Source organism: Pelagibacterium sp. 26DY04 (assembly GCF_031202305.1).
In the GTDB taxonomy this organism is placed as follows: domain Bacteria; phylum Pseudomonadota; class Alphaproteobacteria; order Rhizobiales; family Devosiaceae; genus Pelagibacterium.
Genome location: NZ_CP101731.1, coordinates 3,121,505 through 3,176,507, shown reverse-complemented (window position 1 = coordinate 3,176,507; position 55,003 = coordinate 3,121,505). Strand labels below are relative to the sequence as shown.

The following is a 55,003-nucleotide window of genomic DNA, read 5'->3' as shown; positions in this document are numbered from 1 at the left end:
TCGGAAGCGTCGAGCGTAAAGGTCTCGCCCTTGGCCAGCATGGTGGAGCCTTCGGCGAAGGTGCCGACCCTGAGCTTGGGGCCCTGCAGGTCGACCAGGATGCCGATCGGATAGCGCACCGAGCGTTCGACCGCCCGGATCTTGGCGACGGTTTCGCGCATCAGGTCATGGCTGGCATGGCTCATATTGATGCGGAAAACGTCGGCGCCGGCGCGCACCAGTTCCTCGATGACTTTTGGGTCGCTCGAGGCCGGTCCAAGCGTTGCGACGATCTTTACGCGGCGCGATCTCTTCATTGCGGCTCCAGACTGGTTGAATTGTTTTCTGTCAATTGCATGGTCCAATCGGTACGGCCCTGCGTATCGATCTCAAAAAATCCCGTGCGCTCATATCCGCGCGCCAGGCAGTCCTCGACGCCGAAGATTGTAAAGCTCGCATCTTGCGTGCACATGAACACCGAGCCGTCCCAGGCGCCGCCGGCCATGTCGTCCACAGCATAAAGGTAGTAGTAGCGCGAGTTCAGATCGCCCTGGTAGACGATGGCGCAGGCCTCGGGGCCGGCCACCCACCAGCCTTCCGACTGCCAGCCCGATTCCGCGCGATAGCCGAAGGCGATGGAAATCGTGCTCTGGGTCTGGTTGCAGACCCTCAGATCCGCCAGGGCCGGCTGCGGCAGCATCACGGATGCCGGCAGCATGACTACGGCAGCGATCACGAGGGTGCGAATCATGGACAACACGGGATTGGGTCGCGCGGGTAAAGATTGGGCCATGGTGTGTTATCAACGGGTCCAAAGATGTCAATGGGCAGAGGGGTTCATGCTATTATAGGCGAGGGCCGGCAACGTCCGGCCGGCCCGCCTCAAACCAGCGCTAGGCCAGTGTTTGGGCAGAAATTGGATAGCAAGGGAACCGGCTTTCCACACCCGGTTCACGTTTTTGATCGGAAGCCTTGAAGTCGCCCCGCCGATGGGATTGATAAGCGGCAACAACCTTCATTTTGGAAAGTGTGATTCATGGCTGACCACGGCATTGCGCGCGACCAGTTGCGCGCCTTCATCGAACGGATCGAGCGGCTCGAGGAAGAAAAGAAGGCCATCGCCGACGACATCAAGGAAGTCTATGCCGAGGCCAAGGGTTCGGGCTTTGACACCAAGGTCATGCGCCAGATCGTCCGCATCCGCAAGCAGGACCGCAACGAGCGCGCCGAGCAGGAAGCCATCCTCGATCTCTACATGCACGCCCTGGGCATGGCCGATCCCGGTTCCCAGGCCGAATATGACGAGGCGGCGGAGTAAGGCCGCCCCGATTTGGCATCAGCCTGGCTGCTTGAGTCCGAAGACGGTGCCGTTGATATCGGCCGCGTAGACCACTTTGCCCTGGCCGGGGATGGTGTTGATCTCACTCAATTGCCGCCCCTGGACAGCCGTTATGGCCTTGAGCGCGGCGTCGATGTCCTCCACCTCGTACCAGGCGATAACCTTCTGGTCCTTGTAGGCGTCCGACATCACCGCACCGGTCACCGTTCCGCTGTCGAGCATGATGTAGTCCGGGATGAACGGGGAGGGCTCGGCCCTCCATCCGAACACCTGGCTGTAAAAGCGCGCGGTCGCTTCGACATCGCCGCTGGTGATCTCGATATGTACGATTTTGGTCATCGGATTTCTCCATAGCGTTACAGGGCAACCATAGGGTCGGGCTATGATCGCGGGCTTGGACGAAACCGGTGTTCAGGCTGAATGCATCATCTTGGCGATGCCGTTCAGCGTCCGCTGAAAGGTGGTCGGCGTCACCCCGGTAAACCGGCGGAAGTCACGATTGGCATGCGCCTGGTCGTAATAGCCCTGCATCAGGGCGAGTTGGGCCAAACCATCGCCTGGGCGGGCGGCCAATATTTCTCCCACCAGCCTCTGGTAGCGCAGGATGGCCGAAAAGGCCTTGGGAGAAATTCCCACAACGTCGCGAAACTGGCGATAGAGCCGGTCATAGCCGATGCCCATGCGCGCGGCGAGGTCACCGAGCACGTCTGGATCGCTTTCGATCTCTTTGATCGCCATGCGGAGCCGCTCGAGGCCTCGCTGGGGGATGGGGTTCAGCCTTTGCGCCAGAAAGTCTTCCAGCACCCGCGCCGAGGGCTCGCCGAAATCCGCGGCGGCGACGTCGCTCTCCAGCGCCTGGGTCCTCTCGGCTCCGCTCCATTGGGTAAAAGAGAGCAGCGTATCGATGAGGGGCGGACAACCCAATGCGTGGAGCCCGAACGGGGTGGGCTGAGCGGCCACGAGCTTGGAGCGGCCGGTTTGCGCGATGACGACCGGACGCGTGGAAATCCCGGCAACGCTCGTGTCGTTGGCTGTGCGCTTGCCGGTTATCGGGTCCAGCCGGCTGCCGATGTCGCCCAGATTGACGATGATGGTCGGCCGGCCGTTGGGAATGAGGATTTCCCGGCGTTCGGTCTCTCCGACAGTGGCCGAAACGATCCAGAAATGCTCGATATAGTCCGCCAATAGCGGACCGGGTTCGTAGCGTTCGTAGCGAAAGTCAGACGGCGTCATGGCCGGCGGCGGCTAGAGCCCGCAGCGCGTTTTCCTGATCCCCCAGCGCCAGGAGCGCCGTTTCGACGATACCGGCGCGATCCAGGCCCGCCTGGGCATACATGTCGTTCTGCCCCGCCTGCTCGATATAGCGGTCGGGCATCACCAGGGGGCGGAACTTGAGCCCGTGGTCGAGCAGGCCCAATTGCGCCAGCCGCGTCGCCACATGGCTGCCGAACCCGCCGATCGCGCCTTCCTCGACGGTGATCAGCACAGCATGCTCCTTGGCAAGCCGCGCCAGAAGCTCCTCGTCGAGCGGCTTGGCAAAGCGCGCATCGGCAACCGTGGTCGAAAAACCGTAGGTCCCCAGCGTCTCTGCCGCCGCAAGGCACTCGCCCAGCCGCGTGCCCAGCGAGAGCAGCGCAATGGCTGTGCCCTCCTTGAGCACCCGACCCTTGCCGATCTCGAGCGGAATGCCGCGCTCTGGCATCTCGACGCCGGCGCCTTCCCCGCGCGGATAACGGAAGGCGATCGGGCCTTCGTCATAGGCCGCCGCCGTCGCCACCATATGGCGCAATTCGGCTTCGTCGCCGGCGGCCATCACCACCATCCCCGGCAGGGTGGAAAGGTAGGCCACGTCGAAAGCGCCCGCATGGGTGGGCCCGTCCGCGCCCACATAGCCGGCGCGATCGATGGGGAAGCGCACCGGCAGGTGCTGGATCGCCACGTCGTGGATCACCTGGTCATAGGCGCGTTGGAGGAAGGTGGAATAGATCGTGCAGAAGGGTTTGAGCCCTTCGGTCGCCATGCCGGCGGCAAAGGTCACCGCGTGCTGCTCGGCGATCCCCACATCGAAGGTGCGGGTCGGGAAGCGCTTTTCGAACTTGTCGAGCCCGGTGCCCGAGGGCATGGCGGCGGTGATCGCGACGATCTTTTCGTCGCGCTCGGCCTCATCGATCAGGCTCTGTGCAAAAACCGAGGTGTAGGACGGCGCATTGCTCGCCGCCTTGGCCTGGGCGCCGGTGATGACATTGAACTTGGAAACGCCGTGATATTTGTCGGCGGCCTGTTCGGCCGGGGCATATCCCTTGCCCTTCTGCGTCACCACATGGATGAGGATCGGCCCGGTCTCCGCATCGCGGACGTTTTTGAGCACCGGCAGCAGATGGTCGAGATTGTGCCCGTCGATCGGCCCCACATAGTAGAACCCCAGTTCCTCGAACATGGTGCCGCCGGTCCAGAACCCGCGGGCATATTCCTCGGTCTTTCTGGCCTTGTCCTTGATGAAGGGCGGCATCACCGTTTCGACGAATTGCTTGGCCGCGCCGCGCAACCCGCGATAGGCAGGCCCCGACACCAGCCGCGCCAGATAGGCGCTCATCGCTCCGGTCGGGGGGGCGATCGACATGTCGTTGTCGTTGAGGATCACGATCAGCCGGGCGTCCATGGCTCCGGCATTGTTCATGGCCTCATAGGCCATGCCGGCCGAAATCGCCCCGTCGCCGATCACCGCGACCACATTGCGCTTTTCGCCCTGAAGCTCGGAGGCTACGGCCATGCCGAGGCCCGCCGAGATCGATGTCGATGAGTGGCCGGCCCCGAACGGGTCGTATTCGCTCTCGCCGCGCTTGGTGAAGCCGGAAAGCCCGTCCTTCTGGCGCAGCGTGCGGATCCGGCCGCGCCGCCCGGTCAAGACCTTGTGCGGATAGGCCTGATGCCCGACATCCCAGATGATCCGGTCGTGCGGCGTGTCGAAAACGTGGTGCAGCGCCACCGTCAGCTCGACCACGCCAAGTCCGGCGCCCAGGTGCCCGCCGGTGACGGAAACGGCATCGATCACCTCATTGCGCAGCTCGGCGGCGAGCGTGATCAATTCCTCGCGCTTGAGCGCCTTGAGATCGGCTGGCGAGCCGATGGTATCGAGCAGCGGAGTGGCTGGTTTTTCGGACACTTCGATTGCCTTGTGAACGCTGTGTAACGGACGCGTTTTGTTTTTGTCACGTTTTCGAACCGCTAAAGCGGCAAGCGCCCGGTGCTGAAAACGTTCCTGCCCCATGCCCTGATGTAGTCAGGTGGGCGCCTTTTGGCAACAAAAGAGGACCGAACTGTGTCAGTTCGCCTGCGGGTCGTAATGCACCCAGATGGTTTGGGCCGGCCCGAAGCCGTTGCTCGAGGGGCCGAGCGAAGCGGTGCGGGTGAACCCTGTCGCCGCGACGATCTCCTCGCCGGCGCCGCTGCCATCGGACTGGCCTTCGAAAGCGAAATGATCGCTGGCCAGGGCAACGGGCGCGAGCATGGTGTCGGTCACCGTTGCCAGCTCGGGGGCAAACAGTTCGCCCTCGGCGACCGCAAGGCTGGCCATGGCATTGCCGGTGGCCTGATCGGCACGCGCCGGTTCGGCAGCCGGAAGGGTGGCGTTTTCGAACAGCGAAGCAAAGGCATCGAGTTCGGATGGCTGCTCGAGCGATGCGGTCTCGATGGCCGCATCGAACCCGGGCCGGATCGCCAGTTCGGCGGGCTCAGCCGCCTGCGGTTGCACCGCGGCTGCGACGGCGGGTGTGAACTGGGGACGCGGCTGGGGAACCGGCGCTTCCTGGATCGCGGCGACCTCCAGCGAACCGCCGCCGGTGGGCGCATAGGCGGAGGGCGTTTCGGCGCGCAACTCGGCCAGCGCACGGGACATCGAGGGCGGCAGCGGCGCTTCCTCGATTTCCCCGGTGTCGGCCATGGCCACCTGCCGGGTCATCTCGGCGGCGTCGATCACCTGGAAGGGAATGGTTTCGGGCATGGCGGGCGTATCGGCCACCATGGTTCCCGCAATCAGATCGGCGGGCCGGGCCGGCGGGGCAGGGGGCTCGGCGGAGACCCGGACGGGGGCGGAAGCGGCAGCCGCGGCCACCTGGACTGGCGCAGGGGCGGCGGCAGGGGCAGCGGCCACTTGCGGGGCGGGTTGCTGGGCCGCCGGCTGATCGTTGTTGCCGCCACCGGTGATCATGTCCCAGAGCGTGCGAGGCCGGTCACCATCGGCAACCTGGATCGCGCCGTTCATGGACGATCCGGCATTGCACGGCACGCGGTGGCAGCGCTGCCATTCGGCCTGGGCGTAGCGATAGCCTTCCTGGGACAGCACGCGCCCGTTGGAGGGCAGGTGCAGGGTGCGCCCGTCAGGGAAGATTTCGCGTAATTGCGCTTCGGTCATGCGCGGCCAGGCGCGCACCGATGCGGTGTCGAGATGCACGAAGGGGCTGCCCGAGCTGGGATAATACCCCACGCCGCCCACCTGCAAGCGCATGCCCAGCGCGCGTAGCGTGGAGATCGGCACGCCCGGAATATAGAAGTCGATGGCCTTGCCCTTCATGTGCTGGGAATTGTCGGCAACACCCGAGGAGTTCGAGGCCAGCATCGCGTTGGTTGCCGGCGAGCGGTAGGCGGAAACGATGTAGATGGGCTGACTGGCGCCCGATTGCTGATACACTTCCCAGAGCAGGTCGAACAGCGCCGGGTCCATCTTGGCCGGCTCGTTGCGCCGCCAGTCGCGCAGGAACACGTTGAGCCGATCGAGCGCCGATTGGACGAAGCGTCCGTCGCGCTTGTAGACGATGCGGATCGTTTCCTTGGTGTGGGTATAATAAAGATAAAGTTCGCGCTCGTTGGCCGCCTGGGCCGGCGCGATCAGAGGCAGAATGGATGCCAGTGCGATGGCTGCGGCCAGCATGGCCCGCATCAAACGGTTGACTGAACTCGATACCCTACGCGTCACGCCGCTTAGCCCGTCTTTGATTTAAATGCTCGACGGCACCCTATCAGCAACCCATGCGAGAAACGTTAACGCTAACGGGATGTGTATGCGCGCCGATGCCTTGCCCTTGTTTGCGCCAAGCTGAGGGCGAAAGACGGCGTGAAGATGACCAAAATGTTACCGAGTGCTTAAGACGGTCGCCGGAGGATCGGCCCGGAGACCCGCAAGGCCTCGCGCTGCTCGGCAGACGTGTAGCTCCACACCCGCTCCCGCATCGCGTCTCAAACCCGCAGCGAAATCACCTCTCCGCGTCCAGCCCCAGCATTTCGATCACCCGTTCATTGTGCCCGTAAAGATCGGCGAAGGATCGCACCGTGCCGTCTTCGCCCACCCGCAGCGTGAAATAGGCCATGTGCACGGGTACGTGCCGGTCCATGTTGAACCAGCGTTCGCTGCCGCCCAGCGTTGTTTCAAGCGATGCGACGGTGATGTCGGGCTCGAATTCGAGCAGCGCATCGGCAAAGCCGAACGGATCCTGCACCCTGACGCAGCCATGGCTCAGCGCCCGCATGGAACGCTCGAAGAGGTAGGGCGCGTTGGTGTCGTGCAGATAGACATCGTGGCTGTTGGGAAAAAGGAATTTCACCTGCCCCAGCGCATTGGAAGTTCCCGGCTTCTGGCGCACGCGGAACATCGATGGGCTGGCCCGCGACCAATCCACCATCCAGGGGTCGATGGCGTTGCCCTGGTAGAGCAGTTCCATGTTCTGGCTGGCGATATAGTTGGGGTTGCGCGCCACCTGCGGGAAAATCTCCGCCCGCAGGATCGAGGAGGGCACGTTCCAATAGGGATTGGTCACCACGTGCCGGATATTGTCAGAAAACAGCGGCGTCTGGTTTTCCGCCGTCCCCACGATCACCCGCGTGCCCCACACCGACTGGCCGTCGCGATTCACGTCGAGCCGGAACTCGGGAATATTGACGAAAACGTTGAACGCGCCCAGATCCTCGGGCATCCAACGCCAACGCTCCATATTGGCGACGATGTCGGCGCGCGAGGCTCCGCCCGCGCCGTTGATGGCGGCAACCGTCGCCGGGCCCACCACCCCGTCCGGGTTGAGGCCCATTTCGGCCTGGAAGGCTTCGACGGCGGCGGCCAGCGCCTCGTCATAGATCGCCGGGTCGCCACCGGGCGCCAGGGGCACGTCCATGCGCTCGCGCAGCATGGGCACGCGCAGGTCGGTCATGCCGATCTTGATGAGCTTGCCGTCCCCGATCTTGGGCAGGTCCTCGATTTCGCCGGCATAGTGGTCGGCCAGCAATTCACGCAGGGCGACGAATTCGGGATGGGTGGGGTGATAGCCCATGAGCACTGCGGCCGGGTCCGAGGCCTCGGCCACTGCCGCGAACAGTTCAGCTTCATCGACGCTCTTGGGCGCGACATCGACGAAATCGGACACGGTGCGCGGATCGAGCCGGCCGGAATGGGCATCGTTGGCATAGCGCAGGATGGCGGCCGAAAATTCCGCTTCGAGCGCGGCAAACGCGTCCGGGCTGTCCGCCGCCGCCAGATCGAGCCCCTCGGTCAGATAATCCGAAGGCTCCAGGCCCTCAAGATGGGCTTCCCTGAACAGGGCGACGATCTCCTCGGCCGCGTCGGAAAAGGCGATGCCGTCATCGGTCTTGGTCAGCCAGAGTGGTTCGAAATGCCGGGCGCCGTAAAAATAATAGAGCCGGTCGGCATCGGCCTGCTCCCGGCTGCCAGGGGCAGCTTCGGCCATGGCGGCGCGCAGCCCGTCGCGAATGCTTGTTGCGAGTTCGGTCCTGGGCGGCGCGATCAGGATGCGCGTGGCCTCCACGCCGTTGACCATGACCGTTTCGTAGGCCAGGGCGCTCGAACCCAGAAGTGAGAGAGACGCCACGGCTCCCAAAAGGAGCCCTTTGAACCGCAAGCTCAAACCGTTCACCATGCCGCACCAAGCCCTTCGCGCGTCCGTACGCCTTTCAGGCGAATCTTTGATCCGCGCGTATTGGATAAATTTTATCTCTCCTGCTGAGTCCCGCAAGCGAGGTGCCGTCGGCGTGATCGGCAATCCCCCGATATTGCAGCTTTCAGGCAACATCTTGCGCTCCCATGCCTTCGAGCCCGTATTCCTTGAGCTTGCGGTAAAGGGTCGAGCGCCCGATGCCCAATTGCCGCGCCACCTGCGCCATGCGTCCGGCATTGTGGTCGATGGCAAAGGCGATCAGCTCGCGTTCGATCTCGACCAGCGGCAGCAGGTTGCCCGCACCGTCGAGGAACCGGTCGGGGACCGGTGCAGGCGTCGGGTCGGGAAGGCGCGGCAGGGGCGGGGCATTGTCGATGTGGATAGGCTGGGCCGGCGTAAAGCCGCCGCTTTCGGCCCGCGCAGCCTCCCGTCCCTTTTCGGCGACGAGAATCTGGGGAAAATCATCGGGCTGCAGCACCGGGCTTTCGGCCAGCACCACGGCGCGGAAGATGGCGTTCTCCAATTGCCTTATATTGCCGGGCCAGTCATGGCCCATGAGCATATCGAGCGCATCGGATGAAATCGTCGCCACTCGCCGGCCTTCCTCGGCCGCGAACCGGGCGATGAAGTGGTCGACAAGCCCGGGTATGTCGTCCTTCCTCTCGCGCAGTGGCGGCAGGTAGATGGGAAAGACGTTGAGCCGGTAGTAAAGATCCTCGCGGAACGACCCCTCGCGCGCCAGGTTCAAAAGCCGCCGGTTGGTCGCCGAAATCACCCGCACATTGACCTTGACCGGCCGCGCCGCGCCCACCGGTTCGATTTCGCCCTCCTGGAGCGCCCGCAACAGTTTCACCTGCGTTTCGAGCGGCAGTTCCCCCACCTCGTCGAGAAACAGCGTTCCATTGTGCGCCTCGCGGAATTTCCCCGGCGCATCGGCGATCGCCCCGGTAAAGGCGCCGCGCACATGCCCGAACAGGGTGGATTCCACCAGATTGGCGGGAATGGCCCCGCAATTGACGGTGACGAACGGCTTGCCGGCCCGCTCGCCCGATCCCTGGATGGCGCGGGCCAGCAATTCCTTGCCGGTTCCCGATTCCCCTTCGATCAGAACGGGAATGGTGCTCGCCGCCGCCTTCTTGCCCAAGGTCATGGTGCGGGCCATGGCCGGACTTTTGGTGACGATATGGGCAAAGGAGAAATTACCGTCCTTGCGCGCCCGCTCGGCCTTCAAACTCGATTCGAGCGTTCCGAGCTTTAGGGCATTGCGCAGGGAAATGGTGATCCGCTCGGGCGCCACGGGCTTGACGAAGAAGTCGACCGCCCCCAGCCGCATGGCCGAGATCACCGTGTCGAGCGAGGTTTGTGCCGTCTGGACGATGACCGGAATGGCGATTCCGTCGCGCTTTAGCGCTTCGAGCACGCTCATCCCGTCCATTTCCGGCATCACCATATCGAGGATCATCGCCCCGATGCCGTAGGTCTTGCGCAGGACATCGAGCGCCTCGGCTCCCGAATGCACGGCCAGAGGGGTGAACCCGGCCTTTGCGACCACTTCCGAAGTCAGACGAGATTGAACCGGATCATCGTCGACGATCAGAACCTTGTGCATTAGGGACGCTCACTCCAACACGACCACTCAGGCTCCCGGCGGCAAGAATCGCCGGGTGTGCCGATTTGGGTCAGGCTAGGCCCGATCCTTTAACAGGGCTTTAAGCAAGCTCGCCTTGGCAGGGGATGGACGCCCCGATAAGGTGCGCGCCAAAACCGACACGAAGCGGAGTACCTCCATGTCCTCTCCCGCCCCGCAATCGACCCACAACCAGTTCGGCCAGCTCCCCGAATGGGATCTTTCCGATCTCTATCCCGGCGTTGCCTCGGACGAACTCAAGGCCGACCTTGCGTTCCTCGACACCGAGACCAGGGCGTTCGAGGCCGACTACAAGGGCAAGCTCGAAGCTCTCGCTCGCGAGGGGAAACTGGTCGAGGCGGTCAGGCGCTACGAAAAGCTCGACGAGGTCATGGGGCGGCTGGGCTCGTTCGCCTATCTCAACTACGCGCAGAACACCGGCGATGGCGATCGGGTCAAATTCCTCGGCGACACCCAGGACAAGCTGACCAACCTTTCGACCCGCGTGCTGTTCTTTACCCTCGAGATCAACCGTATCGACGACGCGGTGCTCGATGCCGCGTTCGAAGCGAGCGCCGATCTCGCCCGCTACCGTCCCTGGTTCACCGAATTGCGCAAGGCGCGGCCCTACCAGCTCGAGGACCGGGTGGAAGAGCTGTTCCACGACAAATACGTCACCGGCCACGCCGCCTGGAACCGCCTGTTCGACGAGACCATGGCCAGCCTTTCCTTCGATGTCGCCGGCGAGACGTTGGGGCTCGAGCAGACCCTCAATTTGCTCTCGGACAAAAAGGAAGAAAAGCGCTCGGCCGCTTTCGGCGCGCTCACCAAGACGCTCTCGGAAAACAAGAAGCTCTTTGCCCACATCACCAATGTGATGGCCAAGGACAAGGAAATCTCCGACCGCTGGCGCGGCTACAAGGACGTCGCCGACAGCCGCCACCTTGCCAATTCGGTGGAGCGCGAAGTCGTCGACGCGCTGGAGAAATCGGTCCGCGAAGCCTATCCGCGCCTTTCGCACCGTTATTACCAGATGAAGGCGAAATGGTTCGGCAAGGACCAGCTCGACGCCTGGGACCGCAACGCCCCGCTCCCCACCTCCGACGACCGCATCTTCGATTGGGACACGGCCAGGACCACCGTGCTCGACGCCTATGGCCGCTTCTCGCCCAGGCTGGTCGAAGTCGCCCAGCCCTTTTTCGACAGCGGATGGATCGACGCGGCGGTCAAGCCCAACAAGGCGCCGGGCGCCTTCGCGCATCCCACCGTCACCACGGCCCATCCATACCTCATGCTCAACTATATGGGCCGCACCCGCGACGTCATGACGCTGGCCCATGAGCTCGGTCATGGAGTTCATCAACGCCTTGCCGCTCAACAAGGCGAACTCATGGCTTCAACACCACTAACACTGGCTGAAACCGCCAGTGTTTTCGGGGAGATGTTGACGTTCCGCGCCATCCTGGACGCCACCACCGACCCCCGCCAGCGCTTCGCTCTGATCGCCTCGAAAATCGAGGACATGCTCAACACCGTCGTGCGGCAGATCTCGTTCTATACGCTCGAGCGCAAGATCCACCTCGCGCGCCGGGAAGGCGAGCTAAGGCCCGAGGAAATCGATGCTTTTTGGATGGAAGTCTCCACCGAAAGCCTCGGTCCGGGCATCCGGCTGAACGAGGGCTATGAAGTTCTCTGGAGCTATATCGGCCACTTCATCCACGCCCCGTTCTACGTCTATGCCTATGCTTTCGGCGATTGCCTTGTGAACTCGCTTTACGCACAGTATGAAAAGTCCAGCGAGGGTTTCGCCGAAAAGTATTTCGAGATGCTCAGCGCCGGCGGATCGAAACACCATTCCGAGCTTCTGGCACCGTTCGGGCTGGACGCCCGCGACCCGCAATTCTGGTCGCTGGGGCTGTCCATGATCGAAAGACTCATTGACGAACTCGAACAAACGCAGCCCTAACAAGGGCATTCAGGGTCCAAATCTCAAATCAGGGGAAAGCCGCAATGGCCGAAAACCAGGTCGCAACCTTTTCGAACGAACCGATCTCCGACGCCGAAAAGGCCAAGGAATTCGAAGAGCATACCAAGACCTATGCAGGATTTCTCGCCGGCACCAAGTGGACGGTCATCGCCACTGTCGCCATCCTGGTCGTTCTGTATCTCGTCTTTGTCGTTTAAGCCGGTCGCCCTGGGGGGCTGGCCGACACATCTTGCAGGCCACTAAGAGGCAAGGGTTTCATGAAAATTGCCATATTGCGCGAGCGCGCGGGGGGAGAAACCCGCGTAGCCGCGACGCCGGAAACGATCGCCAAGCTCATCGGGCTGGGCGCATCGGTCAGCGTCGAATCAGGGGCAGGGGAAGCGTCGCGCATCCTCGACCAGCACTATAAGGACGCCGGAGCGAGCGTCGAAACGACCGCAGCGGCCGCCGTCAAAGGCGCCGACGTCATTCTCGCCGTGCGCCGTCCGGACGTTGCGGCGCTGGCCGGCGCCGCCAAGGGCGCGCTCGTTCTCGCCATCGCCGATCCCTATGGCAACGAGGCGGCGCTTGCCGCGCTCGCCAAGGCCGGGCTGTCGGTGTTCGCCATGGAACTGATGCCGCGCATCACGCGCGCTCAGGTCATGGACGTGCTTTCGAGCCAGGCCAACCTCGCCGGTTACCAGGCCGTCATCGAAGCCTCGATGGTCTATGACCGCGCGCTGCCCATGATGATGACCGCCGCCGGCACCGTCCGCGCCGCCAAGGTGTTCGTCATGGGCGCCGGCGTTGCAGGCCTGCAGGCCATCGCCACCGCCAAGCGCTTGGGCGCCGCCGTTTCGGCCACAGACGTGCGCGCCGCCGCAGGCGAGCAGGTGGAATCTCTGGGCGCCAAATTCATCATGACCGATGCGCTCAAAGATGCCTCGGGCACCGGTGGTTATGCGCGCGAACTCACCAAGGAAGAGCAGGCCGCACAGGCCGAACTCGTCGCCGGGCACATTGCCAAGCAGGATATCGTGGTCACCACCGCGCTGATCCCCGGCCGCCCCGCGCCCAAGCTCATCACCAAGGCGATGGTCGAATCCATGGCTCCGGGCTCGGTGATCGTCGATCTTGCCGCCGAGCGCGGTGGCAATGTGGAACTCACGGTTCCGGGCCAGACGATCGTCCACAACAACGTGACGATCATCGGCACCCTCAATCTGCAGGGCAAGATCGCGGCCACCGCTTCCCAGCTCTATGCCAAGAACCTCTTGGCCTTCCTTGACACCATGGTCGACAAGGAAGCCAAGAGCTTGAAGGTCAATTGGGATGACGAACTGGTCAAGGCCACGCTTCTGACCCGCGACGGCGCCGTCGTGCACCCCAATTTTGCCACCGCAGCCGAAGCGGCTCCTGCCGTCGCGGCGCCCGCCGACAAGGCCGAAGCCAAGGCGCCAGCCAAGACCGGTACAGCGCGCAAAACGGCCGCCAAATCCACTACGGCCGCCGCGCCCAGAACTGCAACCGCCAAGGTCCCTGCCAAAAAGGGCACCACGGGCAAGGCCGCTGCCGCCAAGGTCGCCACGGCCGGCGCCGTCGAGGTGCCCGCCAAAAAGGCGCCGGCCCGCAGAACCACCAAGGCCGCTGCGGACACCACTGAAGCTGCAGCAAAGCCCGCAGCCAAAAAGCCTGCCGCCAAGAAGCCGGCAGCCAAAAAGGATGGAGGTCAGTAATGGTCGGCGTCGATAGTTTCTTTTTCTTCCTCTCGATCTTCGTCCTGGCGATCTTCGTGGGCTACTATGTCGTCTGGTCGGTCACCCCGGCTCTTCACACCCCGCTCATGGCGGTTACCAACGCCATCTCCTCGGTCATCGTGGTCGGCGCGCTCCTTGCGGTCGGCGTTTCGCTGGTCGGCGATACCGGCCCGGCCCGCTGGTTCGGGTTCATCGCGTTGATCCTGGCGTCGGTGAACATTTTCGGCGGGTTCCTCGTCACCCAGCGCATGCTGGCGATGTACAAGAAGAAGGGCTGATCCAACCATGATCTCTGCAAATATCGCGGCCCTCGCTTATCTCATTGCCGGGTCCCTGTTCATCCTCGCCCTGCGCGGGCTTTCTTCGCCGGTCACTGCCCGGCGCGGCAACTACATGGGCATGGTGGGCATGGCGATCGCCATCGTCACCACGCTCGCCATCGCCGCCCCCACCGATCCCTTCGCCTGGGTGCTGATCATCGGTGGTCTGGCCATCGGTGGCGGCATCGGTGCGTTCATCGCCCGCGGCGTGCCTATGACGGCCATGCCGCAGCTCGTCGCCGCCTTCCACTCGCTGGTCGGTCTTGCTGCCGTCTTCGTCGCGGCCGCCGCGCTCTATGCGCCGGAAGCCTTCGGCATCGGCACCCCCGGTCACATCCACGCCCAGGCGCTTATCGAAATGAGCATCGGCGCCGCCATCGGTGCCTTCACCTTCACCGGTTCGGTCATCGCGTTCGCCAAGCTCGATGGCCGCATGTCGGGCAAGCCGATCCTGTTGCCGGCCCGGCACCTGATCCATCTTGCCGTCGGCATCGCGATCATCGCTCTGGTCTGGTACTTCACCGTCACCGCCGATCCGCTCGCCTTCTGGGGCATCGTCGTTTTGGCTCTCGTCCTGGGCGGCCTGATGATCATCCCGATCGGGGGCGCCGACATGCCAGTCGTGGTCTCCATGCTCAACTCCTATTCGGGCTGGGCCGCCGCCGGCATCGGCTTTACGCTGGGCAACACCGCGCTGATCATCACCGGCGCGCTGGTCGGCTCCTCGGGCGCGATCCTTTCATACATCATGTGCAAGGCGATGAACCGCTCGTTCATCTCGGTCATCCTTGGCGGCTTTGGTGGCGATGATGCCGCCGCTGCCTCAGGCGATGTGGAAGAACGTCCGGTCAAGCAAGGTTCTGCCGAAGACGCCGCCTTCATCATGCAGAACGCGTCCAAGGTCATTATCGTCCCCGGCTACGGCATGGCCGTGGCCCAGGCTCAGCACGCCCTGCGTGAAATGGCCGACGAACTCAAGGCCGCCGGCGTTGATGTCTCCTACGCCATCCACCCGGTCGCCGGCCGCATGCCCGGGCACATGAACGTGCTCCTGGCCGAAGCCAACGTGCCTTACGACGAAGTGTTCGAACTCGAGGACATCAACTCCGAGTTCTCCCAGGCCGACGTGGCCTTCGTCATCGGCGCCAACGACGTCACCAACCCTGCCGCCAAGACCGACAAGACGTCGCCGATCTACGGCATGCCGGTCCTCGACGTCGAAAAGGCCGGTACGGTGCTGTTCATCAAGCGCGGCATGGCCGCCGGCTATGCGGGCGTGCAGAACGAGCTGTTCTTCCGCGACAACACCATGATGCTGTTCGGCGACGCCAAGAAGGTCACCGAAGCCATCGTGAAATCGATGAACCACTGAGTTTGCTCAGAAGCTGATCGTGGAGGGCCCGGGGGAAATCCCGGGCCTTTTTCGTTCCAGTTACACCGCTGTGCGTACTTGCCGCTTTGTGCCTGGGTGTCCATCTTGAGCCCAACAGAAAGGCTCTCCATGACCAGATCCATCCGCATCGACCTGTTCACCGATATTGTCTGCCCCTGGTGCCTCATCGGCACCGCGCGCCTCGATCAGGCGCTGGCGACGCTTCCCGATGATGTCGAGGTCGAAGTGCTGCACCATCCCTTCCTCCTCGATCCGACCACCCCTGAAGAAGGGCAGAACACCAGGGAGCGCCTCTCGGCCAAATATGGCGGCGATATCGATGCCATGCAGGCGCGTGTGCAGTCGGTTGCTCGCGATGCCGGCGTACCGCTTGACATGAGCGTTCAGCCCATGAGCTATCCCACGATCAAGCCGCACACGCTGATCCGCTCGGCGGCGCCCGAGCAGCAATACCCGCTGGCCAAGGCCTTCGCCGCCGCGTATTTCCTCGAAGGCAAGAACATCACCGACAACGACCTCCTTGCCGATATTGCCGCCCAGCGCGGTTTCGACCGTGATGCCGCGCTGGTTTTGATCGCCGATGAGAACGAAAACGATACCACCAGGGCCATGGCGCTTTCGGCCAGCCAGCAGGGCATCAACGGCGTGCCGTTCTTCATCTTCAATAACCAGTTCGCCATTTCCGGCGGTCAACCGCTGGAGGTCTTCCAGCGCGCCTTCCGCGTGGCGCTTGGCGAGGAAGCGCTGAACTAGACGAAGCTTTCCCCCGGCGGTATCAGAAAAGCAGATGCTGTCGGGAGGACATTCATGCTCAAAAAGATCGTCATCGGCGTCCTCGCCTTCATCGTCGTGGTCTATGGCGGGCTGGTCGCCTATCTTTACGTCAATCAGCGCGCCTTCTTCTTCAGTCCGGCAGGCGAGACCTTCGACCCCGCCGCCATCGGGCTCGATGCCGAAATCGTCACCATTCCCACGACCAATGAGGAGGTGATCACCGGCTGGTATGCCCCGCCGGCCGACGATGCCCTCCCGGCCATCCTCTATCTCAAGGGCAATACGGGAAGCTTTTCCGCCGAGCACGAGCGCTTCACCGCCTTCACCCAAGCCGGGTACGGCTTCCTCTCGGTCGACTATCGCGGCTTCCCGCTCTCGCCCGGCGAAATTACCCAGGATCATATCCTCGCCGACGCGCTCGCCGCCTTCGATTGGCTGGCCGAGCGGGAGCAGCATATCGCCATCTGGGGCCGCTCTCTGGGTGCCTCGCCTGCCGTCTGGGTCGCGAGCCAACGGCAAGCCGACGCGCTGCTTTTGGAAACCCCTTTCTATTCCGCCGTCAACGTCGCCGCCGAGCGTTATCCGTTCATCCCCGTCGCCTGGCTAATGCTTGACCAGTTCCGCTCCAATGACTGGATCGGCGCCGTCGAGGAGACTGTATTCGTTGCCCATGGCACCGCCGATCAGACTGTCAGCGTCGGCAATGGCGAGCGGCTTTTCGAGGAGGTCCCGAACCCTTATGATCTGTGGATCGAGGAGGGCGCCGACCACTCCGATCTCTGGGCACGGGGCATATGGGAGCGGGCGCAGGCGTTCTTTTCGGAGGCGGAGCAGGGAGGCTGAGATGCCGAAATTTCTCGCAATCTACACCGGAACGGCCAGCGCGACAGAAAAGGCGCAGGCCGAGGGCACGATCGACAAAGCGGCGGGTATGAAAGCCTGGGGCGAGTGGATGGAAACCCACGCCGCCTCCGTCGTCGATCCCGGCGGCCCGCTGGGCAGGACCAAGAAGATTTCCCCCGACGGCATCGCCGACATCACCAACACTGCGGCCGCCTACATCATCGTCGAGGCCGATAGCCATCAGGCGGCGGCCGAGATGTTCCGAGGCCACGCCCATTTCACCAAGTTCCCGGGCGAGGGCGTCGAAGTGATGCCGATCCTCGACATGCCCGAGATGTAGCGGACGAGATCAGCCCGCCTTTAACCGCGCGATTGTCGCCAGTTCGTGGCGTGCGCCCGTTCGGTTGCGGATTGTCGGGGCATGCCCGACAGCGACGAAGGAGGGCGGGGCCTCTCGCAAGCTCCACGTAGCGTTCCACGTCCGCAAACAAAAACGCCGCCCTTGCGGGACGGCGTTTCTTGCAAATACGTTCTTGTCGAACAAGAAGCTTAGCGACGGCCGGCTGCAACACCAGCTTCGCGCTGTGCGCGCTTACGAGCCAGCTTGCGGGCCCGGCGAATTGCCTCGGCCTTCTGGCGCGCCTTCTTTTCGGAAGGCTTCTCGTAATAGTTGCGCAGCTTCATCTCGCGAAACACACCTTCGCGCTGCAACTTCTTCTTCAGCGCCCGGAGCGCCTGATCGACATTGTTATCGCGAACGACTACTTGCACGCGGAACACCCGCCCTTTCGGTTAGAGAACTCGGTTGAAAATCAAGCGACAAAGGCCAATAGCACTTTGGCGCCGACCAGCACGTGCCGGTCACCGTGGCCGCGCTAGTTACCAGAAGAGTCGGGCGTTGTCCACTGGGGCGACCTAAAAACCTAAGGTTTCGGCACCTTCACGATATTGAGGTGCCCCATTTTGCGCCCCGGTCGGGCTTCGGTCTTGCCATAGACGTGCGGTTGCACCCCGGTGACCGAGCGTCCGGCGGTCGCATTGATTTCCTCGCCGATCAAATTCTCCATCACCACATCGGCCAACCGGGTGGTGTTCCCCAGCGGCCAGCCAAGAATGGCGCGGATGTGGTTTTCGAATTGGTCGGTGACGCACACCGCCTGGGTCCAGTGCCCCGAATTGTGCACCCGCGGTGCGATTTCGTTGACGAGGATTTCCGGCTCATCGCCGTCGGCAACGAGGAAGAACTCGACCCCCATCGTCCCCACATAGCCCAACTCGGCAGCGATCTGCCCGGCAATCCCGCCCGCCTTGTCGGCCGCCCGCCCCGAGATTGATGCCGGCAGTGTGGAGGTTTTGAGGATATGATCCTTATGGACGTTCTCGGCTGGGTCATAGGTCACCACAACCCCGTCGGCCCCGCGCACGACGATCACCGAGATTTCCTTTTGGAACGCCATGAAGCCCTCGAGCACCAGGTCCACCCCCGAGAGCGCGGCGAATGCGGCCTCGGCGTCCTCTGGGGTGCGGATGGTGCGCTGGCCCTTGCCGTCATAGCCCAGCCGCGTGGTCTTGAGCACCGCCGGCAGGCCGATCTCGGCGATGGCGGCGTCGAGATCGGCACGGCTGTTGATCGCGCGATAGGGCGCGACCGCAATTCCTGCGCGGGTCAGAAACCCCTTCTCGGCCAACCGGTCCTGGCTGACCTCCAGCGCTTTGGGGCCGGGGTAGAGCGGAACGTTCTCGGCAATCACCTTGGCGGTTGCCAGCGGCACGTTCTCGAACTCGTAGGTGACGACATCGACCGCGCCCGCAAAAGCCCGGAGCGCCGCCACGTCGTCATAGCCCGCCACCGTCTTGTGGGGCGTCACCTCGAAAGCGGGGCTGTTCTCGTCGGGGCAGAAGATGTGAGTGCGCATGCCCAATTGGCTGGCCGCCAGGGAAAGCATGCGCCCAAGCTGTCCGCCACCCAGGATGCCGATGCGCGTGCCGGGAAGCAGGGGAGTGATTTCAGTCATCGTCCTTGGGAAACTCCGCAACCAGATTGGTCTGCCGCTCGCGCCATTCGGCCAGCCGGGCGGCCAGTTCCTCGTCGGCCAGCGAAAGGATGGAAGCGGCGAGCAGCGCCGCGTTGATCGCTCCGGCCTTGCCGATGGCGAGCGTGCCCACCGGCACCCCGCCCGGCATCTGAACGATGGAGAGCAGGCTATCCTGCCCATGCAGCGCCTTGCTCTCGACCGGTACGCCGAGCACCGGCAGTGTCGTCATGGAGGCGATCATGCCCGGAAGGTGTGCGGCTCCGCCGGCGCCGGCGATCACCACCTTGAAGCCCTCGTCCCGCGCACTGGTAGCGAAATCGACCATGCGCAGCGGGGTGCGGTGCGCCGAAACGATCCGCGCTTCATAATCGACCCGGAGCGCCTCGAGCGTTTCGGCGGCAAAGCGCATGGTGGGCCAGTCCGACTGGCTGCCCATGACGATGGCAATGGGGGGAGATGAAACCAAGAGCCTGTCCCTCAGTGCGGCTAAAGCGTGGCTGTAGCCGAAAACCCCACCCCGTTCAAGGCGTGAGCCAACCATCGCGCTGGAACAAATCCGAGCCTCGGCACGTTCTGGCTCCAGGCCCGGAGGGGGTCTTTGGGAACCTTATTTGATGGACACACGCCCGCCGGCCACACCGGCCCCATCACCGTTGGCCGGCCAACCGCTGACCGCGATCCTGACCTTCGTACTGATCGTCACCGTACTTTATCTGGGGCGCGGCATCATCGTGCCGCTGGTGCTCGCCGTGCTGCTCGCGTTCGCCCTGGGCCCGGTGGTCAACGCCCTGCGCCGGGTGCGTGTCCCTCATATCGTCGCGATCCTCGTGGCGGTTCTGGCCGCCATCGTGCTCATCGGCGCCATTGCCTATACCGCCGTTTCCCAGTTCATCGCACTGGCCGGCGATCTGCCGCGCTACCAGGCAACGATCAGCGAAAAGCTGCGCACGGCACAGGAAACCTTCGGCGGCGGGCAGGTCATCGACAGACTGGTTTCGACCATCGAGCGGGTCGGTGCGCAGATCGAATCCAATACCGAAGGGTTCACGGTCGATGAGGGCGATCCCATTCCGGTGGTCATCGCCGATGATGGCGGCGGGGCGCTGGAAATTGCCCAAAGCGTGCTGTTTTCCATCGTCGGTCCGCTTGCTTCGCTGCTGATCGTCACGATCTTTCTCATCTTCCTGCTGCTCGAGCGCGAGGAACTGCGCGACCGGTTTCTCAAGCTCGTCAGCCGCGGCGATCTGCGCTCGTCCACCGAGGCCATGAACGAAGCCAGCGAGCGGGTAGGGCGTTATCTTCTAGCCCAGGCTTCGGTCAACATGGCCTATGGAGTGCTCTTTGCCGCCGGGCTGTTCCTGATCGGCGTGCCGAACGCCATCCTCTGGGGGCTTCTGGCCACCATCTTCCGCTATATTCCCTTCGTGGGCACGCTCATCATCGCATCGGTGCCCATCCTGCTCGCCATTGCCGTTGATCCGGGCTGGAGCATGCTGCTCTGGGTCATCGGGCTCTACCTGGCGCTCGAAGCGATCAGCAACAATTTCATAGAACCGCGCCTTTACGGCAATTCCACCGGCCTCACCCCGCTCGCGGTGCTCGTTGCCGCCATGTTCTGGGCCACCCTTTGGGGCCCGATCGGCCTCATCGTCTCGATGCCGCTCACCGTCTGTATCGTGGTCATGGCGCGCTATGTGCCGGGGCTGAGCTTTATCGAAACCATGCTCGGCAGCGCCCCGGTCCTGCTGCCGCAGGAGCGCTTTTACCAGCGCCTTATCGCCGGCAATGCCGAGGAAGCGACCGAAGTGGCCGATCGCGAGATCGAGGACGGCGATGTCGCGCGCTTTTACGACGAGATCGCGGTGCCCGCCCTGCGCCTGGCCGAAGCCGATATCGCGGGCGATCTTGCCGATCCTTCTCACCGCCACCGGGTTGTCGAAACCCTCGCCGAGGTGATCGAGAACATTGAGGGCACCGCCGACCCGGCCAATGGTGGCGAGGAGACGCGGGTGCTCGTTTTCGGCGGCAAGACCGAGCTCGATCAGGCGATAGCGCTCATGGTGGCCGAGCGGGTACGCGCGGCTGGTTTCCCGGTTCGGGTCATGGCTCCTGTCACGCTGCGCAAGGAGGGCATCGCCCAGCTCGATCTTTCGGGCACCGATGTCGCGTGCCTCTGTTATCTGGGCGCCAAGCCCGAAATCTACGCTCGGTACGCCGCGCGTCGTCTCAAGCGTATCCGGCCGCACATCCACGTCATCGCTGGCTATTTCCATCCCGATCTGCGCGCTTCCGGTCGGGAAGGAACGTCCGAGGACATCGATGTCGTCACCCATACCATAGCCTTGGCCGAAAGCTCGATCACCGCAGCGCTGGGTGCCGAAGGGGAGACCGCGCCGGGTCCCACGCCGTCGAGCGATGAAACGCGGCTGGCTGCGCGCGCTCTTTCGGCCCAGGCCGCCGCCGATCCCGCCATCGCGCATGCACTGCGCCGGCTGGCCCAGTCAGCGGGCGCCACGGTAGCCATGGTCACTGTCGTTCCGCTCGGCGAGGAGTTCGCCGAGGACCATAAATCAAGCCATGCCGAACATCTCGCCCGCGAGGTGCTCGCCCGCAAGGGCACGCTGATCATCGAGGATCTCCAGCATTCGCCCTATGCGCACCTGCGCAGTGTCGTCGAGAGCGGAGTGAGGGCCTATGCTGGCGTTCCCGTCGCGCTCGACGATCGGCAGATGGGCGCCGTTCTCGCGGTCTTCGACCAGGAGCCTCGTCTCTACGAGGACGCCCAGGTCAATCGCATCGAACAGAGTGCTCAGCTTCTGGCCTCGGATCTGCAATCGCTTCTCGTGCGCCGCGAGGCCGAGGAAAAAGAGGCGATCGACTGACCTTTGCTGAGCCGTGATCAGTCAGGGTTCGAGAACCAGGCTGCTCGGCAACCCCCACACCTGATCGCTAATGCGCATGTCCGTCGTCGAAGTCCTGCGTCCCCGCCTGCCAGTATCCGGCGGCCTTGATCCAGTCGGGATCGTGCCCGCGCTCCTCGACGAAATATTTGCGCACCGCCTTGCTCATGGCGCTCTCGCCGGCCACGAAAATGTAGCCCTCGCCCTCGGGCACGTCGATCATCTCGACGGCGGCGAGCAAGAGACTTGGATCGCCCGGCTCGCCACCCTCGCGGCTCACCCATTTGATGTCGGCTCCAGCCGGCGCGTCGATCGTCTGGATCTCGCTTGTGTCGGCCACTTCGATCAGAGCGATGGCACGAGCTTCCCGCGGCAGCTCCTCGAGGCGGCGCGCGATGGCGGGCAGGGCGGTTTCGTCGCCCACCAGCAGATACCAGTCGAAATCTCCGCGCAGGACGAACGAGCCGCGCGGCCCACCCACCCCGATCATATCACCGGGTTTGGCACCTTGGGCCCAGCTCGAAGCCGGACCATCCCCGTGCAGCACGAAGTCGAGCGTCAGGGTTCTGGCCGTGTTGTCGTAAAAGCGCGGGGTGTAATCGCGCGATTCCGGGCGCTGGCCGTCAGGAAAGATCAGCCCGTTCTCCCCGCGCACAGGCGCGGGAAATTCGGAAACCCCCGGCTCGGCGAAAAACAGTTTGCAGTGGTCGTCATAGCCAAGCGAAACAAAGCTTGAAAATTCGTCCGATTGCAGCGTGATCCGCGCCATCTTGGGGGTGATCCGCTCGGTGGCGACTACCTTGGCGACGCGGAATTTCAATTCGTGGCGTATGCGCTCGACGAAGCGGGATTGGTCGGTCATCTGCGGTGGTCCTTGGCTCGGCTAAACAAGAGCCGGCGTACAAATGATGATGGGTGAAGTCAACTTAACTTAATGTCACGCGATGATGTCGGGCAGGATGATGCGCTCGATCTCGACGATCCGGTCCTTGAGGGCGAGCTTGCGCTTTTTCAAACGCTGGATCAGCGTGGCATCGGCGAGCCCGGAGGCTGAAAGCGTATGGATCGCGGCGTCCAGATCGGCATGTTCCTGCCGTTTTGTGGCCAGTTCCAGCCCAAGCTTGGCCTCTATCTGCTTGTCCAAAGGCAACATGAACGCGTTTTCCCCACGGACGCCCCGCAACGACATATTTGTGACTCTTGCCATAGATTTGCCATTGGACAAAGCCGCCAAAGAGTGTGACGATATTGTCGTCCATTGATGAAAGGAGTGACTATGACCTCACAGACTTACATCACCTCCCTGGAGCGGCGGCATCAGGATCTGGAACGCAAGATCAACGAAGAGATGCGCCACCCATCCCGCGACGCTCTTTTGATCGCAGCCCTCAAACGCAAGAAGCTTGAAGTCAAGGATCAGATGGCACAAGCCAATCGCGACGTCGCTCATTAGGCGTTTGCTCAAGGCGAGTTTCTGTGAGGCCACGGCGCAAGCTGCGGCCTTTTTTATTGGCCGAGCTAGGCCAAAAGCCCCACTGCGCCATCGTAGATGAGCTTGAGCGAGAGCAGGAAGATCAGCAGGTAGGCCACGCGGTAGAAGATTGCCGGATCGATGCGGCGAACCACGAACACGCCCACCAGCATGCCGGCGATGGCGACCGGCACGAGGTAGAGCGCCGCCTGCATATTGGCCCATGAGAGCTGGCCCAGCACCAGATAGGGCGGGATCTTTACCGCGTTGACCACTGCAAAGAACACCGCATTGGTGCCGGCAAACAGCGCCGGGGTCAGCCGCAGGGGCAGCATATAAATCTGCACCGGCGGCCCGCCGGTGTGGCTCACAAAGCTGGTGAACCCGGCGACCGATCCCCAGAATGTTCCCCAGAACCGCGAAGGCGGCAGGCCCTCGAGCTTTTTGCGCAGCGGCAGCCAGGCATCGAGCACGAAAAGGAGCGTGATGATCCCGATCGCCAGGCGCACCATGGCCTCGCTCACCACCGCCGAAAGAGAGAACGCGATCACCGTTCCCACCAGGGCGCCGGGCAGCAATATCCAGAAGATGCGCCAATTGACCTCGCGCCGATAGGCGATGAGCGCGATCATGTCCATGACGATCAGCAGCGGCAGCATCATTCCTGCCGCGTCCCGGGCCGGTATCACCAGGGTCAGCAGCGGCACGCCCACCACGCCCAGGCTCGCCACAAGGCCCGATTTGGAAAGCCCGACGAGAAAGACCGCCAGCGCGGCGACGAGAAAGAAGGTGGGATCGGACATGAAGCGTGAAATGGGAAGGGGGAGTCTGCGCATAGCGCCGCTAAACCGGTCGGGTGTCAAGCATCGTCCCAAATGAACGGCCCGCCGCGGGCTGCGCGGCGGGCCGTTCGACAGTCAGGGAAAGGGCTTACTCGCGATCGTCGCTGTCGGAATCGCTGCCCTTGAGGGATTTGAGCTTGGCAAACACCGACTCGGCTTCCCGCTCGGCGTCGTATTCCTCGTTGGCCGGTGCGTCGGCTTCACCCTCTTCACCCTCGGGCGCATACTGGGCGCGGTTGAGCGCTTCCTCGGCGGTCAGAAGCCGCGTGCCCTCGGGCGCGTCTTCGGTGATGCCGGCCTGGCGAGCGGCCTTGCGTACTTCCATGTCGAGCTCGATCTGGCTGCACAGGCCCAGCGTCACCGGATCCATGGCGGTCAGATTGGCCGCGTTCCAGTGGGTGCCTTCACGCACGGACTCGATCGTGGACTTGGTGGTGCCCACCAGCCGCATGATCTGGGCGTCCTTGAGCTCGGGGTGGTTGCGCACCAGCCATTTGATGGCGTTGGGGCGCTCGTGCCGGCGCGAGGTCGGGGTGTAGCGCGGGCCACGGCGCTTGGGGGCGGCGACCTTCACCTTGGGCTCGGAAATTTTCAGCCGATAGTTTTCGTCGGCTTCGCCCTTGGCGATTTCCTCGCGGGTCAATTGCCCGTTCTGGAGCGGATTGACCCCGCGAATGCCGGCCGCGACGTCGCCGTCGGCAATACCCTGCACTTCGAGCGGGTGCAGGGTGCAGAAATCGGCGATCTGCTTGAAGGTCAGCCCGGTATTTTCGACCAGCCAGACGGCGGTCGCCTTGGGCATGAGCAATTGTGTGGCCATGGATATATCTCTCCTAACGCTGCGGCCCGGTCTTCCTCCGGTCCGCCCGCCTCGCCAGTTCTCGATGAGGGGGAATTTGGCGGCCAATATAGGTGCTAAGCACCGCTCATGCAATTGTTAATCATACCGCTGCGCCCTGCAGGGGATCGGGCGAGCCTGCGGGAGCATGCACCGGCGTGGTGGTGGGCGGAGGCGCAGGCCGTTCCGCGAACGGGTCGGGGCTCCCCACCGGCCCGTCGAGCGGCGTTGGTGCCGATGGCTCGGCGCCCGCCGGCATCGGGTCGGGCGTTCCCACCGGCTCGCTTTGCGGCGTGGGCTCGGGCGGATAGCCGTTGAGCACGATGTCGAGAATTTCGGCATCGCGCATGCCGCGCAGGTTGAGATGATCGGCATCTTCCACCGACATGAAGATCCCGTGCGGAGCCGCCGCATAGAGACGGCGCCCCAGGAAAGCGGGCACAACAGTATCGCGCTCGCCATGGACGATGATGATGGTATCGGCCTGCGCCCCGGCGATGCGGCGGGCGGAGACGAAGGTGTCGTGCATCAACTGCCCCGGCAGGAACGGCATGGTCGCCGCCACCACGTCCGGCAGCGAGGAAAAGGGAGCTTCGAGCACGAGGCTCATCGATCGATAGCGCTCCGACATGGCGACCGCCACCCCGGTGCCCAGCGAATGGCCCATGAGCACCATCCGGCTGCCGGGCGCGTGCTCGCGCACATATTGAATGGCCGCTTCGGCATCGAGCAGCAGCCCTTCCTCGCTCGGCGTGCCAGTCGAACCGGGATAGCCGCGATAGGCAAAGGCGAGCACTCCGAACCCGGCATCAGCCCAGGGGCCGCGTCCGAACCGCACCGCCATGGGCTCGGGTACGCTGCCATTGCCGTGGAAGGCGACGACCACCGGGGCGCCCTCGCGCGGGGGCTTGTAATAGGCCTTGAGCCGTTCGCCATCGGCCGTTTCCAGCGCAAAGCGCTCGAAATCGTTGCCCACCATCATGGCAAAGGGCGCAGCATTCACGAAGCGGCGCGGAAACACCATTTCGCGCTGGAAGGTATAGGCGAAGGCTATGACGAGCCCGTAAAGGATGATGGAGACAAGGGCGATGCCGCCGGCAAGGCGAAGGGCAGTCTGAGTCATTGCACCGTCTATCAGAATCTCGAACACCGGTCGCGCCCCCAGCTGCCATTAAATTGTCACAAGTCGGAGTCCAGGCAAGTGTGATGTTGGACTCTGACATAATCGTGACCGGGGCCGGGAACCAATCTTTGTGTCTGCGCGTTAGTATTGCCCCTTTGTCTGGACCCAGCCGTTCGGATGGGGCAAACGGGAAGCGTCGGAGCCGAAAAAGGAGCGCGCCATGGATGAGGATGAGGTCCGTCGCCAGCCGGTTCATGAGGTCGGCATGCCGCTCGATGCGCTCTCGGTCGATGAGCTGACCGACCGCATCTCCCTTCTCCAAAACGAGATCGCCCGTCTCGAGCGCGCCATCGAAAGCAAGAACGCCAGCCGCTCGGCGGCCGATGCCGTCTTCAAGTTCTGATCCCGCACCGCTCCGAGGCGTGGCCCATCGGCGACAGGGAAGATGCACTTGCCGGTAAGGTTAAAAAAGCGAGTCTCGTTAAGGAAAATTTTACGAGTTCGGTTTAGGTTTTCCTCATCCAGTTTTTGCGCTGGAGTTTTTCAGAGCGGTTTCTTCCCTCTGTTTGACGCCTCCCTGTTAACTTTCGAGAGCCGTTCACCTGACGGCTCTTTTTCTTTTTCTGGGTTGGCGATTTCCCCGAGCCGTCGGCGTTAAGCCTAGTTGCAACTCCTCTTGCCGTGCGGGATGACGGCGCCCTCGATTGCGCCTAATATGGTAGCCCAGCTATCGAAACGATCAAGGAGCGCCCGTGGACGAGGTCATGTCCCCAACCGTTGCGTTGACCCCGAGACTTTTGTCCTCGGGAGGCTTTGACCTGCTCTACCGCGAAGGCATGGGGTTGATCGAGGAGGTCGCCGCCTATCTCGACGGGGAAGGGCGTACCGAAAGCAAGACGCTCAGCCGCGAGGGTTCCTTCCTCTACGCCACCGAAAGCATGCGGCTGACCACGCGCCTCATGCAGCTCGCCTCCTGGCTCCTGCTCCAGCGCGCCGTTAACGAGGGCGAGATTTCCCCGCAACAGGCCCTTGAGGAAAAGTCAAAGGTCAAGTTCTCGGCCCTTCCCGAGGATCGCGGCGGTCCGGGCTGGGACGAAATCCCCGAGCGCATGAAGCACTATATCGAAAAGGGCGACCGCCTTTTCGAACGGGTCGTCAAGTTCGACAGGATCGAACGCGGCGAAGATACCCCCTCCAAGCCCGCCGGCGAAAACGCCCTCAGTTCCCAGATGGACCGTCTCAAAGCCGCCTTCGGCGGCAAATAGAGCGTTCCCACTGCCGAGCGGCCTTCCATCCCCGTCGTCTTCGGGCCTGCCCCGTAGTCCCGCAACGCCTGCGACGCATAGAAGAGGTGTGTGCCCAAACGGCAGTACCACCCAAACAAAAAGCCCGGCACTCCGGCCGGGCTTTCGTATTCCGAGCGATCAGGGCTCTTACGAACCCAGGATGCCCTTGAACTTTTCCTTGAAGCGCGACACGCGGCCGCCACGGTCGACGAGCTTGCCCTGACCGCCGGTCCAGGCCGGGTGCGTGGTCGGGTCGATGTCGAGGGTCAGCGTGTCGCCTTCCTTGCCGTAGGTCGAACGGGTCTTGTAGGTCGTCCCGTCGGTCATCGCCACGGTGATGAAGTGGTAGTCGGGGTGAGTGTCTTTTTTCATGTGGATCGGGCCCTAAATCAAACGGGCGCGCAAGCGCCCGGACGGTACGTCTCGTAAACTGGTTGGCGGCCTTTTACCCAAAGCCCGCGCAATGCGCAAGGCCCGGCGAACATCCCCGATTCTCGCGCGTGGTTGCCCTCGGCGCCTCAACGGCTTATCTAGGCGGCAAACATTGAAAGCCCGTTTTATGGCTGACGCACGACTTTCCGACATCACAACGCCCGTCCAGACGGACATTCCGCGCCTTAGGGCAGGGGCCAAGCCGAGCTCGTTTTCCCCGCTGCGCCGTCTGATTCCCTTCATGACACGCTATCCGGTGCGGCTGACGCTGACCTTCACCTTCCTTCTGGTCGCGGCGATCACCTCGCTCTCGCTGCCTTACCTGGCCGGCGATTTCATCGATCAGGGGTTCGTCACCGAAAATCTCGAGGTCGTCTCGTCCTATGCCTGGCTGGTGATCGTGATTGCCGCGATCATGGCGATCTCGGGCGGCGCGCGCTTTTATCTCATCTCGGTCATCGGCGAGCGTGCCATCGCCGATCTGCGGCGCGAGGTTTTCGATCATCTCCTGACCCTCGATGCCACCTTCTTCGACGTCAACCGGGTGGGCGAACTCACCTCCCGGCTCAATGCCGACGTCGCCACCATCCGCTCGGCGGTAGGATCGTCCGCCTCTCTGGCGCTGCGCTCCTTCATCCTGATGGTGGGCGCGGTGTTCATGATGTTCTGGACCAGCTTTCAGCTCGCGCTGGGGGTGATCGTGGTTATCCCCATCATCGTCGTGCCGCTGGTCATCATGGGCCGGCGCATGAAAAAGGTCTCCAAGCGCACCCAATCCTCGCTCGCCGATCTTTCTGCGATGATCACCGAGACCCTGTCCTCGGTCAAAACCGTCAAATCCTTCACCCAGGAGGAAAGCCAGCAGGAGCTGTTCCGCGGCTATGCGGAAACCACCTACAAGGCCGAATTGACCCGCCACATGGCCCGGTCGCTGATGATCGGGCTGGTGCTGTTCGTTTCCATGTGCGCCATGGTCGGGCTGGTCTGGCTGGGCACCCAGGCGGTTTTCGCCGGCATGATCACCGTGGGCGAGGTCACCCAGTTCGCCATCTATGCGGTGGTCGCCACCAGCGCGCTCACCAATATGAGCGACGTGTTCGGCACGCTGCAGCAGGTTTCCGGCGCCACCGAGCGACTGTTCGAAATCCTCGACACCCGCTCGACCCTGCCGATCAAGGCCAATCCCACCGCCATGCCTGAGCCCTCGCAGGGCACCGTGCGCTTCGAGGCTGTGGATTTCACCTATAAGACGCGCGACGATGCCCCGATCCTGGCCGATCTTTCCTTTGCGGTGGAAAAGGGCGAACAGCTCGCTCTCGTAGGCGCTTCGGGCGCCGGCAAGTCGACGGTCTTTGCCCTGCTGCAGCGCTTTTATGACGTCAATTCCGGCCGCGTTCTCGTCGATGACATTGATGTGCGCGACGTCGACCCGCGCCAGTTGCGCCAGCGCTTCGCTTCGGTCGATCAGGAGCCGGTGATCTTTGCCGGCACCATTGCCGACAATATCCGTTTCGCAAAGCCCGAGGCCGGTTTGGATAAAATCCGCGCCGCCGCCGATGCGGCTCTGGTCACCGGTTTCGTTGAAGAGCTGCCCAGTGGTTTCGATACCATGGTGGGCGAACGCGGCGTCATGCTCTCGGGCGGCCAGAAGCAACGCGTCGCCATCGCCCGCGCGCTCCTGAAAGATGCCCCGATCCTGTTGCTCGACGAAGCCACCTCCGCTCTTGACGCCCAAAGCGAGCATCTTGTGCAAAAGGCCCTCGAGCGCCTGATGGAAGGGCGGACCACCCTCGTCATCGCCCACCGCCTCGCCACCATCCGCAACGCCGACCGCATCCTGGTCCTCGAAAAAGGCCGGCTTATCGATCAGGGCACCCATGCCCAACTGGTCGCGAAAGGCGGCCGCTATGCCGAGTTGGCAAAACTCCAATTCCGGATGAACGAAGAGGCTCTGGCAGGGTAATTGCGGTCGTCGTCGACCGTCACGAGCTCAGCGCACCCCTCACCCCGGCCCTCTCCCTCAAGGGGAGAGGGGGCTCCTGTCGAAGCCTTCGAGGTCCGGCCCTGAAAGTTGCAACGGGCTGTCCTTCTCCCCTTGAGGGAGAAGGTGGGCTTTCGCTGAAAGCGAAAGGTCGGATGAGGGGTGCGCAGCGCCTGCGAGAACAGCCAACGGTGGTAATCCCGCAATCTCAGCGCCCCCTCATCCCATCCCTTCTCCCACCAGGGATGAGGGGGGGTCTTTGGTTAGCTCCTCAGTTCCACGAAATCAGTTCCCCTTCTCCCCTGGTGGGAGAAGGTGGCCGCGAAGCGGTCGGATGAGGGGGGCGCCGAGCTTGCAAAGTCAGACGCGGTTGGTAGCTGAACCCGCTATGCCTCGGTCAGCTTGAACTCGATCCGCCTGTTGCGCCGATACGCTTCCTCGGTATCGGCCGGATCGAGCGGGGCGAACTCTCCGAATCCCGCCGCCAGCAATCGGTTGGGTGAAACGCCCTGTTCCACGAGCAGCTTGGCCACCGCGATGGCGCGGGCGGCCGACAATTCCCAGTTGGATGGAAATTGCGGCGTGGAGATCGGCCGCCGATCGGTATGCCCGTCGATGCGCAGCACCCAGGGGATATCGGCCGGAATTTCATCCTCGAGTTCGAGAATGGCATCGGCCAGCGAGGCGATCTGGTCCTCGCCCTCGGGGGAAATCACCGCTTGGCCGGCATCGAACAGCACTTCGGATTGAAACACGAACCGGTCGCCCACCACCTGCACGTCCGACCGCCCCTCGAGGATTTCGCGCAGCCGCCCGAAAAAGTCCGAGCGATAGCGCGAGAGATCCTGGACCCGCTGCGCGAGCGCGACGTTCAGCCGGCGGCCCAGATCGGCGATCTGGGTGCGGCTTTCGGCGTCCCGCAATTCGGACGCTTCGAGCGCGGCTTCGAGCGCCCCAATCTGCTGGCGCAGGGCGGCGAGCTGCTGGTTCAAAAGCGCCACCTGTGCCTGGGCTTCCGACGAAAGCTCCTGCTCTTCGGCAAGTTCGGCCTCGAGCCCGGCGATCGTGTCGTCATATTCGCCGATCCCGGCGCCCAGCCCGGCAAGTTCGCTCTCGAGCTGGTCGCGCTCGGCCTCCACCCCGGAAAGCGTTGCCGAAAGCGAGGCGATAGAGAGCTCCAGATCCTCGGAGTTGGCGCGTTCGAGCTGCAGCAACTCGGTGAGTTCGGCAATCTGCGCGTTAAGGCGGGAAAGCGCCGTGTCGCGTCCCAGGATTTCCTGGTTGAGGAAAAACTGGGCGATCATGAACATCGAGAGCATGAAGATAATGACCAGCAGCAGGCTCGACAGGGCGTCGACATAGCCGGGCCAGGAATTGGCGCGTTCGGTTGTGCGTCCGCGGACCAGTGCCATTCGTAAGTGCCCTTAATTGTGCCCGTCGCGCGGACGGTCGGCGTCCTGCAACAGCGTGTCGATCAGGCGGTTCAATCGCTTGTTGACCTCGGCCTGTTCGGCGATATGGGCGCGCAAATCCTCCTGCTCGGCCCTTATGTGCTTGACCAGCCCGTCGATGCCCTTGGCCAGTTCGGCCATGGCGCGGATGGCGTTCTGCGACGAGTTCTGGGTCTGCATCGTCGCCCCCAGCCGCTCGAACATCTGCTGCATTTCGCTGCCCGAAACGCCGAAATTGCTGGCCTGCATGGTGGCGATCGGATGGTCGAGTTCGGTCATCGAGCTCATCCAGTCTTCGAGATCGGTATAGAACGAGTTCTGCGCCTGGCTGGTCTGCAGGTCGAGAAAACCGAGCACGAGCGAACCGGCAAGGCCGAACAGCGAGGACGAGAAAGCCGTCGACATGCCCCCGAGCGGCGCTTCCAGCCCCTCGCGCAGATTGGCGAACAGGCTCGTTGTATCGCCCGAGGTCACATCCAAGCCCTGGATCACCCCGGCTACGGCGCCCACGGTGCCCAAAAGGCCGTAGAAGGTGCCCAAAAGGCCCAGGAACACCAGAAGGCCGGTGAGATAGCGCGAGGTTTCCTTGGCTTCATCGAGCCGGATGCCCACCGAATCGAGGATCGAGCGCATGGACGCAGGGGTGATCACCGTTTCCCCCAGCCGGTCGCGCATGATCGCCGCCACCGGCGAAAGCAGCACCGGGGCCCGCCGAAGCTGGCCGGCATTGCCCTCCTGGAGGGAATTGACCCAATGGACTTCGGGAAACAGCCGGATCACCTGGCGAAAGCTCAGAACGATCCCCACCAGCAGCGCGAACAGGATCAGCCCGTTGATAAAGGGCGAAGACCAGAAGGCTTCCAGAAGCTGAGGCAGGATGATGATCGCGACCATCGCCACCAGGACGAGGAAGATCACCATCTTGATGAGATAGACCAGCGGACTGGAAAGGCGATAGGGATCGTAGGGTTGCGTCATTAAACAGGCGGCTCCACGCGGCACTGTGGCGTAAACCAAGGCAGCGCCATGAATTTCGCCGCCAGCTTAGTCAGACCATGATGTCCTGACAATGACTTGAGACGTGGTTAAGGAAAACTGAGGAAAAGGAGAAACCCATGAAAATAGCGCGCCTGCTTCTCCCGAGCGAGTTTGGGCCTGCGCCTGATCCAGACGAGCCGCGCTCTGGAACGAAATCAGGATCGCCTTCAAACCCTGAGGGCTATTTGACGGCCTGGATGGTCTTGAGCAGCTCGCCCTGGATCACCTCGTTGCCGGCGACCACTTCGCCCTTGGCGACGCTGTCATTGCCGCCGGCATAATCGGATACGAACCCGCCGGCTTCCTTGACCATCAGCAGCCCGGGCGCCACGTCCCAGGGGGCTAGCCGGTCTTCCCAGAGCCCATCGAACCGCCCGGCCGCCACCCAGGCGAGGTCGACCGAGATCGATCCGGTGCGCCGGATGCCGGCAACGGCGGGGGTCAGATGCGCCACCTGGCGTTGCGCCATGGAGTCGGTCGCCTTGCCGGTCAATTTGATGCCGGTGGTCAGCACCGCATCGGCCAGGTGCCGGCGCGAAGCCACGCGCAGGCGGCGATTGTTGAGCCAGGCGCCATTGCCCTTCTCGGCGCTGTAGAGTTCGTCCATCACCGGGTTGTAGATCACCGAGGAAACGATCTCGCCATTGCGTTCGAGCGCGATGGCCACGGCAAACAGCGGGATGGCGTGCAGGAAATTGGTCGTCCCGTCGAGCGGATCGATGATCCAGCGGTGCATGCCGTCGGTGCCCTTGATCTCCCCGCCTTCTTCCATGAGGAAGGAATAGGTGGGCCGGGCCTTCATCAGCTCGTCCATGACGATCTTTTCAGCGCGCTTGTCGGCCATCGAAACGAAATCGGCCGGGCCCTTGCGCGAAACCTGCAGGTTCTCCACCTCGCCAAAATCGCGGATCAGCCCCTTGCCGGCCTTGAGGGCGGCATTGACCATGATGTTCATCAGCGCTGAGCGGGCCATGCTATTGTTCCTTTGCGTCAGGCGGAAATCACATCCGCTGGTGCGTGTGGTTGGCGCTGCACCCCCTTACCCCAATCCCTCTCCCACCAGTGGAGAGGGCTACGGGGACAGCAACAAGCACTGAATCCCCTTCTCCCCTGGTGGGAGAAGGTGCCCCGAAGGGGCGGACGAGGGGGGCGCCACGAGCGCCATCCTCGCTGTAATCCCAATCAATCCGCGCGGCGGATATAGGTCACTTCATTGGTATCGACCACGATCTTCTGGCCCACGCCCACGAACGGGGGCACCATGGTCTTGACGCCGTTCTCCAGCGTCGCGGGCTTGAACGAGTTCGCCGCCGTCTGGCCCTTGACCACCGGCTCGGTGTCGGTCACTTCCAGCGTCACCTGGGCAGGAAGCTGAATGCCGAGGGGGGTTTCCTCGTACATTTCCACGGTCACCATCATGCCGTCCTGGAGGAACGCGGCACGCTCGCCCACGAAATCGGCCTCGAGCTCGATCTGCTCATAGGTTTCGGTGTTCATGAACACGAGCTGTTCGCCCTGGGCGTAGAGGAACTGGAAATCACGCTGCTCGAGCGTCACGCGCTCGACTGTTTCGGCCGAACGGAAGCGTTCGTTGAGCTTGGTCGAACCTTGGATGGCCTTGAGTTCCACCTGGGCGTAGGCGCCGCCCTTGCCGGGCTTGACGTGGTCGACCTTGACCGCCACCCAAAGCCGGTCCTGGTGCATGATCACGTTGCCGGGACGGATTTCGTTACCGTTGATCTTCATGAATGGTCTTTTCGTTGCTGCGCCCGCGCGGAAACGGGCGCGCAAGGCCTATATGACTGGTGCGCAGGCTTTTGCCCCAGAACGCGGCGGCTTTCAAGCCTCTAGGACAGTTGGCTTGCAGCGCCGGGCATTGAAGCGGCAGCGATCAGCGTCTCGACGAGGCGGTCGGCATTGCGCAAATCGGTGACATCGACAATCTCGATTTCAAACGTCCGCGCCGCCTCGACAAGCGCCCGGTTTTCCCGCAGCGAACGCTCGATGAATTTATCGATGGCCCACTGCATGTCACGGTCGCGCCCATCATACCCGCTCGCAGCCACGATTCTCTGCCGCAACACCGTCTCGTCGGCAAAAAGACATACTGCGCGCGCTCCACCCAACTCCCAACCGGACAGATACTCAGGACGAAGCGCCGATCCTTCCAAAACAAACCCGCCGCTGTTGCGCGCGGCACCGATTGCCGCCCCGATGACGGGCCGCATATTCTGGTGATGCACCCGCAGGAACCATTCGATCGCATCATCGGGAAGCCCGAGGTAAAATTCGATCACCGGTCGGGGAACATCCGTCCACGGCCCCCCGGGATGGCGGCCCATCGCATCGGTCGACATGACGCTCCAGCCCAACCCCGCGCCGAGCCGGCCGGCGCATGTCGATTTGCCCACATGGGAGGTCCCCAGCAACACGATCGCCTCCTGCCTGCCCATCGCCATCTCCTCGTTCCGCATCGCACTCCCACCCGCGTTCTGCCATAATGCGGGCATTGCGTTTCGAAAATCGAAAGCCCATGGCCATGACCGTTTTCACCCGATCCGGTTTCGACGCCTTTTCCGGCGAGTTCAAGGGCAACTCTCTCCACGACCAGTGGGAGTCGCGCGTCGCCAAGGTCGGCGGCAAGGTCTATGCCGTGTTCAGCGAGCACGAGGATGGCCCGGCCACATTGGCCTTCAAATGCTCGCAGGAGACGTTCGAAATCCTCACCGCGCTCGCCGGGGTCACCCAAGCGCCATATTTCGCCAAGCGCCAATGGGTGTCGGTTTCCGCCGATGCCGACCTTCCCGAGGACGAGGTCCGCGCCTATATCGCCAATTCCCACCGCCTGGTCGCCGCCGGCCTCACCAAGGCCCAGCGCGCCGAAATCGGCCTCTAGCGGCAAACGCCGCACCTTGCCAGCCGCCCGCTCCCGCCCTTTAATGGCCCCCGGGGGCAGGGAGGAGAAATCCATGCCGCATAGTTTTGTGATCGTCCACGGCGCCTGGACGGGTGGATGGTCATGGGAGCGGGTGATCGGGCGGCTGCATGCACATGGCCATCGCGCTTTTGCCCCAACGCTGAGCGGATTGTGCGAGCGCCGGCATCTTGCCGGCCCCGCCATCACCCTCACCACCCATATCGACGACATCGTTAACGAGATCGAATTCAAGGATCTTTCCGAAATCGTCCTCGTCGCCCATTCTTATGGCGGCATGGTCGCCGCCGGCGTGGTCGAGCGCATGCCGGATCGTATCGCCTCGGTCGTTTTCATCGAGGCCTTCATCCCCGAAGACGGCATGAGTTTTGCCGATTTCGCGCCGGGCGAGGATTTCTCCTCCGCCATGATCGATCCGCCACCCACCGCCCCGGGAGAATATCTGCGCGAGCAAGACCGAGCCTGGGTAGACAGCAAGGCGACGCCGCAGCCTGTCGGCACCTTCACCGAAAAGCTGAAGGTCACCGGCGCCTATCAGCGCGTCCCGAAAAAGACCTTCGTGGTCGCGACCTCCGGGGTGCCTTTCGGCGAAACTCTGGATAAATTCCGCGCCGATCCGGGCTGGACCATCCGCGAACTCCCCTGCGGCCACGATATCGCGGTCGATCTGCCCGATGAGCTGGCCGAGCTTTTAATGGCCGCTGCCTAGCTGGCGCTCTCGCCGCGCGCCACGTCTTCGAGTTCGCTCGGCAGCGTTTCGAGCATCTCGGGCAACGGGGCGTCGGGAGCCTCTTCCTCGCGCGTTGCCGGCTCAGGCTCCTCGCTCGGGGGCACGCCGGGCCAGAAGCGGGCGCGTTCCTCGCCACGGGCGATCGCCTCGGGGTCGGCCCCCGCCAGCAACTGGTCCAGCGCCTCGTCGGTCAGCCCCTGCCGCCGGGCGAGGGCGCGATACATGGCGGCGGTTTCGGCATCCTGGGCAACTCCCTCAGCGGCCGCCAGCATCATGGCATAGCGCACCTGGCCCACCGGATTGCCGGTTTCGGCGGCGCGGCCATACCAATGGGCGGCGCCCTCGGCGTCGCGTTGGCCCGCCGCACCGAGATAGATCAGGGTGGCATATTCCACCTGGGCGGCGGATAGCCCCTGTTCGGCCGCGCTGAGCAAAAGCTCCAGCGCTCTTTCGGTGTTGGGCGCAACTCCGGCGCCTTCGAGCAGCATCACGGCGTAGTCGTATTGGGCCTCGGGCAGCCCCGCTTCGGCCGCTTCCCCGATCAGCTCGGCGGCGCGCACCAGGTTGGGCTCGGCATAGAGTCCTTCCACATGCAGCAGGCCCAGATTGTACTTGGCGGCGATATGCCCGCCATCGGCGGCCTTCTCAAAGAGCGCCGCGGCCCGCTCGCGATTGCGCGCCACGCCGGTTCCGTTCTGATAGATCATGGCGAGCTGGAAGGTTGCCTGAATGTCCCCGTTCTGGTCGGCCTGGCCGTACCAGCCGATGGCGCGAGGGATGTCTTGGGGCACGCCCAGCCCGTTGGCGTAGATTTCTCCGATCAGCGTCTGGGCCACCGCATCGCCATTGGCGGCGCGGCGTTCGGCCAGCCGCAGGGCGGTGAGGTAATAGCCACGCTGGAAAGCGCCATAGGCCAGATCCACCCCTTCCGGCGGATTGAGCAGCATGCGCGAGATATCGAGCGCCTGGTCCATTTGTTCGGTCTGGGCCGGCGCCGCCGCCGGGCTCAAGGCCACCATCGCGGCCAACAGGAAGGGTGAAAGTTTCATGCCTGCTCTCCGAGGAGAGCGTCGATCTTGTCCCAATCGGCCTGGGCAAAGGCGATGAACTCGCTTCGGCGCTCGCCCAGCGTCCCCGCATCGGCCGGCCCGGCGAAATAGACCGAGGGCACCTCGAAGGTCTCGGCCCACCAGTCGGCCATCTCGCGTCCGTCCGTTTCCGGGTCGTCGCGATCGCCGAACATCAGGTAGTCGATCTCCAACTCGCCGCGCACCATGGCCTCGTGCCGCGATCCGATGTCGCCGGTCCCCACGATATAGTCGGGCTTTAGCGTGTCCACCGCCTCGCGCAGCGCCTTTACCCCTCCCGACATATGCACCCCATCGGCCCGCGCCGATTTGACAAGGCTCGGCCGTCCATCGACCAGTACGGCGCAATCACGCGCCTGGGCGATCGGCGCCAGTTTTTTGAGCCGCTCGATATAGACATAGTCGTCCGCCTCGCCGGCCGCGACCAGTAGGACGGCGGCGTTCACCCGCTCGAGCGTTGCCTTGAGCAGCTCGGCGGTCCGCTCCACCTCGATCTGCGGGTCGGTGATGAGAAAGATATCGACTGCCATGGCGCCCCAATACGTTGCGAGCCCCAATGCCGTCAAACCATGACGAAAAAAGGGACGCCGTCGGCTTACAGCGTCCCTCGCCGATTGGGAAGCGTGTTGGAGCAGGCTTGCCGCGCAGCCCGGCAGGCGAGGAGATTATCGCTTGCGCGCCGACATCCGATTGTCGATGATCGGGCATGACCGCATTTGCCGACCACGATGCCTATATCGCCGCGGCGCCCGAAGCGCTCCGGCCGCTGCTGGTCCATTTGCGCGCCCAACTGGCTTGGGCGCTCCCCGATGCCGAAGAGATCATTCGCTACGATATGCCCGGGTTTGCTGCGGGAGGTTCGGTCATCGCCGGCTATGGAGCGTTCAGCAAACAGTGCGGTCTGTATGTGAGCGGCGGCGCAATCAGCGCCTGTTCCGACGCCATCGCCGCAGCCGGGCTCAAAGCATCAAAGACCGGCGTCAAATTCTCCCCGAACAAACCGATCCCCGACGACCTCATCGCCGCGCTCGCCCTGTCTTCGCGAAAGGAACTCGGGGTGTGAATGGCCGATGCCATGTCGGCCGTTCGGCGTGAAACCGCGGCCTTTCTGATGCGGTGTTTAACGCCTGAAAGGCGGGATGATTTGTCAGGAATTCCCCATGAATCCAACAATAGATTACGATCCCACCTTTCAGTTGCGGACCAAACGACTTGTGTTACGTCCGACCGTGCCGAACGACGTTGAGCGGGCACTTGAAATCAGGTCGAACCGGGAAGTCGCGCACAACCTTGTGGCAGCCACGCTGCCGCCCGATCCTGAAAAGATGACCAAGTGGTTTTCCGGTCACGCCGAGGAGTGGCGCCAAGGCACCGCCTATCGGCTGGCGATCACCTTGAATGGCCGTTTGATTGGCGTCTGTGACGTGTTCGATATCACTGGTGGCGAAGGTGAAATTGGCTATTGGCTTGATCGGGTGGCCTGGGGACGTGGCTTCGGATTTGAAGCGGCAGAAAGACTCGTCCGCTTCGGGATTGAAGACGTTGGCCTGAGGTCGCTACGGGCGGGTTGTGCGGACGACAACGCCGCGTCCGGTGCGATTCTCAGGCGGTTAGGGTTCGAGAGGTTGAAAGATATTAGGATTTTCTCGACTTCCCGCGAGAAAGAGATCACGCAGCGCCGCTTTCATCTTGATGTTTGATGATCTCCTGTCCACCTAATGCGACTGTCTGCTTCAAACGCGAACGACCCTATCATAACAACAGCTGCGGCCGTTCAATCCGGCCGCAGCTCGCAATCCAGCCAGCAGTCTATGCGGCCCGGTCCAGCTCCGGCGCCCATTGGCCCAGCGAAGCCAGCGAGTTCATTTTGGCGCGGTGGATGAAGGCCTTGCGGGCCGCTGCGACGTTCTCGGCCTTGCCGCCCCAGGCGGCGAGAGCTTCGGCCTGTAGCGCGCGGCCGTAGGAGAAGGTCAGCGCCCAGGGGAGCTTGCCCAGATTGTGCATGGCCGAGAGGTTGGCGCTGGCCTGTTCCGAGGTCTGGCCGCCCGAAAGGAAGGCTATGCCCGGAACGATGGCTGGAACCGTGGCCTTGAGGGTGCGCACGGTGCGCTCGGCCACGTCTTCAACCGAAACCTTCGGGCCGTTGATGCCGGGGATCACCATGTTGGGTTTGAGGATCATGCCGTCGAGTTCGACGCCGGCCAGCCGCAGCTCCTCGAACACTTCGGCCAGCGTATCGGTCGTCACCTTTTCGCAGGTTTCGATGGTGTGGTCGCCCGGCTTGCCGTCGGCCAGCACTTCCGGCTCGACGATGGGTACGATGCCCGCTTCCTGGCACAGCGCCGCATAGCGGGCCAGCGCATGGGCATTGGCGTGGATCGAAGCGCGGGTGGGCTTGTTTTCACCGATGGCGATGACGCCGCGCCATTTGGCGAAAGCCGCGCCGATCCGTGCGTATTCGGCCAGCCGCTCGCGCAGGCCATCAAGGCCCTCGGTCACCGTTTCATCGGCGTAGCCGGGCATGGGCTTGGCGCCGGTATCGACCTTGATGCCGGGGAGGCAGTTGTTGGCGCGCAGCATCTCGACGAATGGGGTGCCATCGGCGGCAGACTGCCGGATCGTCTCGTCGAACAGGATGACGCCGGAAATGTACTGGCTCATCGCCTCGTCGGCGCCGAACAGCATCTCGCGGTAATCGCGGCGGGTGGTTTCGGTCGATTCCAGTCCGATGGTGTCGAACCGCTTCTTGATCGTGCCGGTGGATTCGTCGGCGGCCAGAATACCCTTGCCGGGCGCTACGAGCTGGTGGGCAATCTCGCTCAGTCGAGACATCGGACGCAAAACCCCATTCATGTTGTCATGGGGCAAAAAATACCAAAATGTCGCGACTTTGATCGATTAGACGTTCGGGTATTGGACGAATGGATTAGGCCCGCTCCGGGAACAATTTCATCAAACCGTCGCAACAAAGCGGGTGAGGCGCAATCCGGTCCTCGTGGTGTGCGTTTGTTCGGGCGCAAGGCCGTATTCTGCAAGGTTGGCCGTCAGAGGCCCCAACTCTGTCGGGCGCAGCCCGAAACCGGCATCGATAAGGGCGGCATCCTCGGCAAGCTCGAGGCTTTCCGGCCGCGCCACCAGTTCGATCAGCCAGATGTCGCTCGCTTCCTGTGCCGCGACGATGCTTTCGATGATCGCATCGCTCCAGCGCCTTCCGATCGCCGAAATCACCAGCGTTTCGGCATGCGGCAGCGCTGTTCCCAATTCGGCAAGTTCGGCGCGGGCCTTGAGCCCGGCTTCCTCGATATGCTCGCGCGCTTCGTCCAGCGCCCAGCCTGGCACCATCGCCGTGCCGATCATCTCGGGCCGGTTCTTGAACAGGCTCATCACGATCGCTTCGGCCCCTGTGCCGATCACCGTCACCTTCGACCCGCAGGCCGCCGCCAGTGGCCCCAGCGTTTGTGAGGTCAGCGCCTCGACCATATGGCCCAATTCGTGCCCCAACTGGTCGCCGATCTCCCGGTCATTTGCCGCATCGTCTTCCAGCTCCGTTCCGAATGTCGCCTTGTAGGCGCTCTCGCCAGTCTGGAGAAAATGCGGCAGGCCCCGCGCCGCAAGATGCAGGCGGCCCTTGGCGGTGGTTTGGGAAAACAGCGCACGGCGGAACGGGGAAGTCAGCAAATCGCCGGCCAGCCCAAGCGTGATCCTTTCGCTGCTGCGCTTGAATATCCCCAGTTCGACAAAACCCGGCATCAGCCGCGCCAGCGCATCGGCGTTGACGCCGGCGCGCTGCGCCAGCGCTTCCAGGCTGTCGACCCCCTCCGAGACCAGATCGGGCAGGCGGAATTGCACCGCCGTGCGGATCAGGAAGGGCTTTTCCAGGCTCCCGGTTTCCTTGATGCGCATGGCATCGGCCAGGAGTTGGTCGTCATCGACCCCGCGCCGCCAATAGGCGGCCATGTCGATTTGTCCGCGCTCCAGCCCCATTTCATCGAGATAGAGGCTGCGCACCTTGCGCAACACGCCCGCTTCCATGGCGCCCCAGACAAAGCTGTTGCCGCCGGGCCGGGGCAGGGCCCTTGCCGCTTCGATCAGCGCCATGCCCTCGGGGTTTGCGTCCACGATCCAGTGGACATTGGCCGTCGTTTCGATTTCGATCCGCGATTTTTCCTCGTCGATCCAGACCAGGGCGTCCACCCGCTTGCCCTGGGGGAGCATTTCCAGCCAGTTGCACAGGGCCGGCAGCGCCGTCTGATCGGCGATCAGCACGAAATGGTCGGCATCGGGGATCGTCATCGAAGCCTTCGGTCCCGCCATGTGCAGCCGGTCGCCGGGCTTGGCGGTGGCCGCCCAGGTGCTCGCCACGCCATGTCCGTGCAGCACGAAATCGAACGCCACTTCGGTATCGCCATCGCGGTATCCGCGCGGCGTGTAATCCCGCGCCACGGGGCGGGGATTTTTCGGCCAGTCGATGGTCCCATCCGCCTGCACCGGCAGCGACAGCACGCCGTCCACCGGGGAAGGGAAAAAGAATTTGACGTGATCCTCGGGCCCTTCGGAGCGGAACGGCGGCAAGTTGCGCCCATCCTTGGAGAAGGCCTTGAGCTCGTCGCTGGTAAACCAGATGCGCTTGAGCGTCGGGCTCACCTCTTCGGTGCGCGAGACTTCCACCTGCCGCAACACGATCGGCAGCTTCAGGGTGGCCGGCTTTTCGTAGTCCATGATATGCCCCTACTGCCCGAACGTCTCTTCGATCGCATCGAGCGTCGCCAGCGCGCCGTAATAGTCGAAGCGGTAGATAGTGTCGGGCATCTCGTACACATCGCCATTGGCCACCGCCGGTATCCGCCCCAACAGCGGATCGTCCGAAAATTCCTCGGCGCTCGGCGAGGCCGGCGTCCAGGGGAACAGGATCATGGTCGGCGCGGAAAGGATTTCCGGCGCCAATTCGTGCGACACCTGCACCGAATCCCCAGTGCTGGCCCGCTCGAAATCGGGATAGCGCTCGCCCAGCGGATCGGGCTCGAAACCCACTTCCGCAAAGAGCTGCGGCGTCGGCGTATCCTCGGGCACGAAATAGGGCGCTGCGCCCGGCTCGGTGGCATAAACGAAGATGGTGGGCTGCTCGGGCAGAGTGATCGCCTCGCGCACCTCGGCCACCCGCTGCTCATAAATCTCCATCGCCGCCGCCGCTTCGTCCTCCCGCCCCAGCGCGTTGGCGATAAAATCGAGCTCGGCCTCCCAATTGGGCAGCGCCGTATCGACAAACAGCGTCGGTGCAATGGCCGAAAGCTGGTCATAGGCCTCATTGGCCAGGAACCCCGGCCGCCCCGTGCCGCCCGCGATGATCAGGTCCGGCCCATAGCCCAGGATCTGCTCGAAATTATATCCCTCGAAATCCCAGGGCAGCACCTCGGACCCCGATGCCCGCGCCTCGTCCGCCCAGGCCTGGGTGAACCCGTCCTCGGTCACCGAGCGATAGGATTCGGTCACCGCGAGGATATCGAGCCCGAGCGCATAGACATATCCCGCCACCGCCGGGTTGAGCACCACGATGCGCTCCGGCTCGGCGGGAATGGAAACGGCCCCCTTGACCGTCTCGACCTCACGCATCTCCTGCGCGCCCACCGGGCCCGCCAGTGCGAGGGCCGAGACAACAACGATGGCACGCAAAACGATCACGGTCGGACTCCTCGCAAAACAGCCCGACCGCTCTACAAATCATGATGGAAGGTGTCAAGAAACCGGTCGTCAGCCCTGCCTCAGCGCGTCCACGCCCGGCAGCGGCTTGCCTTCCATCCATTCGAGGAACGCCCCGCCGGCGGTCGAGACATAGGTGAACTCGTCCTTGACCCCCGCATGGGCCAGCGCCGCCACCGTATCCCCGCCGCCCGCCACCGAGGTCAGAAGCCCCTTGCGCGTGCGCTCTGCGGCGTGCTTGGCGACCTCCACCGTCGCCTTGTCGAACGGGGCGATCTCGAAGGCGCCCAGCGGCCCGTTCCAGACCACGGTTTTCGCCTCGTTGATCGCCGTCTTGATCTTTTCGACCGATTGCGGCCCCGCATCGAGCACCATACCGTCCTTGTCGATGGCATCGAGCCCATAGATCCGGCTCGGCGTGCCGGCCTCGAAATGCCAAGCGACCACCCCGTCGATGGGCAGGATGATGGCGCAATGCGCGTCCTCGGCCTTGTCCATGATCCGCAGCGCCGTTTCCTTCAGGTCGCGCTCGCAGAGCGATTTGCCCACGTCATAACCCAGCGCGTAGATGAAGGTATTGGCCATCCCCCCGCCGATCACCAGCGCCTCGACCTTGTTAACGAGGTTTTCCAGCAGGTCGATCTTGGTCGAAACCTTCGCCCCGCCGACAATGGCGATCACCGGCTTTTTGGGATTGCCCAGCCCCTTTTCCAGGGCCTTCAATTCCGACTCCATGGCGCGCCCCGCCGCCGCCGGCAGCTTGCGCGCCAGCCCCTCGGTCGAGGCATGCGCCCGGTGCGCGGCGGAAAACGCGTCGTTGACATAAAGGTCGCCCAGCGAGGCCATGGTCTCGATCAGCGCGGGATCGTTCTTTTCCTCGCCGGGGTGAAAGCGGGTGTTTTCCACCAGCACCACCGAGCCGGGCTCGGCTCCTGCGATCACCGCTTCCGCCTCGCCCACATCAGTCCAGTCGGTCTTGGCGAAGTGGACGGGCTTGCCCACGATGCGCTTGAGCTCGTCCACCACCACCGCAAGGCTCATCGCCGGATCCACCTTGCCCTTGGGCCGCCCGAAATGAGCCAGCAGGATCGGCAGCCCGCCCTTATTGGCGATTTCCTGGATGGTGTGCGCCACGCGCTCGATCCGGGTGGCGTCGGTCACTTTGCCATCCTTGACGGGCACGTTGAGGTCGACGCGTACCAAAACGCGTTTGCCGTCGAGTTCGAAATCGTCAAGGGTCTTGAAGGCGGCAGTCATGGTCGCACCCATTGGTGTTGGCGTGTCTTTCCCTCGGCCAGCACAGTGGCTCAAGGGCTTACGATAGGCAAGAAAAAGGCGCTCCCCGATAAGGAGCGCCCGATCAGGCCGGCGCTGCCGGTCAGAGCGTCTTGGCGAAAGCCACCGCCGTGTCGCTCATGCGGTTCGAAAAGCCCCATTCATTGTCGTACCAGGAGAGGATGCGCACGAAATTGCCGTCCATCACCTTGGTCTGGTCCATGTGGAACACGGAGGAATGCGGGTCGTGGTTGAAGTCGGTCGAAACCAGCTTCTCGGTGGTGAAACCCAGGATCCCCTTGAGCTTGCCTTCCGCCGCCGTCTGGATCGCGGCGTTGATCTCTTCGACCGAAGTGGTCTTTTTTGCGATGAACTTGAAATCCACCACCGAAACGTTAGGTGTCGGCACGCGGATCGAGGTGCCATCGAGCTTGCCGTTGAGTTCCGGCAGCACTAGGCCCACCGCCTTGGCGGCGCCGGTAGTGGTGGGAATCATCGAAAGCGCCGCGGCGCGGGCGCGGTAGAGATCCTTGTGCATGGTGTCGAGCGTGGGCTGGTCACCGGTATAGGAGTGGATCGTGGTCATGAAGCCCTTTTCGATCCCCACCGCTTCATTGAGCACATAGGCGACCGGCGCCAGGCAGTTGGTGGTGCACGAGGCGTTCGAGATCACCGTGTGTTCGGGCGAAAGCTTGTCGTGGTTGACGCCATAGACGACGGTGAGGTCCGCGCCCTCGGCGGGGGCCGAAACGATCACCTTCCTGGCCCCGGCTTCCAGATGCGCGGAGGCCTTCTCCTTGGAGGTGAAGATGCCGGTGCATTCCATGACGATATCGACGCCCATCTCCTTGTGGGGGAGCTCGGCGGGATTGCGCACGGCGGTCACCTTGATCGGCCCGCGGCCCACATCGATGGTATCGCCCGAAACCGTCACCGTGCCGGGGAACTTGCCGTGCACCGAATCGTAGCGGATGAGGTGCGCATTGGTCTCCACCGGACCCAGATCGTTGATGGCGACGATCTCGATATCGGTGCGGCCGGATTCGATGATGGCGCGCAGCACGTTGCGGCCGATGCGGCCAAATCCGTTGATGGCGACGCGGACAGTCATGAGCGACTCCTTGAAAAGAAAATGCCGAGCAGGAAGGAAAAGGGGCGCTCGCGCGCCCCGGTTATTAAAGCTGCGCCTTGGCCGCTTCAACAACGGCTTTGGTCGTAATACCGAAGTGAGTGTAGAGATCGGAAATCTCGCCCGAGGCGCCGAACCCGGTCATGCCCACGAACCGGCCGGTTTCGCCCAGGAACTTGCTCCAGCCCATCTCGATGCCGGCTTCCACCGCAACGCGGGCCTTTGCCTTGCCGAAAACCGTCTGCCTATAGTCGTCCGGCTGGGCGAAGAACAATTCCATCGAGGGCACCGACACCGCGCGCGCCGGGGTGCCCGCTTCGGTCAGTTCCTTTGCAGCCGCCACAGCGATCTGGGTTTCCGAACCCGTGCCGAAGATCACCACTTCGGCGTCCGCGTCACCCCAGATGGTGTAGGCGCCGCGCAGCGAGAGGTTCTCGTCGGTGTACTCGGTCCGCAGCGCCGGCAGGCCCTGGCGCGACAGCGCCAGGATCGAAGGCTGCTTTTCCCGTTCCAGGGTGATTTCCCAGCACTCGGCCGCTTCCATCGCGTCGGCGGGGCGGAAGACGAGCAGGTTGGGAATGGCCCGCAGCGCCGCCAGATGCTCGACCGGCTGGTGGGTCGGTCCGTCCTCGCCCAGCCCGATGGAATCGTGGGTCATCACATAGCCCACGCGAATGCCCATCAGCGCCGACAAGCGGATCGAGGGGCGGCAATAGTCGGTGAAGGTCATGAAGGTGCCGCCATAGGGGATCAACCCGCCATGGAGTGCAATCCCGTTCATAGCGGCGGCCATGCCGTGCTCGCGGATGCCGTAATGGATGTAGCGGCCGGCGTAGTCGTCGGCCGTGAACGGCAGCGTCTGGGAGGTGTTGGTGTTGTTCGAGCCGGTCAAATCCGCCGAGCCGCCCAACGTCTCGGGGACCGCTCCGTTGATCACCTCCAGCGCATCCTGGGAGGAGGCGCGGGTCGCCTTCTTCGGCTTGTCGGCGGCCAACTTCTTCTTGTAGTCGGCCATCGCCGATTTGAGCGCTGCGGGCAGCTCGCCCCGCATGCGGCGCTCGAACTCGTCGCGCTTTTCGGCTGCCTGCAGCCGCCCGTTCCAGGCTTCACGCGCCTCGGCCCCGCGCTGGCCGGCAGTGCGCCAGTTCTCGACGATTTCGGCGGGCACTTCGAACGGCCCATATTCCCAGCCGAGCTGCTTTTTGGCTGCGGCCAGTTCCTCGTCGCCGAGGGGCGAACCGTGCACCTTGTTGGTGCCGGCCTTGTTGGGCGAACCGAACCCGATGGTGGTCCTGGCCGAAATCAGCACCGGCTTGTCCGACTTCTGGGCGTCGAGCAGAGCCTTTTCGATCTCAACGGGGTCGTGGCCGTCGATATCCATGGTCGCCCAGCCCGAAGCCTCGAAGCGCTTGAGCTGGTCGGTCGAGTCGGCCATCGACACCTTGCCGTCGATGGTGATGTCGTTGTTGTCCCAGATGACGATGAGCTTGTTGAGTTTCAGATGCCCGGCCAGCGAGATCGCCTCCTGGGAAATGCCTTCCATCAGGCACCCGTCACCGGCGTAGACATAGGTATGGTGGTTGACCAGGTCCTCGCCGAACTCGGCGCGCAGTTTGGCTTCGGCGATCGCCATGCCCACCGAATTGCCCAGGCCCTGACCGAGCGGGCCGGTGGTGGTTTCGATGCCGTCCGCATGGCCGTATTCGGGGTGTCCGGCGGTCTTGTAGCCCAATTGGCGGAAATGCTTGATGTCCTCGAGCGTCATGTCCTCGTAGCCGAGGAGATAGAGCGAGGAATAGAGCAGCATCGAGCCGTGCCCGGCCGAGAGCACGAAGCGGTCGCGGTCGGGCCAGTTGGGGGCCTTGGGGTCGAACTTCATCACCTTGGAAAACAGCACAGTGGCGATGTCTGCGCCGCCCATGGGCAGGCCCGGATGGCCAGAATTGGCGGCCTGCACGGCGTCCATGGAAAGGGCGCGGATGGCGTTGGCCATTGCATCGTGTTTGGCTCTGTCTGTCATGGTGTCCCGAAAGCGTTCGACGAAGAAAAAGCGGTGCGTCCGGCCGTCCCGAGCGAGGGCCGTTGCGCGTGGCAGACACATAACAGGTCCGGGTATCGAGTCAATGTCGCGGCCAACCCCCCGCCCTTGCTATTTCCGCCACTTTTGGGGTTATTGTGAGGGGGGAAGACACCAGATTCGAAGGACGCGCCCAAGTGTCATCGTCATCAGCGGGAGAGAGTTTTTCGGCGGCCATCGAGCGGCTCGACAGGGCGCTCAACAGGCTCGACACCTCGGTCCGCTCGCTCTCGGGGCGGCTGCGGTCCTCGGCCCAGTTGCAGGCCGAAGGCCAGCGCCTTGCTGCCGACCGCGCGCGGCTGGCGGGCGATCTCGACCGGGCCACGGCCCGCGCCGACCGGCTCGATCAGGCCGCCGACGAAGTCTCGCGCCGGCTCGACGATGCGATGGCCACCGTCCGCTCAGTGCTCGAAGAAGGAGAAGTGCGTGGCTGAAGTCAGCGTCGAAATCAACGGCCGCAAATACCGCATGGCATGCGAGGACGGGCAGGAGACGCATCTGTCTTCGCTTGCCGCGCGCTTCAACCGCTATATCGACGAATACAAGGGCACGTTCGGAGAAATCGGCGACAATCGCCTGACCGTCATGGCCGGCATCGCCGTCATGGACGAATTAACCGAGGCTGAGCGCAAGCTCGACCAGTTGCGTTCCGAACTCCAGACCGTCACCAAGGCCGGCAGCGACGTGGCGGCGGAAGCCGAATCCATGGAAACCAAATTCGCCGCCAAACTCGCCGACGTCGCCCGCCGCATCGAATCCATCGCCACCGCCGTGGACGCCGCCGGACAGGAGCAGCAGACGCAGGGTTGAGAACTGCGGTCAGCCTCTCCCTCGTCGTCTTCGGGCTTGACCCGGAGACCCGCAAGGTTGCCACCTGCTCAGCAGGTGTTGTTTCTCCAACCCGTTCGGGCCGAGATACGCTGCTTTCTGGATTCCGGGGACGAGCCCCGGAATGACACGCTGGGGCAGGGCAGCACGGTGTTTCAAACTTAGCCTGTCATTCCGGGATTCAGTCCCGGAATCCGGAAGCAGCTCTTGCCAGGGCAGGCTTAAGCTGTAGTTTTGCGCCGCCTCCCCTCAAACCCCAACAGCCCCCAATGTCTTCCGTCCTTGCCGTCCACGCCGCCCGCGGCCACAATTTCTCCAAGCGCACCCAGCTCTTCATCGATATCGTCGAGGGGCTGGGCGTGGCCGGCGATGCCCATGCCGGCACCACGGTCAAGCATCGCTCGCGCGTTGCCGCCGATCCCACCCAGCCCAATCTGCGCCAGGTGCATCTGATCGCCTCCGAACTGCTCGACGAGGTCAACGGCCTCGGCTTCGACGTTGCCCCCGGCGCGCTGGGCGAGAACGTCACCACCACCGGCGTCGACCTCATCGATCTGCCGCGCGGCACGGTTCTCGCGCTGGGCGATGCGGTCCGCCTCGAAGTCACCGGCCTGCGCAACCCATGCGTGCAGATCGAGCGTTTCCGTCCGGGCCTCCTCCAGCACATGATCGGCAGGCGTGCCGACGGCACCCCGCTCCTGCGCACCGGCATCATGACGGTTGTGCTGGCTGGCGGCACAGTCAGGGCAGGGGACCCGATCGGCGTCGAGCTGCCGGCCGAACCGCATCGCCGGCTGGAAAAGGTCTAGGAGAACGCCCTAGATCCGCTTGAGCCCCGACCGCTCGATTATTGCGGTGAGGTCGTTCATCTGCTCGTCCGTCAGCGCATGGCGCGGCAGCATCTGGAACAGGTTCTGGGACTGCATGAACATTACCATTTTCCCGTCGGCGCTCCAGCCGTAATAGTCGGTCCACGCCACGGTGCTCCCCGCAGCCTCGGTGTGTGCGATATAGGCTTCCTGCGTCCAGGAGGCCTCGACCGGCTGCTTCAGGGTCTTTTGCTGGGAATAAACCTTCCGCGCCCGGCGCGGCACAATAAACAAATAACCCAGCAGCGGCAGCAGAACGGCGCTGATCATCCCGCCGATCGCGGCGCTGGTCCAGGCCTCGTCGAAATCGGTCATCACCATCGCTCCGATGGCGATGACAAAGACGACGATCACGAACAGTTTGGGCCCCCAGCGCGTCGCCCAATACCGCCGCATATGCAGACGCAATGCGTTGGCATAATCCTCGGCAGTGATGGTGAAGCGCGTAAACGGATGATCGGGCGGATAGCTCATGGCTCAAGATGTCCGCGGCCGGATCCTGGCGTCAAGGCAGAACGAAGGGCAGGTCGGTATCGCCGGTCTTTTCCCCGAAGCGGGTGATCAGCGCGTGAACCTGCCCGCGGTGATGGGTCTGATGGTTGAAGATCTGGACGACGATCAGATCGCGCGGCTTGGTCATGTCGCGCCCTGTCGCCCCGCTGTGCCAGGACAACTCGCCCCCAAGATCCTCAGTAGTCAGCCCATCCGCCCAGGCGATGAGAGTTTCGTCCATCGCCTGCCGCTCGGCCCAGAGCGCATCGAAATCGCCCACGAGCTTTCCGCTCTCGCGGATGGGCACGCCCGGCGCTTCGCCGATGCCAAATCGGGAAAGCCACAAGCGGTCGGCCCAGAGCAGGTGATTGAGTGTCCCGTGGATCGAGCCCCAGAACGCGCCGCAATCCTCGCGCCGCTGCTCGTCGCTCAGCCGCAGCGCGGCGCCATAGATGCGCCGGTTGAGTTCGGCGTTGTAGCGGGCCATGGTGCGGGCGTAGTCGGGCGTGATCATTGTCGGTTCCTCCCCTTCAAACGGCGCGCTGATCATCCTTCAGGCTGCAATTTATGTCAATGTGGCTGACATAAATTGCACAAGCGTCGCAGCAAACGCCATATAGGGTTGCACCCCGCCGCCGTATAAGTCCGATCTCAACCCGTATATGCACGATGTGCGACGGTGTTGCGAAAAACCTCCAGCGCCCCTTTGCCACCACGGCAATAGGGCCTATATGATCGCTTGCTGCCCGGCGCGTGTAGGATACTGCATCCCCGGGGCCTTATCGATCCTTAAGGGAGCTGTCCCTGACCGGGCCCGTGGGCTCGGACATATGGCGCCCACCTACGTGAGTAGGTTCCCGGGATCGACACATCCCACGGCCAGGGCGGCACAAAATTTTGTGAAGGAATCCAGCGGCTTGATCGATAGCGAAGCCCATCTCGAAGAGCAGAAGGCGCAGCTCCGCACAGAGGCACTCGCCCGCCGCGAGGCGGTTCCCCAAGCCGACCGCGCCGACGCCGCGAAGGCCGCCGCGCAGCATTTCCTCGAGGGCGTTCCGCTTCAAGACGGCCAGATCGTCGCCCTTTACTGGCCCATCCGCGACGAGATCGACTGCAAGCCGCTGCTCACCAAACTTGTCGATTCCGGCCAACCTGTTGCTCTGCCTGTGGTTTTAGGCGAGGATCTTCCGCTCGAGCTGCGGTTGTGGGAAGATGGCCAGCCCCTCTATCCCTCGGGCTTCGGCACCCTCGCCCCGGCCGAAACCGCACCGGTCGTTACTCCTGACATCGTCGTTATCCCCTTGCTGGGCTTCGATAAATCCGGGACGCGCCTGGGTTATGGCAAGGGCTATTACGACCGCACGCTGGCCACCATCGGGCGCAAGCCGCTGCTGGTGGGTTATGCCTTTGCCGGCCAGGAACTCGATTTCATCCCCCGCCAGGCTCACGACCTGCCGCTCGATCTTCTCGTCACGGAAACCGGCCTGCGCCGCTTTGGGGACGCATGAGGCTTCTGTTTCTCGGAGATGTGATGGGCCGGGCCGGACGGGACGCCGTCGCCGAGCGCCTGCCGGGGCTGATCGAGCAGTACCGCTTTGATTTCGTTATCGTAAATGGCGAAAACGCCAGCCATGGCCGCGGCATCACCGAGGCTCACTACGAGCTTTTGCGCGATGCCGGCGCCGATGTCGTGACGCTGGGCGATCACGCCTTCGACCAGCGCGAACTCATGACGGCCATCGAGCGCCACGACACGCTGATCCGCCCGGTCAACTTCCCGCCCGGCGCTCCGGGGCGCGGGGCGGCGCTGGTCACCGGCCGCAATGGCCATCAGGTGCTCGTCGTCAACGCGCTGGGCCGGGTCTTCATGCCGCCCATGGACGATCCCTTCCGCGCCCTCGATGCGGCCATCGCCGGTTGTCCGCTGGGCGAACAGGCCGATGCCATCGTCGTCGATTTCCACGCCGAGGCCACCTCGGAAACCCAGGCGATGGGCCATTATCTCGATGGCCGCGTCTCCCTGGTCGTGGGCACCCACACCCATATCCCCACCTCCGACCACCGCATCCTGCGTGGCGGTACGGGATTGATGGGTGATGCGGGCATGTGCGGCGACTATGACAGCGTCATCGGCATGGAATCCGAGGAACCGCTCAATCGCTTCGTCAGCGGCCTCACTTCGTCGCGCTTCACCCCGGCCGAAGGCGAGGCGACGCTTTCCGGCGTTGCCATCGAAACCGATGTCAAAACCGGATTGTGCGTATCGATCCAGCCCATCCGAATCGGCGGATCCCTGTCACAGGCGCTGCCCAACTTTTCTTGACAGGGATCAAAACCAGGGTGCTTGGTGTTAAGCCAGATCAATACTGGCTGAGGGGACACCGATGGACGCGGTCATCGATTTCATCAATGGCATCCTGTGGGATTATGTGCTGGTCTACGGCCTGCTCGCTGTCGGCGCTTTCTTCACGCTTCGACTGGGTTTCATCCAGTTCCGTTACTTCCCCGAAATGTGGAAGAACGTCCTGCAGTCGCGCGAGGTGGATCGCTCCGGGATCACCCCGTTTCAGGCGCTGTGCACGTCATTGGCGTCGCGGGTGGGGACCGGCAATATCGCCGGGGTCGCCGTAGCCCTTTACCTGGGCGGGCCGGGAGCGATCTTCTGGATGTGGATGGTCGCGCTGGTGGGCATGGCCACCGCCTATGCCGAAAGCACGCTGGCCCAGCTCTATAAGGTCCGAGATGGCGAAAATCACTATCGCGGCGGCCCGGCCTTCTACATTGCGCGCGGGCTCAGGGCGCCATGGGCAGGCGTGATCTTCTCGGTCTGCCTCATTCTGGCGTTCGGCTTGGTGTTCAATGCCGTTCAGGCCAATTCCATCGCCGAATCCATGGAAGTGGCGTTCGGAACCGAACGGATGTGGGTGGGGCTCGCCCTCGCGCTTGTCGCCGGCATCGTGGTGTTCGGCGGCATCCAGCAGATCGCCTCGGTGGCCCAATTTCTCGTGCCGTTCATGGCGGCAGTCTATCTGCTTATGGCGCTGTTCGTGATTGTCACCAACATCGCTGAAGTTCCCGGCGTCTTCGGCCAAATCTTTGCCGGGGCGTTCGGGCTGGATGCGGCGGCCGGCGGGATATTCGCCGCGCTGCTCCAGGGCGTCCGGCGCGGATTGTTCTCCAATGAGGCCGGCATGGGCTCTGCGCCCAACATCGCGGCGGCGGCCACGCCAGACCCGCACCATCCATCCTCGCAAGGCTTCGTCCAGGCTCTGGGCGTATTCATCGACACCCTGGTCATCTGCACGGCCACCGCCTTGATGATCCTGCTCTCGGGCGCGCTGATCCCCGATAGCGGCCTGAGCGGCACGCCGCTGACCCAGGCGGCCATGAGCGAGCATATCGGCGCCATGGGCAACTATTTCGTCGCCATCGCCATCCTGTTCTTCGCCTTCACGTCGATCATCGGTAATTATGCCTATGCGGAAATGGCGTTGGTCTTCATCGGTTTCGGCAGCCGCGCCGGCTTTGTCGTGCTCAGGCTTTTGACGCTGGGCATGGTGATCTGGGGCGCGCTGCAGAGCATTGCAACTGTCTTTAACGCGGCCGATGCGGCCATGGGGCTGATGGCGACCGTCAATCTGGTTGCAATCGTTCTGCTTTCGGGGACGGTCTATAAGCTCACCCGTGACTATATGCGGCAACGGGAAAGTGGCGAGGTTCCGGTTTTCCACGCCCGGGATTATCCCGAGTTGTCGGGCCGGATCGACAGCTCGATCTGGAATCGCGACAACCAGGGATAGATCGCGTGACGCGCGCGCGACGGGAGCCCTTTTCTCAGGGCCCCGTCTTTATTTTCGCCCTTGAGGCGATTATAAGCCGCCCATTCTTTTTTCCGAGTTAGTCACAAGGGAACTGTCCGACCATGGCCGGCCATTCACAGTTCAAGAACATCATGCACCGCAAGGGCCGTCAGGATGCCGTGCGGTCGAAGATCTTCTCCAAACTGGCGCGCGAAATCACCGTTGCCGCCAAATCGGGCCTGCCCGACCCCGCCATGAATCCGCGCCTTCGCCTTGCGGTCAACAACGCCAAGGCCCAGTCCATGCCCAAGGACAATATCGAGCGCGCGATCAAGAAGGCGCAGGGGGGCGAAGGCGACAATTACGAGGAAGTTCGCTACGAGGGCTATGGTCCCGGTGGCGTCGCGGTGATCGTCGAGGCTCTGACCGACAACCGCAACCGCACCGCCTCCAATGTCCGCGCCATCTTCTCGAAGGCCGGCGGCGCGCTGGGCGAAACCGGTTCGGTCGCCTTCATGTTCGATCGCGTCGGGGAAATCTATTACCCCGCCAAGGTTGGCGATGCCGACAAGGTCATGGAAGCGGCGATCGAAGCGGGTGCCGAGGACGTTCAGTCCGACGAAGAAGGCCACACCATCTACTGCGCCTTTGAAGACATCGGCGAGGTTTCCAGCGCGCTGGAAGCGGCGCTCGGGGAAGCGGAAAGCGTCAAGGCCATCTTCAAGCCCCAGAACAATACCCCCGTCGATGCCGACAAGGGCGCGAGCCTGATGCGCATGATCGACAATCTCGACGATGACGACGACGTCCAGAACGTCTACGCCAATTTCGAGATGAGCGATGAGGACATGGCCAAGCTCTCGGCCTGACCCCTACCGATCGAAAACAAGGCGGCTCATCGGGCCGCCTTTTTATGCCGATTGCTTGATCTTCTGCCCGCGATAGACAAGATCGTGCGCGGTGGCGGCTGGCCTGTTGGGTGCTGCAGTCTTCACAGGCATGGCAACAATGTCGATATTGTTGCGCCCGCCGGCTTTGACTTTATAGAGCCGTTCGTCGGCCAAGCGAAACAGATCGCCGAATTGCACCGGCTCTTTTACGACGGCGCCGCCGATGCTGACCGAGAGGGTGCAGACCTGCCCTCCGGTGTCGAATTGGATGGCCAGCACGGCACGGCGGATGGTTTCGGCGATGTGCGCGGCGTGTTCGGCCGATGCTCCGGGCAGAAAAACGCCAAACTCCTCTCCGCCAACCCGCCCGATGATGTTGGGGCGGTCCATGGAACTGCGGATGGCTGAGACGATCAGCTTGAGCGCGGTATCCCCGCTCGCATGGCCGAACCGATCATTGATCGATTTGAAATGGTCAGCGTCGATCATCAGCAGGGCCCCGCCGCCATTGGCCGCGTCCCCGAGCGAGGCCGTCACCGCCTCGACGAACGCGCCATGGTGGAAGCAATTGGTGAGGCTGTCGCGCGCCGCCGCCTGTTCCAACCGGTCATAGGCCATCTGCAACTCGAACTGGCGCATCGACATATAAAACACCATCGGACCGCCCAAAACGAGCGGTGCCACGATGGCGGCGATCAACCCGATCTCGCCGATACCTTGGGAAAACGTTTCGAGGAGCAGGTAGGACACGGCCACCGATATGGCGACTGCGAACACCATGTGCCTGGCCGTTCGCGCGGCGATGCTGACCCAGGCATGCCGGGGCAGTCTGAATTCTCGCGTCATCAATGCGTCCTGA

Annotated in this window: 58 protein-coding genes and 1 other RNA gene (1 of these 59 only partly in view); 26 read left to right on the top strand and 33 right to left on the bottom strand. The window is 63.3% G+C overall.

Annotation, left to right across the window (positions count from 1 at the left end):
• Both pyk and NO932_RS15720 read right to left on the bottom strand, forming a co-directional pair.
• On the bottom strand, positions 1-296 hold the start of the coding sequence (gene pyk, locus NO932_RS15725; RefSeq protein WP_309160082.1) for a pyruvate kinase. The gene continues 1,141 nt to the left of window position 1, outside the view; the window shows 296 of its 1,437 coding nt (coding positions 1-296); the start codon lies at positions 294-296; its stop codon lies off the left edge, out of view.
• Positions 293-730: a DUF1036 domain-containing protein gene (locus tag NO932_RS15720; protein WP_309208264.1), complete on the bottom strand. Its 438-nt coding sequence runs from the start codon at positions 728-730 to the stop codon at positions 293-295. Before NO932_RS15720 ends, pyk begins: the two co-directional genes overlap by 4 nt.
• Positions 731-1,015: 285 nt before the next feature.
• On the opposite strand from NO932_RS15720, the gene NO932_RS15715 reads away from it, so the two are divergent.
• Positions 1,016-1,297: a DUF2312 domain-containing protein gene (locus NO932_RS15715; protein WP_309160084.1), complete on the top strand. Its 282-nt coding sequence runs from the start codon at positions 1,016-1,018 to the stop codon at positions 1,295-1,297.
• 18 nt (positions 1,298-1,315) lie between these two features.
• Here the strand turns inward: NO932_RS15715 and NO932_RS15710 are convergent, their stop codons facing one another.
• The 6 genes from NO932_RS15710 to NO932_RS15685 all read right to left on the bottom strand — a co-directional run bounded on the left by NO932_RS15710 (position 1,316) and on the right by NO932_RS15685 (position 9,865).
• A complete protein-coding gene (locus NO932_RS15710) occupies positions 1,316-1,657 on the bottom strand; it encodes a VOC family protein (protein WP_309208263.1) in 342 nt (113 codons plus the stop codon).
• A 72-nt stretch (positions 1,658-1,729) separates the two neighbouring features.
• Positions 1,730-2,551 (bottom strand): helix-turn-helix domain-containing protein, encoded by an 822-nt coding sequence (locus tag NO932_RS15705; protein ID WP_309208261.1) that lies wholly within the window; start codon positions 2,549-2,551, stop codon positions 1,730-1,732.
• Positions 2,538-4,481 (bottom strand): 1-deoxy-D-xylulose-5-phosphate synthase, encoded by a 1,944-nt coding sequence (dxs, locus tag NO932_RS15700; protein ID WP_309208259.1) that lies wholly within the window; start codon positions 4,479-4,481, stop codon positions 2,538-2,540. The genes NO932_RS15705 and dxs overlap by 14 nt, the downstream gene beginning before the upstream one ends.
• Positions 4,482-4,640: 159 nt before the next feature.
• Positions 4,641-6,245: a DUF882 domain-containing protein gene (locus NO932_RS15695; protein WP_309208257.1), complete on the bottom strand. Its 1,605-nt coding sequence runs from the start codon at positions 6,243-6,245 to the stop codon at positions 4,641-4,643.
• A 322-nt stretch (positions 6,246-6,567) separates the two neighbouring features.
• The gene (locus NO932_RS15690) at positions 6,568-8,190 is read right to left on the bottom strand and encodes a L,D-transpeptidase family protein (protein ID WP_309208255.1); all 1,623 of its coding nucleotides are present in this window, start codon (positions 8,188-8,190) and stop codon (positions 6,568-6,570) included.
• Between the two features lie 190 nt (positions 8,191-8,380).
• On the bottom strand, positions 8,381-9,865 hold the full coding sequence (locus NO932_RS15685) for a sigma-54 dependent transcriptional regulator (RefSeq protein WP_309208254.1): 1,485 nt from the start codon (positions 9,863-9,865) through the stop codon (positions 8,381-8,383).
• Between the two features lie 178 nt (positions 9,866-10,043).
• Here NO932_RS15685 and NO932_RS15680 point away from each other — a divergent pair, with 178 nt between their 5' ends.
• The 8 genes from NO932_RS15680 to NO932_RS15645 all read left to right on the top strand — a co-directional run bounded on the left by NO932_RS15680 (position 10,044) and on the right by NO932_RS15645 (position 17,276).
• Positions 10,044-11,849 (top strand): M3 family oligoendopeptidase, encoded by a 1,806-nt coding sequence (locus NO932_RS15680; RefSeq protein ID WP_309208253.1) that lies wholly within the window; start codon positions 10,044-10,046, stop codon positions 11,847-11,849.
• 44 nt (positions 11,850-11,893) lie between these two features.
• Positions 11,894-12,067: an aa3-type cytochrome c oxidase subunit IV gene (locus NO932_RS15675; RefSeq protein WP_309160092.1), complete on the top strand. Its 174-nt coding sequence runs from the start codon at positions 11,894-11,896 to the stop codon at positions 12,065-12,067.
• Between the two features lie 60 nt (positions 12,068-12,127).
• Complete coding sequence (locus tag NO932_RS15670; protein WP_309208251.1) at positions 12,128-13,585, top strand: Re/Si-specific NAD(P)(+) transhydrogenase subunit alpha; 1,458 nt, start codon at positions 12,128-12,130, stop codon at positions 13,583-13,585.
• The gene (locus NO932_RS15665; protein WP_309160094.1) at positions 13,585-13,884 is read left to right on the top strand and encodes a proton-translocating transhydrogenase family protein; all 300 of its coding nucleotides are present in this window, start codon (positions 13,585-13,587) and stop codon (positions 13,882-13,884) included. The genes NO932_RS15670 and NO932_RS15665 overlap by 1 nt, the downstream gene beginning before the upstream one ends.
• Positions 13,885-13,894: 10 nt before the next feature.
• Positions 13,895-15,298 carry an NAD(P)(+) transhydrogenase (Re/Si-specific) subunit beta gene (locus tag NO932_RS15660; protein WP_309211066.1) on the top strand — a complete coding sequence of 468 codons (1,404 nt, stop codon included), beginning with the start codon at positions 13,895-13,897 and terminating at the stop codon, positions 15,296-15,298.
• A gap of 129 nt (positions 15,299-15,427) precedes the next feature.
• The gene (locus tag NO932_RS15655) at positions 15,428-16,072 is read left to right on the top strand and encodes a DsbA family oxidoreductase (RefSeq protein WP_309208249.1); all 645 of its coding nucleotides are present in this window, start codon (positions 15,428-15,430) and stop codon (positions 16,070-16,072) included.
• 54 nt (positions 16,073-16,126) lie between these two features.
• The gene (locus NO932_RS15650) at positions 16,127-16,936 is read left to right on the top strand and encodes an alpha/beta hydrolase (RefSeq protein ID WP_309208247.1); all 810 of its coding nucleotides are present in this window, start codon (positions 16,127-16,129) and stop codon (positions 16,934-16,936) included.
• Position 16,937: 1 nt separating this feature from the next.
• Positions 16,938-17,276 (top strand): hypothetical protein, encoded by a 339-nt coding sequence (locus tag NO932_RS15645; RefSeq protein ID WP_309208246.1) that lies wholly within the window; start codon positions 16,938-16,940, stop codon positions 17,274-17,276.
• 209 nt (positions 17,277-17,485) lie between these two features.
• On the opposite strand, the gene rpsU is transcribed toward NO932_RS15645, so the two are convergent.
• The 3 genes from rpsU to purE all read right to left on the bottom strand — a co-directional run bounded on the left by rpsU (position 17,486) and on the right by purE (position 19,408).
• On the bottom strand, positions 17,486-17,707 hold the full coding sequence (gene rpsU, locus NO932_RS15640) for a 30S ribosomal protein S21 (protein WP_309163709.1): 222 nt from the start codon (positions 17,705-17,707) through the stop codon (positions 17,486-17,488).
• Between the two features lie 152 nt (positions 17,708-17,859).
• Positions 17,860-18,951 carry a 5-(carboxyamino)imidazole ribonucleotide synthase gene (locus NO932_RS15635; protein ID WP_309208244.1) on the bottom strand — a complete coding sequence of 364 codons (1,092 nt, stop codon included), beginning with the start codon at positions 18,949-18,951 and terminating at the stop codon, positions 17,860-17,862.
• A complete protein-coding gene (gene purE / locus NO932_RS15630; protein WP_375142890.1) occupies positions 18,944-19,408 on the bottom strand; it encodes a 5-(carboxyamino)imidazole ribonucleotide mutase in 465 nt (154 codons plus the stop codon). The genes NO932_RS15635 and purE overlap by 8 nt, the downstream gene beginning before the upstream one ends.
• Before the next feature lie 178 nt (positions 19,409-19,586).
• Here purE and NO932_RS15625 point away from each other — a divergent pair, with 178 nt between their 5' ends.
• Positions 19,587-21,854: an AI-2E family transporter gene (locus NO932_RS15625; RefSeq protein ID WP_309208242.1), complete on the top strand. Its 2,268-nt coding sequence runs from the start codon at positions 19,587-19,589 to the stop codon at positions 21,852-21,854.
• A gap of 67 nt (positions 21,855-21,921) precedes the next feature.
• On the opposite strand, the gene NO932_RS15620 is transcribed toward NO932_RS15625, so the two are convergent.
• Both NO932_RS15620 and NO932_RS15615 read right to left on the bottom strand, forming a co-directional pair.
• On the bottom strand, positions 21,922-22,734 hold the full coding sequence (locus NO932_RS15620) for a siderophore-interacting protein (protein ID WP_309208240.1): 813 nt from the start codon (positions 22,732-22,734) through the stop codon (positions 21,922-21,924).
• Between the two features lie 75 nt (positions 22,735-22,809).
• On the bottom strand, positions 22,810-23,061 hold the full coding sequence (locus NO932_RS15615) for a DUF465 domain-containing protein (RefSeq protein WP_309208237.1): 252 nt from the start codon (positions 23,059-23,061) through the stop codon (positions 22,810-22,812).
• 87 nt (positions 23,062-23,148) lie between these two features.
• Here NO932_RS15615 and NO932_RS15610 point away from each other — a divergent pair, with 87 nt between their 5' ends.
• The gene (locus NO932_RS15610; protein WP_309160109.1) at positions 23,149-23,325 is read left to right on the top strand and encodes a DUF465 domain-containing protein; all 177 of its coding nucleotides are present in this window, start codon (positions 23,149-23,151) and stop codon (positions 23,323-23,325) included.
• A 65-nt stretch (positions 23,326-23,390) separates the two neighbouring features.
• Here NO932_RS15610 and NO932_RS15605 read toward each other — a convergent pair whose 3' ends face one another.
• The 3 genes from NO932_RS15605 to NO932_RS15595 form a co-directional block, all read right to left on the bottom strand.
• Positions 23,391-24,179 (bottom strand): sulfite exporter TauE/SafE family protein, encoded by a 789-nt coding sequence (locus NO932_RS15605; protein WP_309208234.1) that lies wholly within the window; start codon positions 24,177-24,179, stop codon positions 23,391-23,393.
• Positions 24,180-24,273: 94 nt separating this feature from the next.
• Positions 24,274-25,005, bottom strand: coding sequence for a cell cycle transcriptional regulator TrcR (locus tag NO932_RS15600; RefSeq protein WP_309160111.1), 732 nt, complete (start codon positions 25,003-25,005; stop codon positions 24,274-24,276).
• A gap of 121 nt (positions 25,006-25,126) precedes the next feature.
• Positions 25,127-26,146, bottom strand: a complete 1,020-nt coding sequence (locus NO932_RS15595; RefSeq protein ID WP_309208232.1) for an alpha/beta hydrolase — start codon at positions 26,144-26,146, stop codon at positions 25,127-25,129.
• A 220-nt stretch (positions 26,147-26,366) separates the two neighbouring features.
• On the opposite strand from NO932_RS15595, the gene NO932_RS15590 reads away from it, so the two are divergent.
• Positions 26,367-26,549 carry a DUF1192 domain-containing protein gene (locus tag NO932_RS15590; RefSeq protein WP_309160113.1) on the top strand — a complete coding sequence of 61 codons (183 nt, stop codon included), beginning with the start codon at positions 26,367-26,369 and terminating at the stop codon, positions 26,547-26,549.
• A gap of 349 nt (positions 26,550-26,898) precedes the next feature.
• Complete coding sequence (locus NO932_RS15585) at positions 26,899-27,411, top strand: DUF1465 family protein (protein ID WP_375142770.1); 513 nt, start codon at positions 26,899-26,901, stop codon at positions 27,409-27,411.
• Between the two features lie 168 nt (positions 27,412-27,579).
• Here NO932_RS15585 and rpmE read toward each other — a convergent pair whose 3' ends face one another.
• Positions 27,580-27,804: a 50S ribosomal protein L31 gene (gene rpmE, locus NO932_RS15580; RefSeq protein ID WP_309160115.1), complete on the bottom strand. Its 225-nt coding sequence runs from the start codon at positions 27,802-27,804 to the stop codon at positions 27,580-27,582.
• Positions 27,805-27,991: 187 nt separating this feature from the next.
• Between rpmE and NO932_RS15575 the strand changes: the two genes are divergently transcribed.
• Entirely contained in the window at positions 27,992-29,827 is a 1,836-nt protein-coding gene (locus NO932_RS15575) for an ABC transporter transmembrane domain-containing protein (RefSeq protein ID WP_309208228.1), read from the top strand.
• A 404-nt stretch (positions 29,828-30,231) separates the two neighbouring features.
• Here the strand turns inward: NO932_RS15575 and NO932_RS15570 are convergent, their stop codons facing one another.
• The 5 genes from NO932_RS15570 to NO932_RS15550 all read right to left on the bottom strand — a co-directional run bounded on the left by NO932_RS15570 (position 30,232) and on the right by NO932_RS15550 (position 34,787).
• The gene (locus NO932_RS15570; RefSeq protein WP_309208227.1) at positions 30,232-31,257 is read right to left on the bottom strand and encodes a peptidoglycan -binding protein; all 1,026 of its coding nucleotides are present in this window, start codon (positions 31,255-31,257) and stop codon (positions 30,232-30,234) included.
• Between the two features lie 12 nt (positions 31,258-31,269).
• On the bottom strand, positions 31,270-32,274 hold the full coding sequence (locus NO932_RS15565) for a flagellar motor protein MotA (RefSeq protein WP_309160118.1): 1,005 nt from the start codon (positions 32,272-32,274) through the stop codon (positions 31,270-31,272).
• 241 nt (positions 32,275-32,515) lie between these two features.
• Entirely contained in the window at positions 32,516-33,307 is a 792-nt protein-coding gene (locus tag NO932_RS15560) for an inositol monophosphatase family protein (protein ID WP_309160119.1), read from the bottom strand.
• A gap of 209 nt (positions 33,308-33,516) precedes the next feature.
• Positions 33,517-34,080, bottom strand: coding sequence for an elongation factor P (gene efp / locus NO932_RS15555; RefSeq protein WP_309160120.1), 564 nt, complete (start codon positions 34,078-34,080; stop codon positions 33,517-33,519).
• A gap of 101 nt (positions 34,081-34,181) precedes the next feature.
• Positions 34,182-34,787, bottom strand: a complete 606-nt coding sequence (locus NO932_RS15550; protein ID WP_309208225.1) for a hypothetical protein — start codon at positions 34,785-34,787, stop codon at positions 34,182-34,184.
• Positions 34,788-34,867: 80 nt separating this feature from the next.
• Between NO932_RS15550 and NO932_RS15545 the strand changes: the two genes are divergently transcribed.
• Positions 34,868-35,230 (top strand): MmcQ/YjbR family DNA-binding protein, encoded by a 363-nt coding sequence (locus NO932_RS15545; protein ID WP_309208223.1) that lies wholly within the window; start codon positions 34,868-34,870, stop codon positions 35,228-35,230.
• Between the two features lie 73 nt (positions 35,231-35,303).
• On the top strand, positions 35,304-35,978 hold the full coding sequence (locus NO932_RS15540; protein WP_309208221.1) for an alpha/beta fold hydrolase: 675 nt from the start codon (positions 35,304-35,306) through the stop codon (positions 35,976-35,978).
• On the opposite strand, the gene NO932_RS15535 is transcribed toward NO932_RS15540, so the two are convergent.
• Both NO932_RS15535 and NO932_RS15530 read right to left on the bottom strand, forming a co-directional pair.
• Positions 35,975-37,048 (bottom strand): tetratricopeptide repeat protein, encoded by a 1,074-nt coding sequence (locus tag NO932_RS15535; protein ID WP_309208220.1) that lies wholly within the window; start codon positions 37,046-37,048, stop codon positions 35,975-35,977. The two genes, NO932_RS15540 and NO932_RS15535, sit on opposite strands and share 4 nt — an antisense overlap.
• Positions 37,045-37,617, bottom strand: a complete 573-nt coding sequence (locus tag NO932_RS15530; protein ID WP_309208217.1) for a thiamine phosphate synthase — start codon at positions 37,615-37,617, stop codon at positions 37,045-37,047. Before NO932_RS15530 ends, NO932_RS15535 begins: the two co-directional genes overlap by 4 nt.
• Before the next feature lie 176 nt (positions 37,618-37,793).
• On the opposite strand from NO932_RS15530, the gene NO932_RS15525 reads away from it, so the two are divergent.
• Complete coding sequence (locus NO932_RS15525; protein ID WP_309208216.1) at positions 37,794-38,150, top strand: DUF1801 domain-containing protein; 357 nt, start codon at positions 37,794-37,796, stop codon at positions 38,148-38,150.
• A gap of 97 nt (positions 38,151-38,247) precedes the next feature.
• A complete protein-coding gene (locus tag NO932_RS15520) occupies positions 38,248-38,787 on the top strand; it encodes a GNAT family N-acetyltransferase (RefSeq protein ID WP_309208214.1) in 540 nt (179 codons plus the stop codon).
• A gap of 109 nt (positions 38,788-38,896) precedes the next feature.
• On the opposite strand, the gene NO932_RS15515 is transcribed toward NO932_RS15520, so the two are convergent.
• The 6 genes from NO932_RS15515 to tkt all read right to left on the bottom strand — a co-directional run bounded on the left by NO932_RS15515 (position 38,897) and on the right by tkt (position 47,208).
• On the bottom strand, positions 38,897-39,919 hold the full coding sequence (locus NO932_RS15515) for a class I fructose-bisphosphate aldolase (protein WP_309208213.1): 1,023 nt from the start codon (positions 39,917-39,919) through the stop codon (positions 38,897-38,899).
• A gap of 120 nt (positions 39,920-40,039) precedes the next feature.
• On the bottom strand, positions 40,040-41,806 hold the full coding sequence (locus tag NO932_RS15510; protein ID WP_309208212.1) for a siderophore-interacting protein: 1,767 nt from the start codon (positions 41,804-41,806) through the stop codon (positions 40,040-40,042).
• 9 nt (positions 41,807-41,815) lie between these two features.
• Positions 41,816-42,766 (bottom strand): ABC transporter substrate-binding protein, encoded by a 951-nt coding sequence (locus NO932_RS15505; protein WP_309208211.1) that lies wholly within the window; start codon positions 42,764-42,766, stop codon positions 41,816-41,818.
• Positions 42,767-42,835: 69 nt separating this feature from the next.
• Entirely contained in the window at positions 42,836-44,041 is a 1,206-nt protein-coding gene (locus tag NO932_RS15500) for a phosphoglycerate kinase (protein WP_309208209.1), read from the bottom strand.
• A gap of 121 nt (positions 44,042-44,162) precedes the next feature.
• Positions 44,163-45,170, bottom strand: coding sequence for a type I glyceraldehyde-3-phosphate dehydrogenase (gene gap, locus NO932_RS15495; RefSeq protein WP_309208207.1), 1,008 nt, complete (start codon positions 45,168-45,170; stop codon positions 44,163-44,165).
• Between the two features lie 64 nt (positions 45,171-45,234).
• Positions 45,235-47,208 carry a transketolase gene (gene tkt / locus NO932_RS15490; protein WP_309208206.1) on the bottom strand — a complete coding sequence of 658 codons (1,974 nt, stop codon included), beginning with the start codon at positions 47,206-47,208 and terminating at the stop codon, positions 45,235-45,237.
• 194 nt (positions 47,209-47,402) lie between these two features.
• Here tkt and NO932_RS15485 point away from each other — a divergent pair, with 194 nt between their 5' ends.
• The 3 genes from NO932_RS15485 (at position 47,403) to NO932_RS15475 (ending at position 48,902) form a co-directional block, all read left to right on the top strand.
• A complete protein-coding gene (locus NO932_RS15485) occupies positions 47,403-47,699 on the top strand; it encodes a DUF4164 family protein (RefSeq protein WP_309160135.1) in 297 nt (98 codons plus the stop codon).
• Positions 47,692-48,075 (top strand): cell division protein ZapA, encoded by a 384-nt coding sequence (locus tag NO932_RS15480; protein ID WP_309160136.1) that lies wholly within the window; start codon positions 47,692-47,694, stop codon positions 48,073-48,075. The genes NO932_RS15485 and NO932_RS15480 overlap by 8 nt, the downstream gene beginning before the upstream one ends.
• 287 nt (positions 48,076-48,362) lie before the next feature.
• Entirely contained in the window at positions 48,363-48,902 is a 540-nt protein-coding gene (locus tag NO932_RS15475) for an MOSC domain-containing protein (RefSeq protein WP_309208205.1), read from the top strand.
• 9 nt (positions 48,903-48,911) lie between these two features.
• On the opposite strand, the gene NO932_RS15470 is transcribed toward NO932_RS15475, so the two are convergent.
• Both NO932_RS15470 and NO932_RS15465 read right to left on the bottom strand, forming a co-directional pair.
• A complete protein-coding gene (locus NO932_RS15470; RefSeq protein ID WP_309208204.1) occupies positions 48,912-49,436 on the bottom strand; it encodes a YcxB family protein in 525 nt (174 codons plus the stop codon).
• A 31-nt stretch (positions 49,437-49,467) separates the two neighbouring features.
• The gene (locus tag NO932_RS15465; protein WP_309208202.1) at positions 49,468-49,968 is read right to left on the bottom strand and encodes a DinB family protein; all 501 of its coding nucleotides are present in this window, start codon (positions 49,966-49,968) and stop codon (positions 49,468-49,470) included.
• Positions 49,969-50,190: 222 nt separating this feature from the next.
• Between NO932_RS15465 and ssrS the strand changes: the two genes are divergently transcribed.
• The 5 genes from ssrS to NO932_RS15440 all read left to right on the top strand — a co-directional run bounded on the left by ssrS (position 50,191) and on the right by NO932_RS15440 (position 54,123).
• A non-coding RNA gene (gene ssrS, locus NO932_RS15460) (6S RNA) lies at positions 50,191-50,349 on the top strand.
• Positions 50,350-50,371: 22 nt separating this feature from the next.
• Positions 50,372-50,962 carry a 5-formyltetrahydrofolate cyclo-ligase gene (locus tag NO932_RS15455; RefSeq protein WP_309208200.1) on the top strand — a complete coding sequence of 197 codons (591 nt, stop codon included), beginning with the start codon at positions 50,372-50,374 and terminating at the stop codon, positions 50,960-50,962.
• Positions 50,959-51,777 (top strand): TIGR00282 family metallophosphoesterase, encoded by an 819-nt coding sequence (locus NO932_RS15450; protein ID WP_309208199.1) that lies wholly within the window; start codon positions 50,959-50,961, stop codon positions 51,775-51,777. The genes NO932_RS15455 and NO932_RS15450 overlap by 4 nt, the downstream gene beginning before the upstream one ends.
• A gap of 61 nt (positions 51,778-51,838) precedes the next feature.
• Positions 51,839-53,254, top strand: a complete 1,416-nt coding sequence (locus tag NO932_RS15445) for an alanine/glycine:cation symporter family protein (RefSeq protein ID WP_309208198.1) — start codon at positions 51,839-51,841, stop codon at positions 53,252-53,254.
• Positions 53,255-53,376: 122 nt separating this feature from the next.
• Complete coding sequence (locus NO932_RS15440) at positions 53,377-54,123, top strand: YebC/PmpR family DNA-binding transcriptional regulator (RefSeq protein WP_309160143.1); 747 nt, start codon at positions 53,377-53,379, stop codon at positions 54,121-54,123.
• Between the two features lie 42 nt (positions 54,124-54,165).
• Here NO932_RS15440 and NO932_RS15435 read toward each other — a convergent pair whose 3' ends face one another.
• Positions 54,166-54,990: a GGDEF domain-containing protein gene (locus NO932_RS15435; RefSeq protein WP_309208197.1), complete on the bottom strand. Its 825-nt coding sequence runs from the start codon at positions 54,988-54,990 to the stop codon at positions 54,166-54,168.
• Between the last annotated feature and the right edge of the window lie 13 nt (positions 54,991-55,003).

Coding starts and splice junctions, on each gene's coding strand:
- NO932_RS15720 (WP_309208264.1), bottom strand. CDS start 730: ATGATTCGCACCCTCGTGATCGCTGCCGTAGTCATGCTGCCGGCATCC.
- NO932_RS15715 (WP_309160084.1), top strand. CDS start 1,016: ATGGCTGACCACGGCATTGCGCGCGACCAGTTGCGCGCCTTCATCGAA.
- NO932_RS15710 (WP_309208263.1), bottom strand. CDS start 1,657: ATGACCAAAATCGTACATATCGAGATCACCAGCGGCGATGTCGAAGCG.
- NO932_RS15705 (WP_309208261.1), bottom strand. CDS start 2,551: ATGACGCCGTCTGACTTTCGCTACGAACGCTACGAACCCGGTCCGCTA.
- NO932_RS15695 (WP_309208257.1), bottom strand. CDS start 6,245: ATGCTGGCCGCAGCCATCGCACTGGCATCCATTCTGCCTCTGATCGCG.
- NO932_RS15685 (WP_309208254.1), bottom strand. CDS start 9,865: ATGCACAAGGTTCTGATCGTCGACGATGATCCGGTTCAATCTCGTCTG.
- NO932_RS15680 (WP_309208253.1), top strand. CDS start 10,044: ATGTCCTCTCCCGCCCCGCAATCGACCCACAACCAGTTCGGCCAGCTC.
- NO932_RS15675 (WP_309160092.1), top strand. CDS start 11,894: ATGGCCGAAAACCAGGTCGCAACCTTTTCGAACGAACCGATCTCCGAC.
- NO932_RS15670 (WP_309208251.1), top strand. CDS start 12,128: ATGAAAATTGCCATATTGCGCGAGCGCGCGGGGGGAGAAACCCGCGTA.
- NO932_RS15665 (WP_309160094.1), top strand. CDS start 13,585: ATGGTCGGCGTCGATAGTTTCTTTTTCTTCCTCTCGATCTTCGTCCTG.
- NO932_RS15655 (WP_309208249.1), top strand. CDS start 15,428: ATGACCAGATCCATCCGCATCGACCTGTTCACCGATATTGTCTGCCCC.
- NO932_RS15650 (WP_309208247.1), top strand. CDS start 16,127: ATGCTCAAAAAGATCGTCATCGGCGTCCTCGCCTTCATCGTCGTGGTC.
- NO932_RS15645 (WP_309208246.1), top strand. CDS start 16,938: ATGCCGAAATTTCTCGCAATCTACACCGGAACGGCCAGCGCGACAGAA.
- NO932_RS15635 (WP_309208244.1), bottom strand. CDS start 18,951: ATGACTGAAATCACTCCCCTGCTTCCCGGCACGCGCATCGGCATCCTG.
- purE (WP_375142890.1), bottom strand. CDS start 19,408: ATGGGCAGCCAGTCGGACTGGCCCACCATGCGCTTTGCCGCCGAAACG.
- NO932_RS15625 (WP_309208242.1), top strand. CDS start 19,587: ATGGACACACGCCCGCCGGCCACACCGGCCCCATCACCGTTGGCCGGC.
- NO932_RS15620 (WP_309208240.1), bottom strand. CDS start 22,734: ATGACCGACCAATCCCGCTTCGTCGAGCGCATACGCCACGAATTGAAA.
- NO932_RS15615 (WP_309208237.1), bottom strand. CDS start 23,061: ATGTCGTTGCGGGGCGTCCGTGGGGAAAACGCGTTCATGTTGCCTTTG.
- NO932_RS15610 (WP_309160109.1), top strand. CDS start 23,149: ATGACCTCACAGACTTACATCACCTCCCTGGAGCGGCGGCATCAGGAT.
- NO932_RS15605 (WP_309208234.1), bottom strand. CDS start 24,179: ATGCGCAGACTCCCCCTTCCCATTTCACGCTTCATGTCCGATCCCACC.
- NO932_RS15600 (WP_309160111.1), bottom strand. CDS start 25,005: ATGGCCACACAATTGCTCATGCCCAAGGCGACCGCCGTCTGGCTGGTC.
- NO932_RS15595 (WP_309208232.1), bottom strand. CDS start 26,146: ATGACTCAGACTGCCCTTCGCCTTGCCGGCGGCATCGCCCTTGTCTCC.
- NO932_RS15590 (WP_309160113.1), top strand. CDS start 26,367: ATGGATGAGGATGAGGTCCGTCGCCAGCCGGTTCATGAGGTCGGCATG.
- rpmE (WP_309160115.1), bottom strand. CDS start 27,804: ATGAAAAAAGACACTCACCCCGACTACCACTTCATCACCGTGGCGATG.
- NO932_RS15575 (WP_309208228.1), top strand. CDS start 27,992: ATGGCTGACGCACGACTTTCCGACATCACAACGCCCGTCCAGACGGAC.
- NO932_RS15570 (WP_309208227.1), bottom strand. CDS start 31,257: ATGGCACTGGTCCGCGGACGCACAACCGAACGCGCCAATTCCTGGCCC.
- NO932_RS15565 (WP_309160118.1), bottom strand. CDS start 32,274: ATGACGCAACCCTACGATCCCTATCGCCTTTCCAGTCCGCTGGTCTAT.
- NO932_RS15560 (WP_309160119.1), bottom strand. CDS start 33,307: ATGGCCCGCTCAGCGCTGATGAACATCATGGTCAATGCCGCCCTCAAG.
- efp (WP_309160120.1), bottom strand. CDS start 34,080: ATGAAGATCAACGGTAACGAAATCCGTCCCGGCAACGTGATCATGCAC.
- NO932_RS15550 (WP_309208225.1), bottom strand. CDS start 34,787: ATGGGCAGGCAGGAGGCGATCGTGTTGCTGGGGACCTCCCATGTGGGC.
- NO932_RS15545 (WP_309208223.1), top strand. CDS start 34,868: ATGGCCATGACCGTTTTCACCCGATCCGGTTTCGACGCCTTTTCCGGC.
- NO932_RS15540 (WP_309208221.1), top strand. CDS start 35,304: ATGCCGCATAGTTTTGTGATCGTCCACGGCGCCTGGACGGGTGGATGG.
- NO932_RS15535 (WP_309208220.1), bottom strand. CDS start 37,048: ATGAAACTTTCACCCTTCCTGTTGGCCGCGATGGTGGCCTTGAGCCCG.
- NO932_RS15530 (WP_309208217.1), bottom strand. CDS start 37,617: ATGGCAGTCGATATCTTTCTCATCACCGACCCGCAGATCGAGGTGGAG.
- NO932_RS15525 (WP_309208216.1), top strand. CDS start 37,794: ATGACCGCATTTGCCGACCACGATGCCTATATCGCCGCGGCGCCCGAA.
- NO932_RS15520 (WP_309208214.1), top strand. CDS start 38,248: ATGAATCCAACAATAGATTACGATCCCACCTTTCAGTTGCGGACCAAA.
- NO932_RS15515 (WP_309208213.1), bottom strand. CDS start 39,919: ATGTCTCGACTGAGCGAGATTGCCCACCAGCTCGTAGCGCCCGGCAAG.
- NO932_RS15510 (WP_309208212.1), bottom strand. CDS start 41,806: ATGGACTACGAAAAGCCGGCCACCCTGAAGCTGCCGATCGTGTTGCGG.
- NO932_RS15500 (WP_309208209.1), bottom strand. CDS start 44,041: ATGACTGCCGCCTTCAAGACCCTTGACGATTTCGAACTCGACGGCAAA.
- gap (WP_309208207.1), bottom strand. CDS start 45,170: ATGACTGTCCGCGTCGCCATCAACGGATTTGGCCGCATCGGCCGCAAC.
- tkt (WP_309208206.1), bottom strand. CDS start 47,208: ATGACAGACAGAGCCAAACACGATGCAATGGCCAACGCCATCCGCGCC.
- NO932_RS15475 (WP_309208205.1), top strand. CDS start 48,363: ATGTCTTCCGTCCTTGCCGTCCACGCCGCCCGCGGCCACAATTTCTCC.
- NO932_RS15470 (WP_309208204.1), bottom strand. CDS start 49,436: ATGAGCTATCCGCCCGATCATCCGTTTACGCGCTTCACCATCACTGCC.
- NO932_RS15465 (WP_309208202.1), bottom strand. CDS start 49,968: ATGATCACGCCCGACTACGCCCGCACCATGGCCCGCTACAACGCCGAA.
- NO932_RS15450 (WP_309208199.1), top strand. CDS start 50,959: ATGAGGCTTCTGTTTCTCGGAGATGTGATGGGCCGGGCCGGACGGGAC.
- NO932_RS15445 (WP_309208198.1), top strand. CDS start 51,839: ATGGACGCGGTCATCGATTTCATCAATGGCATCCTGTGGGATTATGTG.
- NO932_RS15440 (WP_309160143.1), top strand. CDS start 53,377: ATGGCCGGCCATTCACAGTTCAAGAACATCATGCACCGCAAGGGCCGT.
- NO932_RS15435 (WP_309208197.1), bottom strand. CDS start 54,990: ATGACGCGAGAATTCAGACTGCCCCGGCATGCCTGGGTCAGCATCGCC.